44 protein-coding genes and 1 tRNA gene (1 of these 45 cut by a window edge) are annotated in these 57,671 nt (G+C 65.0%); 22 read left to right on the top strand and 23 right to left on the bottom strand.

Translation table 11 applies throughout. The features are described 5' to 3' along the window. The 4 genes from ACFQO4_RS17570 to ACFQO4_RS17555 form a co-directional block, all read left to right on the top strand. Positions 1–64 carry the end of an ABC transporter permease gene (locus ACFQO4_RS17570; protein WP_500262159.1) on the top strand. Its footprint begins 1,022 nt before the window's first position, so the window shows 64 of its 1,086 coding nt (coding positions 1,023–1,086); the start codon falls outside the window, past its left edge; its stop codon occupies positions 62–64. Further along, positions 51–1,187, top strand: coding sequence for an ABC transporter permease (locus ACFQO4_RS17565; RefSeq protein ID WP_500262158.1), 1,137 nt, complete (start codon positions 51–53; stop codon positions 1,185–1,187). Before ACFQO4_RS17570 ends, ACFQO4_RS17565 begins: the two co-directional genes overlap by 14 nt. Positions 1,188–1,267: 80 nt before the next feature. Then, positions 1,268–1,540 carry a hypothetical protein gene (locus ACFQO4_RS17560; RefSeq protein ID WP_500262157.1) on the top strand — a complete coding sequence of 91 codons (273 nt, stop codon included), beginning with the start codon at positions 1,268–1,270 and terminating at the stop codon, positions 1,538–1,540. 264 nt (positions 1,541–1,804) lie between these two features. Next, positions 1,805–3,628, top strand: coding sequence for an ABC transporter substrate-binding protein (locus tag ACFQO4_RS17555; RefSeq protein ID WP_500262156.1), 1,824 nt, complete (start codon positions 1,805–1,807; stop codon positions 3,626–3,628). Between the two features lie 286 nt (positions 3,629–3,914). On the opposite strand, the gene ACFQO4_RS17550 is transcribed toward ACFQO4_RS17555, so the two are convergent. After that, entirely contained in the window at positions 3,915–5,567 is a 1,653-nt protein-coding gene (locus ACFQO4_RS17550) for a glycoside hydrolase family 3 protein (protein WP_500262155.1), read from the bottom strand. 278 nt (positions 5,568–5,845) lie between these two features. On the opposite strand from ACFQO4_RS17550, the gene ACFQO4_RS17545 reads away from it, so the two are divergent. The 3 genes from ACFQO4_RS17545 (at position 5,846) to ACFQO4_RS17535 (ending at position 7,301) form a co-directional block, all read left to right on the top strand. Beyond that, positions 5,846–6,046, top strand: coding sequence for a Gfo/Idh/MocA family oxidoreductase (locus tag ACFQO4_RS17545; protein WP_500262154.1), 201 nt, complete (start codon positions 5,846–5,848; stop codon positions 6,044–6,046). Between the two features lie 21 nt (positions 6,047–6,067). Then, positions 6,068–6,343, top strand: coding sequence for a hypothetical protein (locus ACFQO4_RS17540; RefSeq protein WP_500262153.1), 276 nt, complete (start codon positions 6,068–6,070; stop codon positions 6,341–6,343). A gap of 94 nt (positions 6,344–6,437) precedes the next feature. Next, the gene (locus ACFQO4_RS17535) at positions 6,438–7,301 is read left to right on the top strand and encodes an SDR family NAD(P)-dependent oxidoreductase (RefSeq protein ID WP_500262152.1); all 864 of its coding nucleotides are present in this window, start codon (positions 6,438–6,440) and stop codon (positions 7,299–7,301) included. A gap of 75 nt (positions 7,302–7,376) precedes the next feature. On the opposite strand, the gene ACFQO4_RS17530 is transcribed toward ACFQO4_RS17535, so the two are convergent. Next, the gene (locus ACFQO4_RS17530; protein WP_500262151.1) at positions 7,377–8,552 is read right to left on the bottom strand and encodes a GNAT family N-acetyltransferase; all 1,176 of its coding nucleotides are present in this window, start codon (positions 8,550–8,552) and stop codon (positions 7,377–7,379) included. A gap of 57 nt (positions 8,553–8,609) precedes the next feature. After that, positions 8,610–9,536, bottom strand: a complete 927-nt coding sequence (locus tag ACFQO4_RS17525; protein ID WP_500262150.1) for a sugar phosphate isomerase/epimerase family protein — start codon at positions 9,534–9,536, stop codon at positions 8,610–8,612. Between the two features lie 188 nt (positions 9,537–9,724). Here ACFQO4_RS17525 and ACFQO4_RS17520 point away from each other — a divergent pair, with 188 nt between their 5' ends. Then, positions 9,725–11,464 carry a family 20 glycosylhydrolase gene (locus ACFQO4_RS17520; RefSeq protein ID WP_500262149.1) on the top strand — a complete coding sequence of 580 codons (1,740 nt, stop codon included), beginning with the start codon at positions 9,725–9,727 and terminating at the stop codon, positions 11,462–11,464. Positions 11,465–11,638: 174 nt separating this feature from the next. Here the strand turns inward: ACFQO4_RS17520 and ACFQO4_RS17515 are convergent, their stop codons facing one another. Beyond that, positions 11,639–12,865 (bottom strand): DegT/DnrJ/EryC1/StrS family aminotransferase, encoded by a 1,227-nt coding sequence (locus tag ACFQO4_RS17515; RefSeq protein WP_500262148.1) that lies wholly within the window; start codon positions 12,863–12,865, stop codon positions 11,639–11,641. A 130-nt stretch (positions 12,866–12,995) separates the two neighbouring features. Here ACFQO4_RS17515 and ACFQO4_RS17510 point away from each other — a divergent pair, with 130 nt between their 5' ends. Beyond that, positions 12,996–14,159 (top strand): hypothetical protein, encoded by a 1,164-nt coding sequence (locus ACFQO4_RS17510; RefSeq protein ID WP_500262147.1) that lies wholly within the window; start codon positions 12,996–12,998, stop codon positions 14,157–14,159. A 105-nt stretch (positions 14,160–14,264) separates the two neighbouring features. Continuing rightward, positions 14,265–15,086 (top strand): PIG-L deacetylase family protein, encoded by an 822-nt coding sequence (locus ACFQO4_RS17505; RefSeq protein WP_500262146.1) that lies wholly within the window; start codon positions 14,265–14,267, stop codon positions 15,084–15,086. 123 nt (positions 15,087–15,209) lie between these two features. Here the strand turns inward: ACFQO4_RS17505 and ACFQO4_RS17500 are convergent, their stop codons facing one another. From ACFQO4_RS17500 to ACFQO4_RS17485, 4 genes are all read right to left on the bottom strand, one after another. Continuing rightward, complete coding sequence (locus ACFQO4_RS17500; RefSeq protein ID WP_500262145.1) at positions 15,210–16,697, bottom strand: sulfatase family protein; 1,488 nt, start codon at positions 16,695–16,697, stop codon at positions 15,210–15,212. A gap of 86 nt (positions 16,698–16,783) precedes the next feature. Next, entirely contained in the window at positions 16,784–18,010 is a 1,227-nt protein-coding gene (locus ACFQO4_RS17495; RefSeq protein WP_500262144.1) for an aminotransferase class V-fold PLP-dependent enzyme, read from the bottom strand. Beyond that, positions 18,007–18,741 carry a fumarylacetoacetate hydrolase family protein gene (locus ACFQO4_RS17490; RefSeq protein ID WP_500262143.1) on the bottom strand — a complete coding sequence of 245 codons (735 nt, stop codon included), beginning with the start codon at positions 18,739–18,741 and terminating at the stop codon, positions 18,007–18,009. Before ACFQO4_RS17490 ends, ACFQO4_RS17495 begins: the two co-directional genes overlap by 4 nt. A 112-nt stretch (positions 18,742–18,853) precedes the next feature. Then, a complete protein-coding gene (locus tag ACFQO4_RS17485) occupies positions 18,854–20,452 on the bottom strand; it encodes an N-acyl-D-amino-acid deacylase family protein (protein WP_500262142.1) in 1,599 nt (532 codons plus the stop codon). A 200-nt stretch (positions 20,453–20,652) separates the two neighbouring features. Between ACFQO4_RS17485 and ACFQO4_RS17480 the strand changes: the two genes are divergently transcribed. Then, the gene (locus ACFQO4_RS17480) at positions 20,653–24,438 is read left to right on the top strand and encodes a carbohydrate-binding protein (RefSeq protein ID WP_500262141.1); all 3,786 of its coding nucleotides are present in this window, start codon (positions 20,653–20,655) and stop codon (positions 24,436–24,438) included. A gap of 278 nt (positions 24,439–24,716) precedes the next feature. On the opposite strand, the gene ACFQO4_RS17475 is transcribed toward ACFQO4_RS17480, so the two are convergent. From ACFQO4_RS17475 to ACFQO4_RS17455, 5 genes are all read right to left on the bottom strand, one after another. Next, on the bottom strand, positions 24,717–25,424 hold the full coding sequence (locus ACFQO4_RS17475) for a type 1 glutamine amidotransferase (RefSeq protein WP_500262140.1): 708 nt from the start codon (positions 25,422–25,424) through the stop codon (positions 24,717–24,719). 39 nt (positions 25,425–25,463) lie between these two features. Continuing rightward, the gene (locus ACFQO4_RS17470) at positions 25,464–26,243 is read right to left on the bottom strand and encodes a sugar phosphate isomerase/epimerase family protein (protein ID WP_500262139.1); all 780 of its coding nucleotides are present in this window, start codon (positions 26,241–26,243) and stop codon (positions 25,464–25,466) included. Beyond that, positions 26,240–27,208, bottom strand: a complete 969-nt coding sequence (locus tag ACFQO4_RS17465; protein ID WP_500262138.1) for an aldo/keto reductase — start codon at positions 27,206–27,208, stop codon at positions 26,240–26,242. The genes ACFQO4_RS17470 and ACFQO4_RS17465 overlap by 4 nt, the downstream gene beginning before the upstream one ends. A 162-nt stretch (positions 27,209–27,370) precedes the next feature. After that, positions 27,371–28,417 carry a Gfo/Idh/MocA family protein gene (locus ACFQO4_RS17460; protein WP_500262137.1) on the bottom strand — a complete coding sequence of 349 codons (1,047 nt, stop codon included), beginning with the start codon at positions 28,415–28,417 and terminating at the stop codon, positions 27,371–27,373. Positions 28,418–28,478: 61 nt separating this feature from the next. After that, positions 28,479–29,558, bottom strand: a complete 1,080-nt coding sequence (locus ACFQO4_RS17455) for a Gfo/Idh/MocA family protein (protein WP_500262136.1) — start codon at positions 29,556–29,558, stop codon at positions 28,479–28,481. Between the two features lie 963 nt (positions 29,559–30,521). Here ACFQO4_RS17455 and ACFQO4_RS17450 point away from each other — a divergent pair. The 5 genes from ACFQO4_RS17450 to ACFQO4_RS17430 all read left to right on the top strand — a co-directional run bounded on the left by ACFQO4_RS17450 (position 30,522) and on the right by ACFQO4_RS17430 (position 37,293). Further along, positions 30,522–31,307: a glutamine amidotransferase gene (locus tag ACFQO4_RS17450; RefSeq protein ID WP_500262135.1), complete on the top strand. Its 786-nt coding sequence runs from the start codon at positions 30,522–30,524 to the stop codon at positions 31,305–31,307. A 107-nt stretch (positions 31,308–31,414) separates the two neighbouring features. Beyond that, a complete protein-coding gene (locus ACFQO4_RS17445; RefSeq protein ID WP_500262134.1) occupies positions 31,415–31,774 on the top strand; it encodes a hypothetical protein in 360 nt (119 codons plus the stop codon). 172 nt (positions 31,775–31,946) lie between these two features. Continuing rightward, positions 31,947–33,305 (top strand): neutral/alkaline non-lysosomal ceramidase N-terminal domain-containing protein, encoded by a 1,359-nt coding sequence (locus ACFQO4_RS17440; protein WP_500262133.1) that lies wholly within the window; start codon positions 31,947–31,949, stop codon positions 33,303–33,305. Between the two features lie 90 nt (positions 33,306–33,395). Further along, complete coding sequence (locus tag ACFQO4_RS17435) at positions 33,396–35,816, top strand: alpha/beta hydrolase (protein WP_500262132.1); 2,421 nt, start codon at positions 33,396–33,398, stop codon at positions 35,814–35,816. 127 nt (positions 35,817–35,943) lie between these two features. Next, entirely contained in the window at positions 35,944–37,293 is a 1,350-nt protein-coding gene (locus ACFQO4_RS17430) for a CapA family protein (RefSeq protein ID WP_500262131.1), read from the top strand. 843 nt (positions 37,294–38,136) lie between these two features. On the opposite strand, the gene ACFQO4_RS17425 is transcribed toward ACFQO4_RS17430, so the two are convergent. Then, positions 38,137–43,284, bottom strand: a complete 5,148-nt coding sequence (locus tag ACFQO4_RS17425) for a S8 family serine peptidase (RefSeq protein WP_500262130.1) — start codon at positions 43,282–43,284, stop codon at positions 38,137–38,139. A 234-nt stretch (positions 43,285–43,518) separates the two neighbouring features. Here ACFQO4_RS17425 and ACFQO4_RS17420 point away from each other — a divergent pair, with 234 nt between their 5' ends. Then, positions 43,519–44,106 carry an AsnC family transcriptional regulator gene (locus ACFQO4_RS17420; protein WP_500262129.1) on the top strand — a complete coding sequence of 196 codons (588 nt, stop codon included), beginning with the start codon at positions 43,519–43,521 and terminating at the stop codon, positions 44,104–44,106. A gap of 110 nt (positions 44,107–44,216) precedes the next feature. On the opposite strand, the gene ACFQO4_RS17415 is transcribed toward ACFQO4_RS17420, so the two are convergent. Both ACFQO4_RS17415 and ACFQO4_RS17410 read right to left on the bottom strand, forming a co-directional pair. Beyond that, positions 44,217–44,299 (bottom strand) — tRNA-Leu (locus ACFQO4_RS17415). A gap of 48 nt (positions 44,300–44,347) precedes the next feature. Beyond that, a complete protein-coding gene (locus ACFQO4_RS17410) occupies positions 44,348–45,319 on the bottom strand; it encodes a TIGR03885 family FMN-dependent LLM class oxidoreductase (RefSeq protein ID WP_500262128.1) in 972 nt (323 codons plus the stop codon). Between the two features lie 219 nt (positions 45,320–45,538). Between ACFQO4_RS17410 and ACFQO4_RS17405 the strand changes: the two genes are divergently transcribed. Then, positions 45,539–47,485, top strand: coding sequence for a glycoside hydrolase family 15 protein (locus ACFQO4_RS17405; RefSeq protein ID WP_500262127.1), 1,947 nt, complete (start codon positions 45,539–45,541; stop codon positions 47,483–47,485). 121 nt (positions 47,486–47,606) lie between these two features. Here ACFQO4_RS17405 and ACFQO4_RS17400 read toward each other — a convergent pair whose 3' ends face one another. After that, a complete protein-coding gene (locus tag ACFQO4_RS17400; protein WP_500262126.1) occupies positions 47,607–47,909 on the bottom strand; it encodes a hypothetical protein in 303 nt (100 codons plus the stop codon). 119 nt (positions 47,910–48,028) lie between these two features. Between ACFQO4_RS17400 and ACFQO4_RS17395 the strand changes: the two genes are divergently transcribed. Together ACFQO4_RS17395 and ACFQO4_RS17390 are read left to right on the top strand one after the other, a co-directional pair. After that, positions 48,029–48,517 carry a DUF309 domain-containing protein gene (locus tag ACFQO4_RS17395; RefSeq protein WP_500262125.1) on the top strand — a complete coding sequence of 163 codons (489 nt, stop codon included), beginning with the start codon at positions 48,029–48,031 and terminating at the stop codon, positions 48,515–48,517. A gap of 173 nt (positions 48,518–48,690) precedes the next feature. Beyond that, complete coding sequence (locus tag ACFQO4_RS17390; protein WP_500262124.1) at positions 48,691–49,761, top strand: polyprenyl synthetase family protein; 1,071 nt, start codon at positions 48,691–48,693, stop codon at positions 49,759–49,761. Positions 49,762–49,792: 31 nt separating this feature from the next. On the opposite strand, the gene ACFQO4_RS17385 is transcribed toward ACFQO4_RS17390, so the two are convergent. From ACFQO4_RS17385 to ACFQO4_RS17370, 4 genes are all read right to left on the bottom strand, one after another. After that, positions 49,793–50,731 carry an NAD-dependent epimerase/dehydratase family protein gene (locus tag ACFQO4_RS17385; protein ID WP_500262123.1) on the bottom strand — a complete coding sequence of 313 codons (939 nt, stop codon included), beginning with the start codon at positions 50,729–50,731 and terminating at the stop codon, positions 49,793–49,795. A 200-nt stretch (positions 50,732–50,931) separates the two neighbouring features. Beyond that, entirely contained in the window at positions 50,932–52,029 is a 1,098-nt protein-coding gene (locus tag ACFQO4_RS17380) for a glycosyltransferase (protein ID WP_500262122.1), read from the bottom strand. Next, a complete protein-coding gene (locus tag ACFQO4_RS17375) occupies positions 52,030–53,019 on the bottom strand; it encodes a glycosyltransferase family 4 protein (protein WP_500262121.1) in 990 nt (329 codons plus the stop codon). 73 nt (positions 53,020–53,092) lie between these two features. Continuing rightward, positions 53,093–53,950: a hypothetical protein gene (locus ACFQO4_RS17370; RefSeq protein ID WP_500262120.1), complete on the bottom strand. Its 858-nt coding sequence runs from the start codon at positions 53,948–53,950 to the stop codon at positions 53,093–53,095. A gap of 130 nt (positions 53,951–54,080) precedes the next feature. On the opposite strand from ACFQO4_RS17370, the gene ACFQO4_RS17365 reads away from it, so the two are divergent. Continuing rightward, positions 54,081–55,100, top strand: a complete 1,020-nt coding sequence (locus tag ACFQO4_RS17365) for a lysylphosphatidylglycerol synthase transmembrane domain-containing protein (protein ID WP_500262119.1) — start codon at positions 54,081–54,083, stop codon at positions 55,098–55,100. 90 nt (positions 55,101–55,190) lie between these two features. Here ACFQO4_RS17365 and ACFQO4_RS17360 read toward each other — a convergent pair whose 3' ends face one another. After that, positions 55,191–56,051, bottom strand: a complete 861-nt coding sequence (locus tag ACFQO4_RS17360; RefSeq protein ID WP_500262118.1) for a phosphatase PAP2 family protein — start codon at positions 56,049–56,051, stop codon at positions 55,191–55,193. 228 nt (positions 56,052–56,279) lie between these two features. Here ACFQO4_RS17360 and ACFQO4_RS17355 point away from each other — a divergent pair, with 228 nt between their 5' ends. Beyond that, positions 56,280–56,948, top strand: coding sequence for an O-methyltransferase (locus ACFQO4_RS17355; RefSeq protein ID WP_500262117.1), 669 nt, complete (start codon positions 56,280–56,282; stop codon positions 56,946–56,948). 240 nt (positions 56,949–57,188) lie between these two features. Here the strand turns inward: ACFQO4_RS17355 and ACFQO4_RS17350 are convergent, their stop codons facing one another. Continuing rightward, positions 57,189–57,638, bottom strand: a complete 450-nt coding sequence (locus ACFQO4_RS17350) for a hypothetical protein (RefSeq protein ID WP_500262116.1) — start codon at positions 57,636–57,638, stop codon at positions 57,189–57,191. Positions 57,639–57,671 lie beyond the last annotated feature (33 nt).

Below are 57,671 nucleotides of genomic sequence, written 5' to 3'. Positions count from 1 at the left end.
GGAGTTCACGTACGGAATCGTCGATCCACGAGCGGGTTCAGGTGATCAGAGTGAAGCATACTGACGAAACGAAAACGGAAACGGAAACGGACGGCGGCGCACAGCTTAGCGACGACCAGTTGTTCGGCCAACTTGCCGAAGCCGATAGGGTACAACTCTCGCGGAGAGAACGGTTCGGATTGCTCCTCGACGCGTACGTGCTCACGCCCGGCCGCGTCGCCTGGAGCGACTGGCGGACTCGGATCGGCATCCTCGTCATCTCGCTGTTCTTGCTCACCGGGGTCGTGGCGAAGGTCTCGACCTCGAACTGGTGGCTCCTGGAACACGTGACGATCGTCAAGTCTCCCGCGACTAACCAGGCGCCGACGAATCACCAGCCGTTCGACGGCGGATTCGCCGCGATCACGGAAGAAGGCGGATGGATGGATACGACCGCGTCGTTCCCGTGGGTCGAGTTCAACGCACCGCTGGGGTCGAGCAACTACGGCGAGCCGATCGGCCGACAGCTAATCCACTCGACACCCGACATGGTGGAGATGGTTATCGCCGGCGCGGTCGTTTCCGTCGGTCTCGCGATCCTGATCGGCATCACGGCCGGCTACAAGGGCGGCAAGGTCGACTCCGTGTTGATGTCGATCACCGACATCGTGATGACCATGCCCGGCATCCCGCTGGTCATCGTCATCGCGGCGATCTATCCGCCCCGCCAGGCCTGGCTCGTGGGCGTCATCCTCGCCATCGACGCCTGGCCGGGACTCGCTCGAGCGCTCCGCTCACAGGTGCTGACGCTCCGGGAGGAGTCTTACGTGGAGGCGTCCCGGACGATGGGAATCCCGTCGACGACGATCCTGAGCCGGGACATCACACCGCAGTTGATGCCGTACATCCTCATCAACGCTGCGCAAGCGGGCCGTAGCGTCATCTTCGAGTCCGTCGCGCTGTACTTCCTCGGCGTGTTGCCGTTCACGACGGCGAACTGGGGGATCATGATGGACACGGCCTACAGTGAGGGGTTCGCCCTGGTCAACATGGCGAACTTCTACCAGATATTCTGGCCGATGATGGCGGTCGTCATCGTCTCGTTCGGGTTGATCCTCTTCTCCCAGGGGATGGACCGCGTGTTCAATCCCCGGATCAGGGCGCGTCACTCGAAGAAAGTCGGCGGCGGCGAGGATCACGAGCACTGACCACGGATTCGATTCGAACCCGTGTCATTGGACGCCGAGACAAGATTTATATCGGCCTGTTGTGAAACCCCTGGTACGAAATGGCTACCCAAACGACGACGGATTCGACTCCAACGACCGAGCACCTCTATCAGGTTCTCAAGACCCTCCGAGGATCGCTCTTGCTGTCCACCATCGTGATAGGCGTCATCCTGTTTCTCATCGCGGTGTTCTTCGAAGTCGTCAACCAGAGCTACCTGATGCTGACCGCGCACGACGGCGTTTTTGCGGCGATGTTTGGCGTCTTCGGTCTTTCAGCGATCGTCGCCGGGAGTTTCTTTTATCTCGCGCTCAAGACCGTGCAGCGACGGTAAGTCTGTCTCCTCTCCGAAGCGATTCTCTCGACAGTCCGATCGGTTCACCAGGACGAATTGGCCGGCTCCCCTGGTGTTATTCGTCACCCGACTTCGCTCGACCGATTGAAACACGTGAACGACCCGTTGTCCCAAGAGAGAAATGAAAGAATTATTATGGAAATATATTTAGGCTACTGCTTGTAACGTAGTCATCGTATGCCGCAAGGTAACAAAGATAAGACTATCTCTTCCGCGAAAGAGTACCTCACTCGGCGGAAGATGATGGCAGCAACATCAGCAATGGTCACCGGTGGCGTTGCTGGTTGTTTCAGCACCGAAGACGATGGTAACGGCAATGGTGGAAACGGTGGGAACGGTGGGAACGGTGGGAACGGCGGTGATTCGACCACGATCACGACGTTCATGCAGTCGATCCCGACCGAGATGAACTGGAACACGTGGGCTCCGAGCTACCCGTGGACGCCCTCGTGGCTGCTCCTCGAGCCGGTTCAGCGATGGTTTGCCGACGGTTCGATGACCCACGACCTCATAGAGGACTGGGACTACGACCCCGACACCCAGGAACTGACCGTCCACCACAACGAGGAGTTCTCCTGGTGGAACGGCGACGTGGTCAACGCCGCCGACAAGTACTGGTACGGCGAGGTCGCTCGCCTGCTCAGCCCAGATTCGAGCAATTACGCGGCCCTCCACCTCGAGAACAACGGTGGGACGATCATCCGCGAGTACAAAGAGCCACAGAACCCCGAACTGGTCGGGAACTCCCTCGGTGGCTACCTCGGCGAGATGATGCGAGGGCACCGTGACAAGTACAAACCGTGGGCCGAGGAGCTCCAGGACGCCACGACCGACGACGAACGCCTCGAGATCGAGGAGCGGTTGGGCGAGGAGATGCCGATCGACATGGACACCTTCATCGACGAAGGTCTCGGCCTCGGCGCATTCCAGGCCGTCGACTACGACGAGCAGGGCATCTACTGCGAACTGTTCGAAGATCACCCGTACGCTGACCAGATCGAGATCGACAAACTCGACTACGTGCTCGCTTCCGGCGACGCCATCGCCCAGCAGATGGTCGGCGGCGACCTCGACTTCGGATTCGCCCAGCTCTCGAACTGGCTCGGCGACCAGGAAGTGGAGCACCTGGAAACGATCGGGTCGTTCGAGAGTACGTTCATGCGGAAACTCGAGTTCATGATGGACGGACAAGGTTCCAAACACATTCGTCAACTCGAGTTCCGCCGAGCCATCGCACACCTTCTCAGCATCGAGAACGTCTCCGAGAACTTCGCGCCGCCGAACTCGGTCCGGACGGCGCAGACGGGACTTCCAGAGGCGGTCACCGAGCAGTGGATGGGCAGCTACGTTGACGACTTCATCGAGTACCCCGTGGGCGCGGACGAGGAAGGCGCAGCGGAACTCCTCAACTCGATCGGGTACGAGCAGGACGGCGACAGCTGGGTCGACGACGACGGCGAGTCCATCTCGCTCGAGATGGTCGTCCCCGACTGGGCCTCGAACCCTGCCCGAACGGCAGCGGACAAGCTTTCGAACTTCGGGTTCGAGACGGATCTGCAAGTTCTCGAGGGTGCAGCGTACAACGACAGCACCGAGGACCACGTCGAGTTCGACCTCTCGATGGGCAACCACGGCTCCCTGATCGCTCACCCGTACGCGTACTTCCGACCGACCCACGCTGCCGGCAACGACCTTGGCGACGAGGCACTCATCGAGGATGCGCTGGCGAACGGCGAAGAGCGCTCGCCGTACAACGGCAAGGAACTCATCGTCGAGATTCCGGAAGAAGTCGGTCAGGAAGATCTCTCGGGATCGACCCAGGAGGTCAACCTGTACGAACTCTTCCAGGAGTGGATGACGGCGGAGTCCGAAGAACGGAGCAAGGAGATCGCCGAGACGTTCACCTGGTTCTGGAACTTCTACCTCCCCGGAATCGACCTGTTCCAGCCGATGTCCGGCTCCTGGGGCAACGTCGAAAAATGGGAGTTCGCGACCGACAACAGCGACTGGGAGGCCTACCGTGGCTCGTTCCACGCGGCCATGCGCGGACACATCTCCCCGAAGTAACCGAAGAAACGACCGGACGAGCGATTCCCTTTCATCTTTTCGACACGGATCGATGCAGACGGGACTGCACGGTCCATCTGCAACACTGCCACACTCGAGTTGTCTTCGAGTTTTGCCGAAGTCGAGGCGCGATTACTGTTCTGGAATTGTCCGTCTCGAGTACGATAGCCAAAGTCCGGACGATAGCCAAAGACGTGCTCGAGAAGCGAACCGAAGGCTCACACGGCAGTTCGGGTGTTTGGGTGACGAAAAACCGTATCCAACCGAAACGACTACCAGACGACCCTCACTCTACCGGGAGCGACTCGAGCACGTCGGGGTCCCGGGCGAGCACGTCGGCGAGTGCCGCCCCAGCCGAGTCCGGCAGCGGCGAGGGCAGACCGAGACGGTCCTGGGCGTAGGTCGCGACGTAGGCCACACCCTCTGGCAGGTCACGGTACTCGTTCGGGAGGCCGAGAGAGACGACGACTACCGGAACCGCCGTCGAGAGTTCCTCGACGATCCGTCGCTGGCCCGCCGGAAACGCCTCGCGGGCGTAGGTCGTGACGACGGCGACGTCGACGCTGTCGGCGACCGACCGGAGCGTCTCGAGGGATCGGTCCGTCGACTCCGGCTCCATCGTCGGCTTCGGATCGTCGAGCGTGCGAACGTCGCCGGGGGCGAGCGAGCAGGAGAGAACGTCCCCGAAGGCGGCGTCGAGGTGTGGTTCGAGATCCTGAACGCCCCTAATCCCGGTGAGGAGGACGGACGAATCCGCAGAAAGTGGGAGGACGTCGCCGTTGCCCAGAACGGAGAACGATCGCTCGTAGGCCTCGCGAGCGATCGATTCGTGCTCGGCGCTCGCCATCGACTCGATAGCCTCGAGCGGATCGACGTACCGACGCTCACCGACGTCGTAGCGATCTTTCAGCGCCAGGATGCGTTCGACGGACTCGTCGATGCGAGATTCGGAGAGGCGACCAGACTCGACCGCTTCCAGGATCGCATCTCGCGTCTCCAGGAGGTCATCGGCGGGGACGAATCCGGTGAGGACGAGGTCGGCGCCGGCCTCGATGGCCCGTACGGCGGCCTCACCGACGGGGTAGTTGTCGGCGATGGCGTCCATCATCATCGCGTCGGTGACGACGACGCCGTCGAAGCCGAGGTCGTCCCGGAGGAGGTCAGTGAGGATCGCCGGAGAGAGCGTCGCGGGAAGGTCCGGATCGAGACACTCGACGACAATGTGGGAGGTCATGATGCAGTCGACGCCCTCCTCGATCATCGTCTCGAACGGCGGCAGGTGGACCCGCTCGAGGGTTTCTCGGTCGTAAGTGACGTGCGGTAACTCCATGTGGGAGTCGAGTTCGGTGTCACCGTGGCCCGGAAAGTGTTTTGCGACGGCGATCTGGTCTTCCGCGTGGATTCCCTCGAGCGTGGCCGTCGCATACGTGGCGACCGTCTCAGGCGTGGTGCCGGGAGAGCGAACGCCGATGACGGGATTGTCGGGGTTGGTGTTGACGTCGACGACTGGCTGGTGGTTCATGGTGAGTCCCATCCCCAGCATGTCCTGTGCGATCGCCGACGAGACGTCCCTCACGAGGTCGAGGTCGCCGGCGGCCGTCCGTCCCATGAGCGCCGGGTACGCGCGAGTCTCGTGTCTGACGATGTCGACGGTCCCGTACTCGCAGTCTGCGGATATCAACAGTGGTACTCCGGGGTCCACGTCGGCGGCCCACTCCTGTAACTGATTCGTGTACTGGGCCATGAAGTGGGGCGTCACCCGGTGGTTTCCGTAGATCCGCAGTGCCCCCGGTCGGACGGCCTCGAGGATCGTCTTCATCTCCTCGGTGGGCCACCCGGTGTCGGTCTCGAAGTTCCCGAGTCCGATTCCCGCGTGGATCAACTGTCCGACCTTCGCTTCCAGAGATAGCTCTTCGACGGTCGTCGGTGAGTCGGCCATACGCCTTCTCTCGAGCGATAGCTCAAAGGTCTTTCTGGAGCGGGCATCCGTGCCGCGCGGTGAGTCGACGGTCGAGACGCCACTCGAGCGCTCGAATCGTAATCGAGCCACAGTCACCCCAATCTACTTCCTGCCACTCCAGCAACCGTCTCTAACATGAGCCAGTACGAGGTCGCGTATATCGGAACAGGACTGGAACCGGATAACCCAGTGTGGGGAGAGAGCGCAGCGATGGCCTATCGTCACGCCCGCGGCTACGACGAACATCCCCTGACTGCGTGTCCGTTGCGTGTACGGATATCGTCGAGGAGAACGCCCGTGCGTTCGCCGATCGAAACGGAATCGACGACGCGAACGTGTTCACGGACCACGAACGAATGCTCGAGGTGCTAAATCCGGATGTCGTCAGCGTCTGTACGCCAGTCCCAACGCACGCGGACATCGTCGTTGACTGCGCAGAAGTCACCGAAACGCTGTAGGCAATACACTGCGAGAAGCCGATGGCCGCCACGCCGGGCGACAGCCGCCGAATGAAGACAGTTTGCGAGGAAAACAGCGTACAGTTGCCGTTCAATCACCAGCGACGAGTCGCGACGCCGAGTCAGCGCGTTGCCGATATCGTCGAAACGGGACGAATCGGCGGCCCGTCTCGAGTCGAACTCACGACGAAAAACGTCTTCGACTCCGGAACGCACCTGATCGATCTCTGCAACCTCGTTCTCGGCGATCCCGCCGTCGAGTGGGTGCTCGGACAGATCGACTACCGGACGACCTAACGCCGCGGCCAGTCGATCGAGACGACGAGTGATCCAGGCGCGTGCTGGCGAGACCCAATCGGTTAAGACGATAGCATCGCATACCTCGAATACGATGTCGGGACTACTCGCAGACGAGACGGTGATCGTCACCGGCGGAACCCGCGGAATCGGACGGGCCATCGTCGACCGCTTCGCGGCTGAAGGCGCGAACCTGGTCGTCTCCTCGCGCAACGAAGACGACGTGACGACCGTCGCGGAGGAACTTCGCACGGAGTACGGCGTCGACGCCATCGGCGTCCCCTGTGACGTCACGAACGCCGACGAGATCGAGGTGCTGGTCGACGCGACCCTCGAGCGATTCGGCGGGATCGACGTCCTCGTCAGCAACGCCGGCGGTTCGATTAACGACGACAACCTCCATCGGATCGACGAGGAAGCCTGGGACCGCACCGTCGAACTCAACCTGAAGTCGCTCTTTCTGACCTCTCGAGAGGTGCTCCCCCCGATGGTCGAGAACGGCGGCGGGTCGATCGTCCACATGTCCTCGGTCAACGGCCTCGACGGGATCGGGCAGATCGCCTACTCCTCCGCCCGGAGCGGCGTCCTCGGTCTCTCGCGACTCATCGCGACGCAGTACGGTCGTCACGGTATCCGGTCGAACGTCGTCTGCCCGGGGACCATCGAAACCGACAGACGGAGCGGCCAGATGGAAGAGACCGGCGAGAGCCGCGCGTCAGACGAACACGACGGCGAGTGGACCCAGCGCGACCAGTGGATCGACCAGTATCCCGCCGGCCGATTCGGCCGACCGGAGGAGGTCGCCGACGCGACCCTCTTTCTCGCCTCGGACATGTCTTCGTTCGTCAATGGCACGCACCTCGTCGTCGACGGCGGACTCACCGCCGGGCTGGACTGGAGCTTCCAGCAGCAAATCTTCGGGAGCGAGGAAACGCCGACGCGACCGAGCAAGCGATAAGCTCGACTCGAGACATTCCTTACGCCGAAAACGGAGTCCGAAGTGGAACCCGTGTCGAGATGGAGAGTGGGACCGTCAGACGTGCTCGGATGCCCACACGAAGAATCTGAGCGGCAGGGCCGTCTCGAGCAGCGGATCGCCCGCCCGAAGGTGGGCACATCGGTCGTGCATGCCGAACAGGAGCGAGGACATCGTCGTTCGCTCGCACTCGACGTCCGGTTCCTCACGCCCGGACTCAACCGACACCCCGTCGGGACCGTAGCCGATCCGAACCGACTGCTCGCCCGCGATGGCGAGTTCGACGCTTTCCTCGTCGGATCGCCCGCTCTCGAGCCACCGTCGTTCGAATTGCCCCTCGAACGCCTCGAGCACGGCCTGCAGGTCGTTGATGCGGAACTTCCGGTGCGGGCGCGCCGTCCAGAATCGGCTGTGACGAGAGACGACCGACTCGAGCGGGTGCCACGGCGGGACGCGCGCCGTCAGTTCGTTCAGGTCGAGCAGTGCCAGGACGTGGCCGAGTAGTGTCTCGAGGCCGCGTTTGGAGCCGCCGAACTCCTCGATCGTACGGCTGCGACTCGTTCGAGTGAGGCTTAGGTACGCCGGGCCGTTTGTATTATCGTTGCCACCAGCTCCGATGCCGTTTCCGCCGTAGACGAACGTTTCCAGGTCGCGCTGCCCGAGGACAGTTCGAGTCCCGTCCAGGTCGCGGACCACGCGATACGGTTCGGCCTCGTGGATCTCGTGGAGCGTCTCGAGGTGGGTGTCGGCGTCGTAGCCGACGACAGCATCCGAGGTGGTCGCGTCGCCGTCGAACGATCGCTCGGTGAGCTTGTACTGGCACTCGGTGCCGACATTCTCGTAGCCGAAGTGGGCGTAGCGCTGGCGGTTGCCGCTCAGATCGGAGAGGGGAACGTTCTCGTTGACCATCCGATCGAACCAGAACTCGAGCAACTCGCTCATGTAACCGTTGCCGCGGTACCGTCTGTCGGTGGCGACGCCGCCGATGCCCCAGCACTCGACCGTCTTGCCGTCGACACCGGTCGAGAGGGTCTGTGGGACGGCACCGATGTGACTCACGATGCGGTCGTCCTCGACGATGATCGCGTGGTGGTCGACGTGTTCCGGGTCGTACGCGAACGGGAGGCTGGCCTGCATCCCGCCGCGCTCGTAGGCGAAATAGCGATCGAGCAGGCCCATCATCTCCGAGAACTCCTCCGGGGTCGCGAGTCGTGGCCCGTTGGCGTCGGTCATTGGGACCACCGCGTTGCTGGTCGGTCGGTTTCGGTACGAGCGTCGGTCGTGGAGTTGTCAGTTAACATGGTCGATGAGCGACGTGAGTCGTTCGAATTCGTGCGTTGCAATCGCAACGTCGTCGCCGGGTTCGTCCTGTGGAACGCTACACTCCGCGGTGACGAACCCATCGTATTCGGCCGCCGCCAGCGCCTCGAACAGAGGCGCGTGATCGACCTCGCCTTCGCCGAGTCGGCGAGGTCGATACGTCCGCAGGCCGTCGGCGGTCTCGAGGCGGAACGCGCCGGGGGCGTCCCCGTCCCCGTCCTCGTCCTCGTCCTCGTCCTCGTTCTCGTTCCCATTGGTGTCCCCGTCGGCGATGAGTTGCTCGTCCTTGATGTGGACGTGGCGCAGGTCGTCGCCCAGTCGGTCGACGGAGTCGGCATCGTACGCCTCACCGACGAGGAACATGTTTCCGGCGTCGTGGATGACGCCCACGTTGTCCCGGTCGATGGCCGACAGCAGTTGCTCCGTACCCGAGACCGTTTCAGAGAGCCAGCGGGCGTGGATTTCGATCAAGAGGGCGACGTCGTACGTCGCGGCCCGATCAGCGGCCCGCTGGTACCACGTCGCGGCCGTCTCGACGTCCTCGTCGGTCGCCTTCCACGGGGCCGGCCCGCCGGGATTGTGCCGGACGAAGTCGCACTCGAGCAGCGTCGCGAACTCGAGGAATCGCTCGAGTTCCTCGAGCTGAGCCTCACACTCGGATCGGGACTTGCCGACGTACGCACCCGTGTAGGTCGCGAGACACGGGACGTCGAGGTCGTGATCGTCGAGACGTTCCCGGAGGGCAGCAACCTCGTCGGTCGTCCGGTCGACGTCGAGGTGGGGGCCCCGGCACATCGGTTCGAACCCGTCGTAGCCGATTTCGGCCGTCAGATCGACGGCCTTCTCGAGGCTCCGGTCGCGCAGAACCTTGCTGAACAGGGCTGATTGGATCGCCATCTGGTGTAGGGTATTCTCGAGCAATTATAAATACTGGCACGGTATGGGTTCGTCACCGGCGCCACCAAGAAAGCGAAGCGACGGGGCTCGAGCGATCGCGTACCGGCCATCGTGTTTAGCCGAGCGATTGCGCGGCGATCAGCGGTACAAACGATTAAGGCCCTCGCCTCCATCGGAGCCGATACCACATGACAGCGACCGAGCTACGCGTCGTTCCTCGACCGCGTCGCGTCGAGGCGACGAGCGGAACCGTCCGATTCGAGCCGCCGTTTGCGCTCGCCACGGGGACGGACGTCCCCCCAGCCGTCGTTTCCCTGTTCGAAACGCTCCTCGAGCGGGAGACGAACGCCCCGGTACGGCGAGGCACTGACGACGCGGACGTCGAACTGCGACTCGAGGACGCGCCTGCCGACGCGTTCGACGACCCGGAGGGGTACGTCCTCGAAGCGGACGCCGACGCAGAGAGGGTAACGATTCGAGCCGCGACCGCCGACGGCCTCCGACACGGCTGCCAGACGTTCGTGACCGGAATTTCACGAGTCGGTGAGGGCGACGGACACGAGCAGTGGACCCTGCCCGCCTGCGAAATCCACGACTGGCCGGAGTCGTCCTGGCGTGAGTTCATGCTCGACCCGGCCCGCGGCTTTCTCCCGGTCGAGCAGGTGAAACGACGGATCGACCAGGCCGCCCGGGCGAAGTACAATCGACTCCACCTCCACCTGCTCGACGACGAGGGGTACGCCCTCGAATCCGCGGCCTACCCCAGACTGAACCAGGACGCGGACGGCACGCCCCGTCCCGCGTACTCGCCGGAGGACGTCGACGAACTCGTCACCTACGCGGGCGACCGCGGGATCGACGTCGTTCCCGAGATCGACGTTCCGGCTCACGCCAGTCACCTCCTCGAGCGGTACCCCGAACTCCGGTGTACCGTCGAAGACGGCGAGCCCGCCGACCGGACGATCTGTATCGGCTCCGAAGAGACCGTCGAGTTCGTCGAGACGCTGCTCGAGGAGGTGATCGAGCAGTTCCCCTTCGAGTACGTCCACGTCGGCGGCGACGAGTGGGAGATGCAGGGATACTCCTGGGACGAGTGCGTCGACTGCCAGGCGAAGATGGCCGCGGACGGTTCCGAGACGGCCACCGAGCACTTCTATGCGTTCGTTCGCCACCTCCACGACTTCCTCGCCGGCCACGACCGCCGGACGATCGTCTGGAACGACCAGATCGACATCTCGGAATCGCCCGATCTCCCCCGAGACCTGCTGATCCACTTCTGGCGCGTCGCGGCGCCCGACCGGGGTCCAGTCGAGGGGTGCAGCCTGAAGCGATTCCTTGAGGAGGGGTTCGACGTGATCAACTCCTACGTCCACGCGGCCTACGTCCGTGGCTGGATCACGGAGGACTACATGCTCGGGTGGGCGCCCACGCGTCGGCCGACGGTGCCGGACGAACGTGCGTCGCAGGTTCGTGGCGGGGGACTGCTCGCGTGGGAACCGTCCGACGAGACGGAGCGGGCGTACTTCGAACGGGCACTCCCGTCGGCGATACCGATCTTCGCGGATCGACTCTGGAACTCGACGACCGTCGAGGACCGAGATGCGTACTCGCGATCGGTGACCCGGCACGCACTCGGCCCGTTCGTTCCGGAGGGGTTCGATGTGTACCGCGAACTGGGTGGACTAATTCTGCCGACGTGGTGGAAGCGCCCGTCCGGAACGCTGCTCGCGCACGTGAACCGTTCGCTCAGCGATCGACCGCCCGCCCAAGCCGAGGCGGACTACCGATCGGCGATCGAGACGCTCTCGAGGCTGCGCGAGAACGATCGGACGATCTACCCCGAGACCGCGTCGGCGTACGAATCGTCACTCGAGTGGCTGGTCGAGGTCGCCGAGCGAGATGGTCGGGGCGTTCTCGACCGGCCCTGACTTTCTCGAACGGATTACAACCCCTACCGACCGGGAGCTAACGTCCGTCCTCCTAGCGGCGAACTCCACGAACCAGAGCGACGATTCGGGCGTGATGATAGCGGTTACGACGCCGGCACGCCACCCGTTGCCGTCCGCTCGAGCACCGATGGATCGTCGTCGCTGTCGACCACTTTACCGCTCACGGAGTTCGTCGGCGTGGTCTTTCACCTTTCGGATCGCAGCGGGAATCGTTCGAATGCCCTCCTCCTCGGCGAGCAACACCGGGTGGCTGTAGGCGACGTTCTCCCTGCACAGTCGCTCCGCACCGGGAAGGTGCAGGTTCCAGTAGTCCGGGACGTCCGTTCCGGGTGGGAGAAGCCGCCGAACCTGATCGCGGAAGAACGCCGGCTGCTTGTAGATCGGTACTTCGTAGCCGTCGTAGACCGGCACGCCCTCGGCGCGCACGGCCTCGATGAATCGGTCGCGGCTGAGCCCACCGAACGCCTCGGCGTCGTAGCGAACGTTCTCGAGACAGTAGCCGCGAGCGGTGATGCGATCGTCTCGCGGTTTGGTGTGTATCCCGTCGATCTCTTCGAGTTCGGCGAGGAGGAGTCTCTCGTTCGCCTCGCGGCGTTCGTTCTCCTCGGGCAGTTTCTCGAGCTGGCCGATCGCGACGGCGGCCTGGAACGCGGACATCCGGGAGTTCGAGGCGAGTTTGTAGTGACGATATCCCGTCTCACCTTGCGAACGGCCGATGTTCTGCATGACTCGGGCTCGTTCCGCGAGCACGTCGTTATCGGTGACGACGATGCCGCCTTCGCCGCTGGGAAGTGACTTCGTTTCCTGAAACGAGAACGTCCCGAACTCCCCGAAGGTGCCGACCTTCTGGCCGCGCCACTCCGATCCCTGCGCGTGGGCCGCGTCCTCGATCAGGAAGAGGTCGTGTTCCTCGACGATCGGCAGCAGTTCGTCCATGTCCATCGGATACCCCGCGAAGTGGACGCCGATGATCCCGACCGTGTCGTCGGTGATCTGCTCGCGTACCGAATCGGGGTCGATATTGAACGTCTCCGGGTCGGTATCGGCGAATCGCGGAATCGCCCCCACGGCGGGAACGACGCTCGCACTCGCGATAAAGGAGTAGGAGGGGACGATCACCTCGTCGCCGGGCTCGACGCCGACGGCTCGGAGCGCCAGTTCGATCGCGACGGTCCCGTTACTGACGGCGATCGCGTGTTCGGCGTCGTGGTACGCGGCAAATTCGTCCTCGAGACGTTCGATCCACGGTCCGCGACACCAGTTGCCGCTCTCGAACGCCTCGAGGAGATACGCTCGAGACGTATCCGTCGGCTGTGGCCACTCCGGAATCGAGAGTGCTTCGGCTGCTTTCGCTCCGCCGTCGATGGCAAGGTCGCTCATAGTTATCCCTCTCATTTCTGTGTCGGCATAAAGATACCGCGACCCCGTACGACCCTGGGGTCCGAGGGTCTCCGTCTCATCGACGGCCGGGGCGACTACCTTTATGCCGGCCCCCTTCGACTATCCCGACATGCCAGCTCTGTGGACCTATCCCTGGACGCTCGAGCGCGAGGGACTCGAGGCGGCCTGTGAACGCCTGGCCGACCACGGTATCGAGGCGATGAACGTCGCCAGCCACTACCACTCCGTTCGGTCGATGCAGCCCCGTTTTCCCGACGACCTGTTTCGCGCCTACGGCGGCGGCTGTTACTTCGAGCCTGGTGAACGGTTCGACGACCTGCCAATCGAACCGTCGGTCAACCGCGTCGGCTCGTGGGACGATCCGCTCGCGGAAGTCGCCGACGGCGCACACGATCACGGGATGGCCGTCAACGCGTGGACGGTCTGTCTCCACAACACGCGACTGGGATCGACGAACCCGGACTACCGGTTCGAGAGCGCGTTCGGCGACGCTCACGACCACTCGCTGTGCCCGTCTCACCCCGCGGTACAGGACTACTTCGCGGCGGTTGTCGAGTCGATCCGCGACCGTGGCGTCGACGAGGTCCAGCTCGAGTCGATCGGCTTCCCGAGCGCGTTTCACGACCACGGATCGCAGTACGGCCACGACAAACGCCAGACGGTGACGAGCGGCGCCGAATCGGTACTCCTCTCGCAGTGTTTCTGCGACGGCTGTCGGTCAGCCGCCGCGTCGCACCGGGTCGACCTCGAGCGAGCACGAGAGCGCGTCCAGGAGCTCATTCGCCCCTCGCTCGCCGATCCAAACGCCTCGTTGCCGCCGATCGACGACCTTCGCGAGCGGGAACCACTCGTGGACGACCTACTCGAGTTCCGCGCGACTGTAATCGAAGCATTGATCGAGCGACTCGCCACGGCGTCCGGATCGACGCCGCTCAACTACTACGCGATGGAGGCCTACGGTCAGGCGCCAGCGGCGCTCCCCGCGGCGGGCGTCGACCTGGAGCTCCTCGAGTCCCACATCGACCGGGTGACGGCGCTGTGTTACGTCGCCGAGGCCGAGACGGCTCGCGAGCGAATCGCGGCGCTCGAGCGCGTCGTGGACTGCCCGATCGACGCCGGCATCACGCTCTCTCCGGCCGTCGTCGACGGGTCCGATCAGGTGGCCGCCCTCGTGGAGGGAATCCGGTCGGTGACCGACGGCCGGCTTTCGATCTACCACCACTCCTTGCTGACGGAGACGCACCTCGAGTGGATCGGCGACGCGCTCGCGTAGCGGGACTTGTTCGTCGTCCAGGATCGCGACCGCTCTCGGCTCCAACCACGACCTCCCCCTCGAGCGACCGCAACGTTTTCGTCATCCACCGGTCGTACTGTAGCCATGTCCAGACGACTGCTGGTGATCGGCGCCCACCCCGACGACCCCGACATTCGCGCCGGCGGGCTGGCGTGTTCGTGGACGGACGCCGGACACGACGTCCGGTTCGTCTCGATGACTGACGGCCGCGGCGGCCACCACGAACAGAGCGGAGCCGAACTCGTCGAGCGCCGTCGGCAAGAGGCTGCAGCGGCCGCCGACACCATCGGTATCGAGTATCGCGTCCTCGAGAATCCGGACGGCCGGCTCGAGCCGACCCTCGAGAACCGCGAGACGGTCATCGAGCTGATCCGCGAGTACGACCCCGACCTCGTGTTGACCCACCGGACGAACGACTATCACCCGGATCACCGGTACACCTCGCAACTGGTTCGAGACGCGGCGTACATGGTCACCGTCCCGAACGTCTGTCCGGAGACGCCGGCGCTCGAGGACAACCCCGTGTTCGCGTACCTGCTCGACACGTTCGAGCGGCCGTACCCGTTCACGCCGGACGTCATCGTGCCGATCGATCCCGAACACGTCGAGTGCAAGTACGACGCACTCGACTGCCACGAGTCCCAGATGTACGAGTGGTTGCCGTACAACAAAGGCGAACTCGAGGCCGTTCCCGACGACCCCGACGATCGCCGCGAGTGGCTCGAGACGGATCCGATCCCGGGACTCGCGGAGATGCGCGCGACGGCCGATCGGTTCCGCGACGACCTGATCGAACAGCACGGACCCGAACGCGGCCGGCAGGTTGAGTACGCCGAGGCGTTCGAGGTGTCCGAGTATGGCGGCGACCTCACGTCGGCTCTCGCATCGGACCTCGTGTCTCCCTGATTCGGGTGCCGCGAGAGGCTCGAGTTACGTCTCGACGCTCGAGTGCCGTCTCATCTGAAATTCACACTGGCTGAAAAGCAGCCGAGAGCCACTGGAAGCGATCCCTAATACGCCTGTGAACGGTCAGCCGTGACGCTCGAGCAGCGCCGTCGCGTGCTCGCTTCGGCCTGTCCGTCGAAGGTGCTCGGCGTAGTCCTCGAGCGCGCCCCAGGTGTAGTACGGCCCCTTGCCGCGGAGGACCTGCCACAGTGGATCGGTGACGGCGTTTTCGGCGCCGGGGTTGCCGCCCCGCTCGCCGCGAGCGGCCTCGAGCAGGCGGTCGTCGACCCACTGCTGGAGCATGCTCAGCCCATCGCGGACGACGTCGGGGTGCTCGTCGGCGAGGTTCGTCGTCTCGTGCGGGTCGTGGGCCAGGTCGAACAGCATGAGGTCCTCGAGGTCGCTCTTGAACGCGTCGTGGTAGGTCTTGACCAGCAGCCAGTCGTCCCAGCGAACGGCCCGCTGGCAGGTCCAGGTGCCCTGGCTGAGCACGAGGCGCTCGCGACCGCTTCCGTCGTCCATTTCGTCACCGGTGACCGATTCGGCGAACGACCGCCCGTCCCAGCCGTCGGGGACGTCCCCGCCGACGAGGTCGACGAGCGTCGGCGGAAAATCGAGCTGGTACCGAAACGCGTTGTCGACGCCCGGTTCGATCCCAGGGCCGCGAACGATCAGCGGGACGTTGCACGTCTTCTCGTCGGCCGTCTGGTGGTCGCCGTAGACGTTGAGTTCCCCCAGGTTCTCGCCGTGGTCGGCGCTCACGACGACGAGCGTCTCCTCGAAGACACCGGCCTCGCGCAGGAGATCGAACAGCTTCCCGACGTGGTTGTCCATGTAGTGGACGCCCACATCGTAGCCGTCGACCATGGTCTCGAAGTCTTCGCGCGAGGCGACGTCGGGGGGCATCCTGGGCGCGTCTCGCTTGTCGCCCCAGCTACACAGGTCCTGTGCGCTCTGGGCGCCGGTCCCCTGGTAGTGTCGCTCGATCACGTCCTCGGTCGGCCAGTCCGGAGCGGGTTCGTCCGCGAACGGGTGGCCGTACTCGAGCGGCGTCGTGTACTCGGTGTGGGGGTCCCAGAAGTTGACGTGGAGGTACCAGTCGTCCTCGGCAGCGTGCTCGGCGAGCCAGTCGCGGGCGTAGGGGTAGACCTCGTCGGCCCGCTCCGACCCGTTGCCGCCGGTGTCGTAGAGTTCGTCGAACCCCTCGACGACCTGCCAGGCGTCGTGACGGGCGGGAAACGGGCTGATCATCGCCGTGTCCAGCCCCTGTTCGCCGAGAATCGAGGCGAGCGTTCTGAAGCGTCGCGGGTAGCGTTCGCCGCGCGCGGGACCGTGCCGGCGCGGGTCGGCGTTCTGCCCGCCGTGATTGATCACGCCGGTGTGGATGCCAAATCGGCCGGTGTAGAACGCCGTTCTCGAGGGGAGACACGGCGCGTCGGACGCGTAGACGTTCGTGAACCGGCGCCCGTCCGCGGCGATCTCGTCGATGTTCGGTGACGTCTCTCGGTGGTAGCCGTAACACCCGAGGTGGTCGGGTCGCAGCGAATCGACGTCGACGTACAGTATCCGCATAGAGTGAGATTCTCGCCCAAGAGAATAGGTGTTTGGTCTGTTGCCGGCTCGACGTCGTCGTCCATCGGTGACGTCTCAAGGCGGCCCTACTCGGCCCCGGAACCGACGTGAGCAGCAATCCGCTCGACGACGTACTCGGCCTGGTCATCTGGGAGACACCGCGGGTTGATCGTGAACTGGGACTGGTGGACGTCGTCGGCGCCGACGAATATTCGTGGGTTCTCCGCCCGAAGCCCCCCGACCAGTGACACGGTGTCGACCGGCGACCGCTCCTCGTCCACGGTCACGACGACGCTCGTGACCGCGTCGGTCTTCCCGGCGTTGGCGAGGTCGGCGTCGAGACAGTCGATTCCCTCGAGTTGGCCGGCGATTCGCTCGGCGCGGTCGTGCCACTCCTCGAGTACCGCCTGGTCGTCCTGCTCGATGAACGCGTCGAGCGCGGCGATCAGTCCGGCCAGTTCCTCCTTGCCGACCTTCATCGATCGGCCGATTCCCTGCCGAGGGACGCCGGGGAGGTCGTCGACGTCGACGAGGCTCTCGGGCGGGTCGTACACGGGTTCTGAGGCGTGCATGTCGAGGTGCTGGCGGGCAACCGATTTGATCAGGTCCTCGCGTCCGGCGAGGATGCCCGACGACTGCGGCCCGCGGATCGCCTTCCCGCCGCTGAAGGCGACGAGGTCGGCACCCTGCTCGACGAATTTCGAGAGGTTCTCGGTCGGCGGCAACTCGGCCGCCGCGTCGACGATGACCGGGACGTCGTGGTCGTGGGCGATCTCGACGACCGTATCGAGCGGCGGTCGCGTGTAGGGTTTCTCCATGTAGGCCACCGCGACGGTCTCGTCGGTGATCGCCGCCTCGATCTCCCACGGCTCGGTGTTCTCGGACCCGGTCCCGAGGGTGTAGTCGTTCGCCCCGACGTCGACGATCTCGGCGCCGGCGACGCGTAGGGCGTGATCGTAGCCGTTTCGGTGGGTTCGAGGCATCACGATCTCGCTCGCCACGTCCTCGGTTTCGGGCAACTGCGCCATGACCTCGAGGTCGTCACCGGCGATGCACGCGGCCGCCGCCAGCGTGAGCGCGGAACTCGCGCCGTTGGTGACGTAGCCGGCGTCGGCCCCGGTCGCCTCGGCGATGCGCTCGGAGGCCGCTGCCTGCAGGTCCGAGAGGCGGACGAACGCCTCCGCCGCGCGATTCATGGCCTCGAGGGATTCCTCCCGGATGAGCGTGCCGCCGATCCGCGTCTTGGTGCCGGTCGCGTTGACGACCGGCGGGACGCCGAGGTCGTCGTAGATCGTGTCCCCCTCGAGCGTCATCGGGCGATCACCCGGTTCTCGAGGACGCCGACGCCTTCGAACTCGACCTCGACGACGTCGCCCTCGCTTAGCTCGTCCGGCCCGAAGGGCGTCCCGGTCGCGATGACGTCGCCCGGCTCGAGGGTGATGAGTTCCGAGACGTCCGAGACTAATTCCGGCACCGTGAAGATCAGGTGTTCGCGGGTGCTCTCCTGTTTCGTCTCGCCGTTCAGGCGCAACTCGAGGGTGGCATCGTCGGGCACTTCGTCCGGTGTGGCCACCACGGGCCCCATCGGGAGCGAGGCGTCGAAGGCCTTCCCGCGCACCCAGTTGCGCTCCTCGGCCTGGTCGTCCCGGTTCGAGATGTCGTTGAGGCAGGTGAAGCCCTCGACGACGTCCATCGCGTCGTCGACCGAGACGTCGCGACACTGCTCGGCGATGACGACGCCGAACTCGGCCTCGAACTCGACGCTCTCGCGCCCGGGTGGCAGTTCGATGGCATCGCCGTGGGCGACGACGCAGTTGGGCGTCTTCAGGAAGAGTTCCGGACGCTCCGGTCGGTCGTCGAAGCCCGACTCCCGGCGGTGGTCCATGTAGCCGCCGGCCTGGCAGATAATCTTCGTCGGTTCCGACGGTGGGAGGACGTCCACCTCGTCGGGATCGTACGTCTTGCCGTCGGCGACGATGCCGTCGTCAGTCCACTCACCGCGTCGTGCGTAGCCAGTCTGGTCGCTGAATCGTACCGTTCGCATTGTCACTCGAGCATTCCCGCGAGACACCAACGTTCTTTCGATCCCGCCAGTAATCGACCGGTCGAGTGGAGTCGGAATCGTCCCGAGCGGGGTCGGATCGCTCGAGCGGTCGTCAGGCCCGAATTGCGCCGCCAGGCCGAGCGCCGGTGTCCTCGCTGTCGCGAACGATCGGCGTCCCGTCGACCACGACGTGCTCGATCCCGAGCGGGTACTGCTCCGGATCGTCGAACGTCGCGCGGTCGTCGACCACCGCCGGATCGAAGACGACCAGATCCGCGTCGAGGCCCGGACGAAGCACGCCCTTCGAATCGAGTCCCATCGCTCGAGCGGGGAGCGACGTCATCGACCGGACGGCCTCCTCGAGCGACAGGAGGTTCTCCTGGCGGACGTACTTCGCCAGGATGCGAGGGAACGAGCCGTAGACGCGGGGGTGGGGACGGGCCCCGAACAGGCCGTCGGTGCCGACCATGACGCGCTCGCTCTGCATGATCGTCCGGACGTCCTCTTCGATCAACCCGTGGGCGATCATCGACGCCTCGAAGTCCTCCGCGAGCAGAACGTCACAGAGGACGTCAATCGGTGTGCTGTCGCGTTCGGTCGCGATGGATGCGATGTCTCGGCCGCTCGCGTCGCCGAACGCCTCGGAGGTGAGATTCGTCACCTCGATGCGGTCCCAGCCGGTCTTGCCGCCGACGTTCTCCCAGCCGTCGATTCGCCACTCCTCGATGTCTCGACGAATCTCCTCGCGCTGGTCGGAATCTGTGAGCGTCTCGCGAAGGGCGTCGGCGTCGCCCGACTGGACCCACGGCGGCAACAGCGACGTCAGCATGCTACTGCCCGCGGTGTAGGGGTACTGGTCTGCGGTGACGTCCACGCCGCGCTCGCGGGCGATCTCGACCTGTGCGAGCAGGCGGTCGGCCTTCCCCTGCTGTTCGCTGCCGGTGACTTTGAAGTGCGAAACCTGGAGCGGAATGTCGTGCTCGGCGCCGATGTCGACGAACTCGTCGAGCGCCTCCCAGATCCAGCGACCCTCGCTACGGATGTGGGCGACGAACGGCCGCCCGTAGGGAGCGAGTTCGGCCGCGAGTCGGGACACTTCCTCGGTCTCCGAGTACACCTGCGGCGTGTAGACGAGCCCCGTCGAGAAGCCGATCGCCCCGTCCTCGAGCCCCTCGCGGACGAGCGCTGCCATCTCTTCGAGTTCGTCGTCGGTCGGCTGGACATCGTCCATGCCGAGCACGTCGTAGCGGGCGGTGCCGTGGCCGACCAGCGTCGCGATGTTCGGCGCGATGTTCGCGTCGTCGACCGCGTCGAGGTACTCGCCGAGGGAGTTCCACGTCCACTCGCGCTCGAGTCGCCCCGCGAGGCCGCTGAGGTACTCCTGCCACGGGCCGATGCCCTCCTCGCGGTAGAGCGGGGCCATCGAGAACCCGTCCTGGCCGAGGATTTCGGTGGTGATCCCCTGCCGGGTCTTCGGCGCGAGTGAGGGGTCAGCGAACAGCTCGAGGTCGGAGTGGGAGTGGGCGTCGATGAAGCCCGGGGAAACGACGCTCCCGTCGGCGTCGATCCGCGTGTCGGCGTCGAGGCCGGGGTCGGGAGCCGTTACGATTCGATCGATGCGACCGTCGACGACGCCGACCGCGCCACGAAACCAGGGCGCACCCGTACCGTCGACGATCCGTGCGTTCTCGACGAGTAAATCGAGGCTCATGCGCACCCAATTCGCGGCCTGCGTCCTAAATCCACCGCTCGTGGACGGCAACTGCCCCGCTGACTAGCCGTTGGACGCGCATCCTCGTTCCGTCTCGAGCCACCTGTTCTCGCTCCGAAGAGACCTATCGTTTCGTGTTATTGTGAAAATGTATCTCAACCACGAAAATCTATATATCCTACGAGTTAGAGTGTTATTTGATGTCACAGCGCAAGCAACGTGAGCGTGAGCGTGAGGAGCACCCTTCCGAAACGGGTGACGACCACCAGTGGGAAATCGATCAGCTGGGCGCGGTTCGGAACCCCCCGACGAATCCGAATCTCTCGCGACGATCGGTACTGGCGGCAACCAGCGCCGGGTTGCTCGCCGGATTGGTCCCGACGGGCACCGCCACCGTGGCCGCAGACGACGACCGCTATCACCGCAAAACGCGACCGACGATGTGGACCGAGACGATGCGCGCGAACGCCCGACGGAACATCGAGCGCTACGACTGGGCCGCGGGTCAGCGCGACAACGCCGTCGAGTCGGCCGATAGCTACCTCGAGAAGTACGGCCCCGACCTCGACAGCCTGTGGAGCCTCGTTACGTCCCAGCAGGTTCCCCGTGGTGGTGGATTGTCGAACGAACGCCTCGTCCTGGGCGGCGATAGCGACCCCGGCACCGACCGCCTGTGGAAGATAGAGACGAACGTCGACGACCCCCACGGTGATGGAAAGCTGACGGTACCGACGAACGACTTCGGCGCCTACCGCGAGAGCGGCCTCGACGACCGGGGAATGTTCGACCCCGACCTCGCTGACGACTCGCTGCTGGTCAACGAGGAACACCCCGAGATGGGCGACGGCTGGGGCGTCGACGACGGCTGGGGCTGGGTCGACGAGAACGACGACCTCGGGATGGGCGAGGGCAACCGATGGAACTTCGTCGCCTATTACAACCACTGGTTCGTCTGGCGCCCCGGCGGAGTTCGTCGGATTCTCGACGCGCTGGTCGACGCTTACCTGCTCACCGAGGAATCGGAGTATGCGGTCGCCGGACTGGTACTCATGGATCGCATCGCGGACGTCTACCCCGAGATGACGATCGCGGACTACCAGCAGAACGCCCACGGCTTCTGGAACAGCCACGGCGGCCGCCAGACCGGTCGCATCATCGGGTCACACTGGGAGGGCAACCTCGCCCGGCGGCTGCTGGTCGCCTACGACGCGTTCTTCCCCGCGCTCGACGATCCTACCGTCGCGGACGACGTCGTGAGCTTCCTCGACGGAAAGACCGACGAATACCCCGGACTGGCCGCCAAGGATTCGGTTGCACGTATTCGAGAGAACATCGAGGAGAACTACATCAAAGAGATCTTCCCGGCCGCGAAAGCCTCCCAGATCGCCCCGGGGCGGGGTCAGTTATCGGCACTCGCGATTTCGGCCCGGGTGCTCGACGACACGCGTGAGAACGGCTACACGCGGGAGGCCATCGAGTGGATCTTCCAGCCCGGCAACGAGTACTTCGACGGTGATGTCTGGAACGAGGAACCCGAGAACTGGTACACGACGGGTGGAAACGTGCTCGCCCCGATCGTCGACCAGTGCGACCGCGATGGGTACTGGCACGAGGGCTCCCTCGGCTACAACCGGATCCGGATGTCCTCTATCCTGCAGGTCGCCCAGAACCTGCAAGGCTACGACGGGTTCGACGGCGCCGATCTCTACCAGCATCCGAAGTTCCAGAGCGCACTCAAGATCAACTCGGATCTCCTCCTTCTGGACGAGTTCTCGCCCGCGCTCGGGGACACCCACCACCCGGCGGGCAACGAGATGAGCCAGAGTGGCATTTCGGACGGCTACGAGGTGACGGGCGACTCCCGATTCGCCAAGCTGTGGCACTACTCGAACGGCTACTCCACGGCCGGAATCAGGGGCTCGATCTACGACGCCGAACCCGACGGACTCGCCGAGGAGATCCAGTCGATCGTCGACGCCGAGGGACCCCTCGACCTGCCGAGTCAGAACCTCGCCGGCTTCGGTTTCGCCGCGCTCCGGGACGGCGAGAACTACACGACCGAATCCTTCGGCGAGACCTACGACACGTCCGACCTGTTCGCCGAGGCCTCCGCGCCGATCAACGACAGCTTCGACGAGGCGATCCAGTTCGAAGCCAGCCAGGCGGGCGAGTGGTGGACGTTCGAGTTCGACGTCGCAGACGCCGACGAGTACGAACTCGAGCTCGAGACGCTGTTCGTCAGCACCTACGGCATCTACGACCTGTCCGTCAACGGCGAGTACGTCGACACCATCGACTTCATGGCCGATGGCAGCGGTCGAGACACCATCTCGTACCTGCTCGAGTTGCCCGCGGGAACCAACACGATGCGCTTCGAGTGCGTCGGCAACAACGACGACTCCGGGGGCTACAAGATGGCGCTGTACTACCTGACGTTGCTCGACGAAGAAGCCCGCGAACGTCGGGACGCGGCCGAACTGGGGAACGCGAAGCGCGCGTTCTGGATGTACTACGGCCGCAACGGAATCGGCGGTGGTGGAACCCCCCACGCCCACCGCGACACGCTACAGATCGGCGTCGCGGCCCACCAGATGGAACTCTCGCGAGACCTCGGCTATCCGGAGGCTACTGGCACCTATCCGCCTCGGCAGTTCTTCACGGACAACACGATCAGCCACAACACGGTCGTGGTCAACGAGCGCGGCCAGGATCACCACTGGGTCGGCACGCCTCGACACTTCGAGGGTGACGACGAGCGGGTGAACCTGATCGACGTCGAGGCACCCCACGTCTACGAGGAAGCCGACGAGTACCGGCGAACGACCGCGTCGATCACCGTTGACGAAGAACACTCCTACGCCGTGGACTTCTTCCGCGTCGCTGGCGGCGACGACCACCGCTACAGCTTCCACACGACGAAAGCCGACCTCGCCACCGAAGGCCTCGATCTCGAGGCCCAGGACGGCGGAACGCTTGCCGGCGAGAACGTTCCGTACGCAGATTCGTCGTACAACAGTCCGCGGTCGCCGGACTCGCGGGGCTCCGGGCTCAACTACTTCGACCAGGTCGAGCGTGACGACGACCCCGCAGACCGAGTCGTCCTCGACTGGGACGTCGAGGATCACTTCAATCTGCGTGACGACGACGCTGACGGCGTTCACCTGCGACTCACGTCGTTCGGCGACTTCGACGACGTCGAACTGGCCAACGGGTATCCACCGAACAGCTCCGGCGGCGCCGCGCCAGAGTCCAGTCTCAGGTACGCCTTCCTCAACCGGCGCGGATCGGACCTCCAGACGACGTACACCTCCGTGATCGAACACTACGACGGCGACCGGGTCGTCGAGTCGATCGAGGAAGTTCCGGTCTCGGGCGGGCCGGGCCACGCCGTCAGAGTCGAGCTGACGAACGGGCGCACCGACTACGTCGTCTGTTCGTTCGAGAAGACCGACACGCTGACCGTCGACGACACGTTCGAGTTCAAGGGCTTCTTCGGCCTCTACTCGGTCGAAGACGGCGAGCCCGAGTACGCCTACGTCCAGGACGGAACGCACCTCGAGCCCCTCGACGAATCACCGCTCATCCAGGAAGCCGAGGGGTTCGTCCGAGGCACCGTCGAGGACTTCACCCGGGAGATGAGTCTCGAGAACGAGCTCACGATCCGAATTGTCGCCGATACGGGCCTCCTCGATCGCCACACCGGGTTCGTCTACGTCGACAACGACCAGCGCGACCCCTGGCGGGGCGAACCCGATCCAGAGAACCCGATCCTTGGTCGCGATCAGCGTGGCCGAGGGAACGGTTCCTACCCGATTGAGGCCCTGGAGGACGGGCGCGGAAACCTGATGACGGTCGACGTCGGCGAGAAGACCTTCACCCGTGATTTCGTCGATCCAGACCAGCTCGAGGACGGCGGGTACAACTACATTATCGAGGAAGGCGACGACGTTCGGATTCCGCTGACGTCGGTGTGGTCGCGGGAGTAGGCGGTCGCGGTTCCCGTTTTTCTGTCCACGCGTTCACGGTCTCGGTTTTCTCTTCTCACGTTCGTAGTCCCGATTTTCTTCCCTCGCGTTCGTGATCCCGCCCTTCGTCGAGCGCCTCCCGACCCCCAGTCAGCGCACCTGACTCGCACGTCGTCGCGTGTTCCGACGAGCGAGCGAGTGAGGTTCGGTCGAAACATTACGGCGCTCGAGCGGTGTTCGGGTGGAACGGCGGAGTACTCGAGCGGTTAGGTTGAACCAGTAGAGTACTCGAAAAACGATCAGGCTCGCGATTCGTTCGTCGGCCGCTCGGCCGACAGCGCCTCGACGTACTCGAGGAAGTTGTCGAACAGCACTTTGGCGTCGGCCGCCGTGACGACGTTCTCTTCGGTAATTCCGTCGAGGACCGCGGCGATTCGTTCCTCGGGCAGGTCCTTCTCGCGAGTAATCCGTTCGGCGGTCGCGCGGTCGTACTCGGGGTGGAACTGGACGCCGAAGATGTGGCCGGCGCGGAAGCCGTGTATCGAGTAGTCGTTCTCGGCCGTGAGTTCGGCTCCAGGCGGGAGTTTCGTCACCTCGTCGGAGTGGGTGGTGAACGCCAGGAACCGGTCGGGGAGACTCGACAGCAACTGCGAGTCGCCGACGCGTTCGATCTCCCGGTAGCCGATCTCGTACTCGCCCATCGGTTCGACTCGGCCGCCGAGGACGTGTGCGAGCAACTGGTGGCCGAAACAGACGCCGAGCACGGGAAGGTCGCGATCGATCGCCTCGTCCACCCACTCGAGCAGTGGCGGAATCCACGGTTCGTCGCCGTAGACCGACGCGCCAGACCCGCTGACGACCACGGCATCGTAGTCGTAGGTCTCGGGGAGGTCGCCTTCGTCCACCGCGAACGAGTGGACCTCGGCTCGTACGTCTCGATCGAAGTTCCGCGCCGTCGCCTCGTCGTTGTACGAGGCGTTCAACAGCGCTACTCGGAGTGCGTACATATTTGTTGACCGGTACGAAACACTGGAGGGTGAAATACGTTACCGTCCCGTCGAGACGATGGATCGGACGGTCTCAAGGTCGGCCTCGATCGCCTCCCGGTAGGAACGGTCGTCGGTCACGAACTCCACGTTCGCGAATCCGGCGAACCCGCCCTCGAGGAACGGCTCGAGGATCGCCTCGAGGTCGTAGTACGCCTCCGCGAGCGTGGCGCGAGCGCGTTCGGTTCGCTCACGCGTCGTCTGGAGGTGGAGCTGATTCGAGAGCGGCGCGAGTTCCCGGGCCTCGCGCTCGAGTTCGGGTGCTGGAATCGAAAAGCCCGGCTGGTAGTTCAGGCGACAGCGCTCGTCGTCGATCGCCTCGATCAGCCGTCTGGCTCCTTCGCGGGTGTGCGTGACCGTGTTGTTGTGCTTCTCGACGGTGATCTCGACGTCGTAGTCGGCGGCGCGCTCGGTCAGTCGCTCGAGGTCGGCGACGACCCGATCCCAGTGGTCCTCGTCGTGATCGCCGTACTCCTGGCTGCCGGCCCAGACCCGGATAATGTCCGTGTCGAGGCGGTCGGTCACCGCGAGTTCGTGCTCGAGGTCGTCGGCGAAGTCGTCGCTGCCACAGCGCAGGTACGAGCCGTACGAGGCGATCTCGAGGCCGCGAGCGCTCGCCGCCTCGTCGATCCGCTCGCAGGTCGCCTCGGAGCCGTCGCCGACGTGATCGCGGCCCCAGATTTCGACGCCGTCGTAACCGGCGTCGCTGGCCAGCTCGAGTACCTCCTCGAGGGGGCGCTCTTTGGCAGAGATCGTACACAGGCCGACGCGAATCGTCATTGCGCTCCCTCCGCGTCGGCGTAGGCGTCCGTGATCCGCTTCAGCTGGTCGTCGGTCACCGACAGATCAACCGCCCCCGCGTTCTCCTCGAGCTGGTCGACCGTCCGGGCGCCGACGATGGGAACGCAGGTGAATCGGTCACGATCCATACACCACCGGAGGGCGACCTGCGCGGGAGTCGCCCCGGTCTCGGTCGCGACCGACCGGACGGCCTCGAGGACGCGCCACTGCCGCTCGTCGAACCGGTCGTCCCACCCGTCCAGGTCGCCCCGCGATCCGGTGGGCACCTTGCCGTCGCGGTCGTACTTCCCCGTGAGGAAGCCACCCTCGAGTGGCGAGTACGGACAGACCGCCAGGCCCTGGTCGGCACAGACGTCGAGGTAGTCGGCGACCTCGTCCCGGTAAGCGGCGTTGAATCGCGGTTGAGTAATCTCGAATCGCTCGAGATCCTCGCGATCACTTTCCCACAGTGCCTTCGTCAGTTTCCAGGCCGCGCCCGCGGATGCTCCGAGGTAGCGAACGGTGCCCTCCCGGACGAGGTCGTCGAGAGTTCGCAGCGTCTCTCGGAGGGGCGTCCCGTCGTCGAAGCGGTGGATGTAGTAGACGTCGAGGTAGTCCGTGTCGAGTCGTTCGAGCGTGTTCTGGATCTCCGAGCGGATCGACTTCCGCGAGAGGCTCGTCTCGGGCACGCCGTGCGTTCGCCACCAGACTTTGCTCGCGATCACGAAGTCCTCCCGATCGTGGTCGGCGAGCCACTCGCCGATCCAGCGTTCGCTCCGCCCGCCGCCGTAGCTGTTGGCCGTGTCGACGAAGTTGATCCCCTGCTCCCAGGCTGCGTCCAGCAGGTCGTGTGCGGTCTCGCGATCCGTCTCGAGCCTTCCGTTCGACTCCTTACCGAACCGCCAGGTGCCGAGACACAGCGGCGACACCGTCAGTCCGGTCGAGCCCAGTCGTCGGTACTCCATGTGTGGGTACTGTGACCCCGCCACCAAAGAGATAGGGGGAGCGGCAGGGTACGCAGTCGGTCGCCGCTCGAGGGGCGTCATTCGCCCTCGTATGCCATCGCTCGTTCGGCTCGTCGCTCGGCTCGCTCATACGGATACTCCCGCACTCGCGTACTCACCCGCTCACTCGTCCGGCGGCAACTCCCCCGACTCGATGAGCGCAGCCAGCGGATTGTCCTCGATTTCCAGCGGGAGACTGACGCGACCCCGTTTACGCGCCGACTCCCAGATACCGAAGACGATCTCCGTCGACCCGAGCGCTCGTCGGCCGCTGATGATCGGCTCCTCGCCGGTCTCGAGGGCTTCGAGGAGCGTCACGATGGCCGCGTCCTGGGCGGGGTCGCCGCCGACTTCGACGGTCCGCCACTCGCCGTCTGTTCGGATGCGATACTCGTCGCCGAGTTGGAACTCGATCTCGCCGTCGGTCCCAATGAAGCGATTGGTGTGGGGACCGACGGCCTCGGCACCCGCACCCGTCGAGCAGAGTGCGTGAACGCCGGATTCGTACGCCCACATGCCGAGTCCCTGGCGTTCGGACGGCATGTTCGTGTACCAGACGTACTCGTCCGGGTAGTCGATCTGCCCGAGCACCCACGCCACCGGTTCGTCACCGAGGACGTAGTTCGCGAGGTCGACGTGGTGGAGCCCCGTCTGGAGCAAGTCCTGGCGACCGATCTCGACGCGCTCGAGGTCGCCGATCGCCCCGTCCTCGATGACTCGCTTAATCTCGCCAGCGGCGTCGCTGCACCGGTTCTGGAGGTTGATCGTCAACTGGACGTCAGCGTCTTCACAGACCTCGACGAGACGCCGACTCTCACCGACCGTCTCGGCCATCGGCTTCTCGCAGTGGACTGCCTGCACCGACTCGTGATGGGCACACGTTTCGACCAGCTCCCCGTGCGTCGACGGCGGGGTGCAGATACTGACGACGTCGGGGGCCGCCCCGTCGAGCATCGCCTGGACGTCCGTGAAGACCTGGTCGTCGTCGAGACCGAACTCGTCCCCGAAGGCGGCTGCGTGATCGGCCACGATGTCCGCGCAGGCGGTCACCCGACAGCCGTCTGCCCGTCGAAAACTCCGCGCGTGACGGTGACCCATGGAGTAGCCGTCGTGATCCGAGTCCTCGGGATGTGGCCCGGTTCCGACGATTCCAACCGTGTAGTCGCTCATGGTGTAACGGATCGTAGTTCCGGCGACCGTCCTATAAGCGTGGCGGTGGCCTCGAGGGCGGCTACGTCGCGGAAGCGTCGGTATCGACGGCGACCCACTCGCCGCTTTCTGCGGACTCGTAGGCGGCGTCGAGAATGCGAAGGACCGAGGCGGCGTCCTGGAGCGTAACCGGCGGGTCGCGCTCTCCGTCGCAGGCCTCGAAAAACGCCTCGACGAAGTCCATGCCCCACGACCCGCCGTAGCCCGGCGCCGGATCGTACTCGTGGGTGATCGTCCGGTGAGGTGTACACGCCCACTCGCCGCTCGCGTCGTCGAGTTCGAGCGTCGTCTCGCCGTCGAACCCGAACTCTCGTCCCATCGGGTCCCAGCTTCCTCGTCCGTCGCTTCCGTACAGGTCTAATCTGGTGTCGTAGACGCCCTCGCCGAGGTGGTAGCCGCAGTGAAGCGTGCCGATCGCCCCGCCGGCTGTCTCGAGCTGGAGCGTCGCGACGTCCTCGACAGCGACTCCCTCGGTACCCGACGCCGTGTTCGCGTTGACGCGTACGATCGGTTCCTCGAGGAGGTAGTCGATCAGCTGGAGCCAGTGGATGCCGAGCCACTGGAGGATGCCACCGCGACTCGCGTCCTCGTCGAAGATGAAGTGGTCGGTGTCCCGGAACGACAACTGGGAGGCGACGTAGCGCGCCTCGAACGCGCGGACGTCGCCGAAGAAGCCATCCTCGACCAGCCGACGGAGGTCTCGAGCGATCGGGTGAGATTGCCACGGATACGACACGCAGATGGTTTCGTCGGCGCTCCCGGCCCGTTCGAGTACGGGCTCGAGGTCGGCCACCTGGCGGGCCGCCGGCTTCTCCGTGTAGACGTCGACCCCGTCGTCGAGCGCCCGTTCGATGGCGTCGGGCGTATCGCGATTCGGAAGCGTGAGGAAGACCGCGTCGACCGACTCGGCCGCCAGCAGGGCCTCGAGGGAGTCGTAGACCGGGACGTCGCCGAGGGAGTCGACGGTGGACGGATCGAAAGCCGGATTCGGTTCGCACGCACACGTCACGGTCGCCTTCGCCTGAAGCGCGTCGAGGGTCTGCAGGTAGGGCTCGGCATGGTGGTGGTTGAGGCCGACGTAGCCGATGGCTCGCTCCGTCATTTCGTTACCTCCAGGCCGTCGCCAGTTCGTTCGGCCGTGCGAGCGTCGCGGTGACGGTTATCGTTCCTGTTGCACTGAATTGTTCGCCACTGGTAGCGGGCGACAGTTGTCGGCACCGCTGTCTGCCTGCCGACGGTGTTCGATTCGCACGGTTCGTGTCGGGTTCGGGGACCAGGAGGGATCACGTCAGGCTCACCTGCGGGAGATCCGATTCGCGTAGCTGCATCGTTACTAACGGTTCATGGTGGCAAGTTGTAATGTACGTTGCGGTGAGAGACGTGGCACTCTCGACACACGGGTGGTTTCGAGGTCCCAAAATCGAACACTCGTTCACCACAAGTGGTGGACGGAGTCGACCCCACTGGCACTGTCCTCGAGCGACCGTAGTCGAAAACGCCGTCACGACCGAATAGCGAACGTGAAAAAAGCCGGATGCCGTTCACCACACATAAACAGCTGTTTACGCTCGAGAACGAACGTCACTACCGCCTTCTTAGGCCTATTATACCGAGAACGACTGTCACAGGGAAACAAAACGTGACTCTCGTACGCTTGTAACAGTTTGTGACCAAATCTCACCCTATTGTTTTGCTATTCAAAACAAGGAGCCGGACAATCTTCGAAAGTACCATCCCGATACGGTACACGTCTGCCAGGAACGTCAACTTCGCCTACTCGTTGGTGAACCCGATTCGACCGTCGTCATTGCCTGATCGGCGCAGTCTCCGTCGATGGGGAACTCGAGGTCAATTCGAGCCTCCTCGAGCCGTTTCAGGTGCCCACGACGTGGGATCGGTCGTTCGTGGACGTGCTGTCCCAGGTGCCCATCAGATTGTCGTGGACCCGGCCAGGGGCGTAGTATTCGGCCGTCGCCCCGGGCAGGGACGAAAGTGGGGTGTTCGGCGCTCGAAAACGACTCGATGAGGGCCAACGTCGATTCCTGGCGACTGACGTCAGCGCAAGGTGAACAACGACCGGTGGCTTGATACCCGGACGCTCCCTCGTGTCGAGCGACTCATGACGAACGTACTCCTCGCCGGTGAGTCCTGGCAGCTGCTCACCTTCGAGATCAAGGGACAGGACGTCCTCACCGGGGCGTCCTACGACGAAGCGCCGGATCACCTCGTCGCAGCCCTCGAGGTCGCGGGCGCGTCGGTGACTTACCAGCCCTGTCACGTCGCAACCCGCGAGTTCCCTCGCACGCGAGCCGAACTCGAGGCGTACGACCTCGTAATCCTGAGCGACATCGGCGCGGACACCCTCCAGCTTACGCCGCAGGTCCGACGGGGCGAAGCCGACGTCGACCGCTGTGAACTCATGGCGTCGTACGTCGAAGACGGCGGCGCACTGGGGATGATCGGCGGCTACATGAGTTTCGCGGGCGTCAACGGCCAGGCGCGGTACAATCGCACCGCGCTCGCCGACGTCCTGCCGGTCTCGATCGGTCCCGGCGACGACCGGGTGGAGGCGCCGGCCGGCGTTCGGCCGACGAACGAAGGGGTTCCAGGAGCGGACCTCGACGACGAGTGGCCGGCCGTCCTCGGCTACAACCGGGTCGTCGCCGACGCCGACGCAGATGTCTGGGCGACGGTCGGCGACGATCCCCTGGTTGCCGTCGGCTCGTACGGAGACGGACGGACGTTCGCGTTCACTACCGACTGTGCGCCCCACTGGGCGCCGCCGGCGTTCCTCGAGTGGGACGGCCTTCCCACCCTCTGGGAAGCACTGCTCGGGTACGTCACCGGCTGACCAGGACGTCGGGAGACCGTTCGTCCGATCCAGAGATCCAGAAGAAGATCGGTCACACGACCTGGCGACCCAAACGTACTTTTGCGTGACCCACGCTACGCCAACGTATGAAACGCTACGAAACGCGCGTCGAGGGCGGAACGGTCTACCTCGAGACCGACGAGGGGGACCTCGAGATCGGTGACCTCGATACCATCGTGGACGTGATCGGCAACGAGACGTACACGATCACCTACGACGAGAAGCAACGAACCCAGGCGTGGCTCGAGACCGACGAAGAGGGGAGGGTGACCTTCGACGTCCGTGAGACCATCGTCGACCTGGACCATCGGCGAGAGTTCGTCGAAAAGATGCGGGCGATCGATCGCTCCGAGGAGACGTACGGACTGCCGGAGCGGGCCGTCGAATTTGCCGAGGAGATCGTGTCGATCTTCGAGCAGCAGGGTGCCTCCACGCAGTCGGAGTAACAGTTGCTCGAGTCTGGCCGCCTGAACTGACCGCTCACTAACGGTCCAGGACTGGTTCTCGAGTGCTCCGAACGCTTCGGGTGCTTCGAGTGCTCCGAGCACCTCCAGCGCTTCGAGCACGAAACGCCGCCACACCCATATGGGATCGGAACGAACCGAAAACCGATCTTCGATGCCACGGGACGCACGCGATACGTCTTCGAGCCGTTACGGGTGGCAAGCCGGTACCGCCACCCGCGTCATTACGCCCGAGCAACCGATGTGGATGGCGGGCTTCGCAAAGCGCGACGACCCTGCCACGGGCGTCGAACACGACCTCGAGGCGACGGCGCTCGCGCTCGAGGACGAGTCGGGAACGCTCGCGGCCATCGTCTCCGCCGACGTGTTGTTCGTCCCGAGAGTGATCCGGGACGCCGTCACGCAGCGCTGTGAGGCGAAATACAGTATCGATCCCGATTCCATCGTGCTGGCGGCGACGCACACCCACTGCGGACCGGAATTCCGGGATTTCAAGGTGCGAATGTACGCCGACGACGTCGAGCGGTATCGATCGAACGCGGCCGACTATCGCGAACGACTCGAGGACGAACTGGTCGCCGTGATCGGCGAGGCACTCGAGGACCGAGCGCCGGTTCGGCTCAGTCACAGCCACGCCCGGTGTGGGTTCGCGATGAATCGACGACTGCCGGTCGAGGACGGGATCGCCCACGAGCAAAACCCCGACGCGCCGGTCGATCACGAAGTTCCGGTTCTCGTCGTCGAACCCAACGAAGGGATCGATCGGACTGACGGAGCAACGCCCTCGGCCATCGTGTTCGGCTACGCGTGTCACACGACGACCCTCTCGTTCACGAAGTACTGTGGCGACTGGGCCGGGTTCGCCCGCCGATACCTCGAGGAGCGATACCCGGGAGTCACCGCGCTCTGCCTCTTGGGCTGTGCCGGCGACCAGAATCCGTATCCACGCGGTGACGTTGACCTGGCGAAACACCACGGACGCACGATGGCCACAACCGTCCGGGCGGCGATCGAATCCCGAAGACGGCCGATTCGAGGACCGCTCAGGACCGGCTTCGAGGACTGTGAACTCGAATTCGAGGACCCGCCGAGCAGGGACGAACTCGAGGCGATTCGTAAGGGCGACGTGCGACACCTGCGCGTCCGCGCGGAGGCGCTCCTCGACGAACTCGACGAGACCGGCACGATTCGAACGGAACACCCGTATCCGATACAGGCGTTCGGCTTCGGCGACGACCTCACGCTGGTGGCTCTCGGCGGCGAGGTTCTCGTCGAGTACGGGATTCAACTGAAGGATCGCCTCGAGGGACCGGTCTGGGTGGCCGGGTACGCGAACGACGAGTTCACGTACGTGCCGACGGCCAGAGTGAGAGCCGAGGGTGGCTACGAGAGCGAGGGAGCGATCCGCCGGTCGACGTTTTCGGGGCCACTCGACCCGAACACTGAGGAACGGATCCTACAGCACACGCAGGCGCTCGGCGAGCGGGTACGCGGCTCGAGGACAATACAATAGGTTCGATAGATGCAATAGGTGCAATAGATGGAATCGACCCAATGACTTTAGTCTCGAGCCCGACCAGTACCCAGCGACCCCAGACGACCCATGCCCGCAGACACACCCCAGGACGACTACCCGCTACACCCCGAACGAATCCACGGACCGCCGTCGTCGGCCGAGGAGCGCGAACACCGACAGGCGTACCTCGAGGAGCTGCGCCCCCTGCTCGCACCCGAGGCCGACGAGTACGGCTCCGACCCGCGCCTCTCTCACCGGGACGACAGCTGGCTCGCGTGGCAGGAACGAACGGGCGAACTTCCGCCCGACTTCGAGCGGTTGCCGGCGCTTGCCGAGCTTCCCGACCCCCTCGTTCGGTACGGACCCGGAGGGGAACGCCAGGCCGAGGTCACAACCAGCGGGGAGTGGGAACAGCTACGAGAACGATACAGGGAGCAACTCGAGTACTGGCTCTACGGACGGATGCCCCCCGCGCCGGGAAACGTTCGGGCGAGCGAACTTGACACTCGGACCGTGGAGGGAGCGACGATACGCGACGTCCGACTCGAATTCGGTCCGGACCACAACCTGACGCTCGACCTCGAACTCATGGTCCCGGACGGGACGGGGACATTTCCGGTGTTCATGACCCAGTGGAACCACCGCAAGTGGGCACTGCTCGCCCTCCAGCGGGGCTACGCGGCCGTCGTCTACGCGGCGGCCGACGCCCGGGACGACGCGGCGGACTACGGCGAGTGCTATCCCGACTACGACTTCCAGTTGCTCGCCCGGCGAGCGTGGGCCGCCCACCGCGTCGTCGACTACCTCGAGACGGTACCCGAGGTCGACGACGATCGGATCGCGATCACGGGCGCGTCGCGAAACGGCAAGCAGTCGCTGATCGCCGCGGCGTTCGACGAGCGAATCGACGCGGTCGCCCCCTGTAGCGCCGGGAGTGGCGCCGTCGTTCCAGCGCGGTTCGATAGAGACGACTGCTACGCCGGCGACATGTCGGTCCACGCGCGCCTTCGGCGCAGCTGGTTTCACCCGCGCTGGCGCTTCTTCGTGGGCCGGGAGAATCGCCTCCCCGTCGACGCCAACCACCTCGTCTCGCTCGTCGCGCCGCGCGCCTGTCTGCTCCACACGGCGCTGAACGAGCGGACGACGAGCGCGTGGGCCGTCGCGAAGGTGTACCAATCTGCCAACTCAGTCTACGACCTCCTGGACGCCGGCGACCGACTCGCCCTGCAGTATCGCCAGGGTCGTCACGCCAGGGCCACGCGGGACATTCACCAAATCCTGGACTTCTTCGACGACGCGTTCTGGCTCGGCGAGTACGACGACCCGACGCGGCTCTACCACGACTTTTCGTTCGAGGAGTGGTGTCGGACGGCGGCCGATGACGTCGACGTCGACGAATTCCCCAAGCGGGGGCTCGAGGACCCCCTGATAGACGTCGACGGTAACCGAGCCGAGACGGTCGAGGCGTGGGTCGATCGAAAACCCATTCTTCGAGAGCGACTCCGCTGGAGTCTCGGCGAGCGACCGCCGCGCGCGTCGGACCCGCCGACGTCCTCGCTCGAGGAGGCGGGTCGAGGCGGGAAACCGGACTACCTTGCGGACGTCATCGACCGACCCGACCCGCCGGATGGCGTCGAGAAACGGTGGCTGTCACCGTCGCGCACCTACGGCGAACGCGTCGAGGGCGACCTCTACTATCCGCAGTCGACCGATAGCGACCGCCCGGACGAACAGTTGCCCGCGATCGTCTGGCTGCATCCCTACGCCTACAACACCGGGTACGGAGCGGGCGGACGCGGGCAGGTCCCGGTCGAGGGAGCTACCGACCGCGGGTTCGCGCTGTACGCGTACGACCAGCTCGGCTTCGGCACCCGGATCGAGGAGGGCGAGCACTTCTACGAGCGTCACCCGAACTGGTCGAAGATGGGCAAACTGGTCGACGACGCGCTGGCCGCCGTCGAGACGCTCTCGGCGCTCGAGTGCATCGACGACGACCGGATCTTCGTCCTGGGATACTCGCTCGGGGCCACCGTCGGTCTGTACGCGGCAGCCCTCGACGAGCGCATCGCCGGCGTCGCCTCGGTCGGTGGGTTCGCGCCGTTCCGGACGAGCGATTCCGAAGCCGAACGAGCCAATGCGGTGATCGGACGACTGTCCCACATGCACGGGCTGCAACCCCGTCTCGGACTGTTTCGGGACGACCCCGAGCGCGTCCCGTTCGACTTCCACGAGGTGCTCGGACTGATCGCACCCCGACCGACGCTCGAGGTGGCCCCGTCGCTCGACTGGACCCATCCACAAGCGGACGTCCTTCGGTGCGTCTCCGAAGCCCGGTCCGTCTACGACCTCTACGGGGTGCCCGAGGCACTCGAGGTCCGCGCTCCGGACGACCTGTTGAGCTTCGATTACCACGAAGCCCGTCTCGGCAGCGGGACCGGGGAGTCGTCCGAGGCGTTCTCCACGGACCGACGGGACGCCGTCTTCGACTGGATCGCCGACCAGGCCTGAACTTCCCGCGCTCGAGCAAAGGTATATGGTCGAGCCGAAAAAACCGGTGGGCCGATGGACGTCCGATCGCTCGAGAGCCGGTTCCGAATCGATCCCGAAACCGCTGGCCAGGGAAGCGAGGAAACCGATGAGTGACGAAGGCTCGAGTGGCACGAGTAGCGACTGCTCGAAGGACTCGAGTGCCGAAGACTCGACCGTCGTGAGCGACGACCTCGCCACGGTAGTCGACCTCGGAACGGGTCGCGACCGACGCGGCGGTGACCGCTGGTCGATGGTCGTCGCCGGCGACTGCGCGCTCAGCCGTGCCGACAGGCCGACCGCCGATCGAACGGTGTCGTCGCCCCTTCGGGAACGGATCGGCGCGGCCGACGTCTCGATCCTCAACGTCGAAGCTCCCATCGTCTCAGATGAGGCGACGCAGATCGACAAGAGCGGGCCGTGCGTCGAGAACCCGGACGGGACGGCCGAGACAGTGGCGGACGTCGGTTTCGACGTCTGCACGCTCGCGAACAATCACGTCCGCGACTACGGACCCGAGGGCGTCGTGACGACGCTCGAGGCACTTCACGACGCCGGCCTCGCGACCGTGGGCGTTGGCTCGACGCCCGATGAAGCGTACGAGCCGCTCGCAGTCGGGCCCGACGCGTCGGTCGCGATCGTCAACGTCTGTGAACAGGAGTTCAACCTCGTCGACGAGCGGGGCCACGGAGCGGCGTGGTTCTCCGATCGTCGCGCTCGAGAGGCCATCCGTGCGGCCGATCGCGAGTACGACAGCGTGATCGTCGTCGCCCACAGCGGCGTGGAGTACGTCCCGTTCCCGGCTCCCCAGCTACAGGGACTCCTGCGGGAGTTCGTCGACATCGGGGCCGATCTCGTCGTCGGCCACCACCCGCACGTCCCCCAGGGCTGGGAACGGTACGGCGACGGGGCGATCTTCTACAGCCTCGGTAACTTCCTGTTCGACAGCATGGCCGACGAGGAGAACACCTCCTGGGGGCTCGTCCTGGAGGTCGAATTCGACGGGTCGACGCCGGTCGCCGTCGAACTCGTGCCGACCGAGACCGTCGACGGGGTCGTCCACCCGCTCGGGCTAACTCGGGATCGCGAGGACTACCTGTCGTACCTCAACCGTCTCGCCGAGATCACCACCGACGTGGCGACGCTCGAAGCCTACTGGCAAGAAATCGCCGTTCAGGTATTCTACGAACGGTACTCCAACTGGCTCCACACCGGCGTCGGGGCGAACCTCTCGCGTGCGCGTTCGGCGCCGAACGACCCGCGACTGCAGCGATCGATCTGGGATCCCGAAAGCCGACGGGCGGAACTCTTCGTCCTGTTGAACGTCATCCGGGCGGAGTCCCACCGCTGGCTCACAACCACGGCGCTCGAGGTGCTCTCCGGCGAAGGGATCGACAGGCGGACCCCGGAGATCCGCGACGAAGCACAGCAGTTGCTGGCTCGAACCGCCCGCGAGTGAGGTCGCTCGACCGTCGGACGATATGGGGCGATGCTGGCGGCCATAGTCGAATGAGAGAGAGAGGTCTTTAATGTCAAATAGACCTCATAGATTGTACGATGATAGTTCGATTCGAATCCGGCACAGTAGGAACATCCCGAGGACACCACTCCGACCGGCGTTCGGACGATAAAACCCTCGCTGACGCACTCCCATTGATCCTGTTACGGTTCGAATACTGGATGCGGCGAACGGGATACGATGTGTCGGGTCGTCGTGGACCATTCGCCCAGATCTACCGTCAGAATCCGTTCACGGACGGTTCAGACAATCGTCGTATTCCTCGGATTATCCTGTCCGGCTGGAGCGAATCAGCGACACGCCGCTCGTCGATAACGTTCCCTCTGTCCAGTTGACGTCTCGCTGTCTCGAGTCTCGAGTCAGATGAGAATTCTTATATCAATATTTGGAGTGATAGATGAAAGTCATAGAATACAAATACTTCTCCCGTAATCAGTTCTCGAAGAGCGACGGACCCACCACGCCGATAGCAGAAACACGTTAGCGTACGAACTGGATTCGTCGTCCTAGAGGGAATGCATCGTTCGAGTAGGTTACCGAAAGAACGTCGTCAATTGGCTCGAACGGATCTGGCCAGATATCGAGCGAGCAGACGCGTTTCCGCGCGAACGTGGGGTGAACGCGCTCCAATGCACAGGGAGCAACAAAACCGCGCCGTCGTCGGGACCGACGAGCGACTCGGTGTCGGCACCAACGGAGGCTACCGTGGACTGCGGTTCGACTGAGGTCACCGCGGTGATTCGTTCGATTGGAGTCACCGCAGTGACCCGGTTAATCGGGTCCTCAGTCGTCGGTGGCGACCGACCGTCGCATCCCCGAGAGCGTCGAACCCCCGCGTTTCTCCGCGTGTGACTCTACGGTTCGATCGGGGTCCGTTTCGTCACCCTCCTCGTCGTGGAACTCGGCCTGGATCAGCGTCTGGACGGCCCGCTCGGCCGCGAGATCCGTCGCTTCCGCCACGAGGTCGGCGTGCGCCGACGGGGCCTCGGCGGCCGTCGCCTCCGCCGTCGTCGAGAACTCCTCGAGTACGTCGTCCAGGTCGGCGTCCAAGTCGACAGTCGCGAGCCGTTCCGTGACGAAGGCGGCTACCCGCTCGACGGTAGTCTCCTCGTCACCGGGGGCCTCGAGGACGCTCTCGAGCGTCCGATCCATCCCACCGGCATCAGTCGAGGGGCCGGGATCCGCGTGAATCTGCGGGTCGAGACCGAGCCCTTCGTAGAGTTCCGTCATCGTCGGGTCGTACGCCGTGATCCCGGCGTCCAGCCAGTGATCGTCCGTCGCCTCGACCAGGTAGCCGGTGAAGGCTGTCTTCTGGCCGTCACCGATCTGCCCGCCGGGTGCGTGCAGCGAGTCGTCGATCGAGTCGACGACGTCCATCTCAAAGACGTCTCCCTCGTCGCCATACGTCGGCGCAGCGACGAAATTCCAGCCCTCCTGGAGGCGGGTTTTCTCGACGTTGGAATCGCGGTGGCCCGGCGGCGTCCCGTCAGGTCCGACCGGCGGGTCGTCCGCTCGCTGGAAGTGGACCTCGGCGCGCACGCCTTCCTCCGGCGTAACCCTGAACGCGTAGAGCGTATCGGCGTACTGCAGGCTCCCGTCGCCAGTGATGGACTTCCAGTTGCCGGCGTCGTGGTTCCACATCTCGATCTCGCCGGCGAACTCGCCGTACCCGTCGACACCGAGCACGTCGTAGATCGTCTGATCGGTCGGGCCCGGGAAGCCGATGGCGTACGACCCGCCAGGATCGAGGTACAGGTCTGTCGCGATTTCCGTCGGTTCGAGTGCGTCGACGGCGAGGGCTCCTGCATCCACGGCACCCGACTCGAGGTCTGCTGGCGGCACGGTCAGGTAGGGATCGTACGCGACGTCGCCATCTACGAGCGTGTCGCCGAAACTTCGGTCACCGAGATAGTTCTCGCGACAGTCGAACGGACCCTCGGGCGCGTTCCACCCGTCGCCGGGCTCACCGCGGAACGGCAGGTCGGTGGCAGAGAGGTCGTTGTACCGCGCCAGAACCGCGTCGGCGTCGAGGCCGAAGTAGCCGGGTCCGAGGTCGAGACCGGTCGCGGCCTCGACGTCGTTGAACGCGAACAGGGCCGTGTCGCCGAACTGCCGGAAGCCGATTTCAGCGTTTTCGATGGCGTTCCGTTCGACGGTGACCGCTGGTGGGTCGATACCGAATCCGTACTCCGCGACGCGAATCCCCGTGTGGGAGTCGACGACGTGATTGTCCTCGACCACGACGTCGACGCCGTCGACGTAGATGCCGTTGTTCCGGTCGTCCGAGTAGGGTTCCTCGTCGGGGCCGACGATCGTGTTGTTCGCGATGCGGCAGTCATCGCCGCCGTCGAAGGGGCCGAAGAGCGCCACGCTTGCCCGATCGCCGTCCTCGTGCTCGAGGTGACAGTCGGTGACGGTGACACGGGTCGCGCCGTTGACGATCACGCCGCCCTGGAACGAGTAGTCGGGGCTGTCGGTCACGGTGACGTTCCGGATCGTTGCGCCGTCGACGGTGCCGAAGAACCCGGAGTCGGTGCCGACGCCGACAACCGTCCCGAACGCGGTGACGTCCTCGACGAGTGCGTCGGTCGTCTCGCGGAGCTGGACGCCGAACGTCCCGGCCGCGGTCACGTTCCTGATGGTCACATTGCTGGTGCCATCACCGGCAAGCACGCCGGTTCCGATGGCGTTCTTCGAATCGACCTCGCCGTCGATTACGTTCGCCTCTACGTTCTCGAGGGTGACGTCGTCGGCGCCGATGTGGATAATCCGCGGTCCTGGCAGGTCACGTTCGTGGACGATCGAGGGGGTCGCACCGTCGACCCCACGGATCGTGATCCCGGGCGTACCGACGTACAGGCCGGTCTGGAAGCCGCGGTCCGGCGCGTCGACCTCGTAGACGCCGTCGGCGAGTTCGACGGTGTCGCCCTCGCGCACGAAGTCCACCGCCGCCTGCAGGTCGTCGACCTGGTCCGGGACGCGCAGCGGCGACTCGTAGACGGTCGTCGGCCGGAACGTCGCCGCCGTCTCGACTTCCTGATCCCGGTCGCCGAGCGTGACGAACCGGGTGCTGATCGCGAACTCGCCGATCCGTTGGGACGTGTCGACCGTTATCTCGAGCGTCCCGTCGTAGGCGTCATACTCGAGCGTGTCGTTGAAGGCGACGCTCTCTCCATCGATTGAAAGCGAGAGATCGCTCTCGTCGAGGAACTGCAGTCCGGTGACGCCAATTTCCAGTTCCTCGAGATCCTCGACAGCGACCTCGAGGGTAACCGACTCGCCGGGAGCCACCCGTTCGGCCGGCGCGGTGACGACGTCGATCGGCGGCGTCGTGGCGGCGTGAGCAACGAGATTGCCCAGGAGCGATTGTCCAGCGTCGGTGACGGCGTCTCGGTCGACGAACGTCCCGAGGCCGAGCGACGACGCGTGGACGACTCGAGAGAGGTCGTCGATCGCGAGGCCGTCACCCGTCTCCGTGGACGCGACGGCGGTCGAGGCTACCGTCGAGCCAGCGACGCCGCCGCTGTACCCCTCGAAGTAGCTGTGGAAGCCGCTGTAGTACACGCCGATACCGACCGAGACGGGGTCGGGTTCGGTGATGGTCAGGCGCTCGCCGTCGGCGGCGATTCCCTCGAACACGGGGTGCGCTTCCGAAAGTTCGTACTCGATCGGATACGCGATCGGATACGGCACCTGGGCGGCGACCTCGCTCGTCTCGCGCGGGTCGCCGGTCGCATCGGACACCTGTGAGACGGCGTCGCTCGCCTCGCCGAACTGGTCGAGGTACACCGCACCGATTTCGGGCGCCGAGGCCATATCGACGAAGTCGGCGACGAGGTCAGCGTCGTCGCCCAGATTCTGCACGACGTAGCCTTCGTGTTCGTGACTCTCGGCGGCGTCGAGGGCTTCCGCGGGCTCGAGCCGGTCGAACCGGTATCGCGGGTGCATCGCCTCGGCGAGGATCGCTTCGAGGTCGGCCGCGTAGCCGCTCCCGGCATCGACGATGCCGATCGGAACCGGCTCGTCGTAGACGAACGTCGGCCCCGTCGAGACGGTAACGGAGTCGCCGAGCCCTGAGAAGGTGTGCTCGAGTTTGAGGTTGCCGACGCCGTCGGATTCGGTCTCGACGGTGATCGTGATCTCGTCCGAGCGGGCGGATTCGAAGTCGACGCGTTCGCCGAACGCAGCCTGCTCGCCGTCGACCTCGAGCCAGGCCTCGCCGACGTAGTCTCCGACCTGCTCGACGGCGACCGACTCGACGTGGGCGACGTTCGCCGTCAGGTCGAACGACTCGCCGGCCTCGAGGCCCTCGGGCTGGCCGTCGACGACGGCGATTGCGAGGCTGTCGCCGAGCGTGAAGTCGACCGACTGGAAGCCGTCGTCGACCTCGACGGTGACGGTGTCGGCGGTGTAGCCGAACGCGTCGGCGGTCAGTTCGTACGTGCCGGGGATCGCCCGGACCTGGAACTCGCCGTCGGCGTTCGTCTCGACCGGGAACCCGTCGAGCGTGACGGTCGCTTCGTCGATGGGGGCACCGTCGGAATCGGTGACGGTCCCGGTGACGCCGCTGTCGGCTGCGACGCGACCGACGGCGGCGAACGCGTCGACGATCCCGCGCCCATACCGAATGTCGGGGTCGTCCGACTCGCCCTCGGGTTTCCAGGCAGTGGCGGCGAGGGCGCGTTTCACCCGTTCCGGCGTGGCTTCATCGAGAGCCGCCGACCTGATGAGGCCGACGACGCCCGCGACGTGGGGCGACGCCATCGACGTCCCGGAGATGGCGTGGTACGGCCCGTTCGAGTGGTCGACCGGGAACGCGCTGGTCACGTCCACGCCAGGCGCCGACACGTCCGGAACGACGTAGCTTTCGGGCCAGTCGTCCGGAGCGAGGTGCCCCCAGTCGTCTGCCGTCGAGATCGTTTCGCCGCTCGAGAACTCGGCGATGGCCTCGTCCTCGTTTGAGGCCCCGATGGCGAAGGCGTCGTAGACGTTGGCGGGCGACCCGGACGTTCCGACCCTGCTGTTGCCCGACGAAGAGACGACGACCGTACCAGCCTGGTCTGCGTTCCGGACCGGTTCGATCATCTCGCCCACGTAGCCGTCGATCCCGAGGCTCATGTTGATCGCGTCGGCGTCTTCCTCGACGGCCCACTGCATACCGCCGATGATCTGGGCGAAGGACCCGCCCCCGTCCGGTAGGACGAGTCCGCCGAGCAATGTCGCGTCCGGGGCGACACCGATCGCGGTGCCGGAATCGCCGCCACCTGCGACCGTCCCGCTCACGTGGGTACCGTGATAGTGCGAGTCGTGCGGATCCGAGTCGACCTGCTCGCCGTCGCCGTCGAACTCGGCGAAGTGCTCGGGCTCGAGGTCGATGTCCGGATGCGTCGGATCGACGCCGGTGTCGAGCACCGCGATCCGGGCGCCCTCGCCGCGCGAATCGTACGCGTCCCAGGCCGCGGGCGCGTCGATCTGCTCGAGGCCGTACGTGACGTCGCCCGCCTCCTCACTGGCGGTCCCGACGTCCGGTTCGGGAATTTCGTAGCGGAAGTTGGGGTGGACTTCCGAGACGCCCTCCTGGGCGGTCACCTGTTCGAGGTCGACGACGCCGGTGTCGACCTGGAGGAGGAGCGCGTTCGCGAGCCAGAAGCGGCTTTTCACCGCGAGGCCGTCCGTTTCGTCGACGTACTCGACGATGGGGGCCTGGCTCTGCTCGGCCGTCGCCTTGAGTTCGTCGACGACGGAATCGGATGCGACGAGTGGAACGTCCACGTCCTCGGCGCGGACGACGACTTCAGTCGTCTCGTTGGCACTACCACTCGCCGTCGGGAAGAGTGCGAGTAGACCGGCACCCGCCGTTCCCTGGAGAACCTGCCGGCGCGACACGACGGATGGCGATTCGTCTACTCCTTTGGGGGGACGCTCTGTCATCTGTTATCGACTGGTCTGGGAACCATACGAACCCCGCCTCACCCGAAAATAGTAAAGAGACGTACAGTCGTCATTTTCTGAAAGTCACCAAAAATAATATGTGCATAGATAATGTATTTAGGCAATTATCTCCGGCTACAGACGAGGGGATTCCCGCGTAGGGTCGGACACGTACGGACCCCGAGTATAGCACCCTATCGACGCGCTATTAGGGAACGAATCGCTAGACTGAGTATGCACACGCTCGACGAAACCGACGTGGAGATCCTGTCGCTCCTGGGGGAGAACGCACGCCGCCCGTTCAGCGACATCGCGGAGACCGTTGGACTGTCCGGACCGGCTGTCTCCGACCGCGTCGCCCGCCTCGAGGAGGCCGGCGTCATCAACCGGTTCACGATCGACGTGGACCGGTCGACGATCAGGGGAGGCGTTCCCGTCTTCGTCCAGGTCGACGTTGGGAGCGCGGACGTCGATTCGCTCAGAGAGCGGATCGGCGACGCCGACGCGGTCGAACACCTCTTCGTGACCGCCGAGGGTAACGTCTGGTTTTACGCCCGCGCGGAGGGACGGAACGTCCGTCGCTGGCTCGAGGAGTTGCTCGGAAACGGCGACCTCGAGTATCGCGTCACGCTGATGGACGACGTCGAGTGGCGCCCGTCGCTCGGTGGAACCGCGTTCGCATTGACCTGTGCGGAGTGTGGGAATACCGTCGACAGCGAGGGCGAATCGGCGACGATCGGCGGGGACGCCTACCACTTCTGCTGTTCGTCCTGTCGGGATCGGTTCGAAAACCGGTACGCTCGGCTCGAGGAGGGCGCGTGATTGGACCGGAGTGAACTCGGCTCGAATCGATGGACGTAGCTCCGTGACGACGTAGCCGAAGGATTGTTGCGAGGGAAGATCACTGCCGCAGGACCTTCCGCATCTTACGATGCGAGGGGAGGGAATTGAACCCACGAACTCCTACGAGAGCGGATCTTGAGTCCGCCGCCGTTGGCCGCTTGGCTACCCTCGCACGCGCTAGCGAGTAGGCAGGTGGCCCTTGAATACTCTACGGTTTCGTTCACCCCTCGTCCTCGAGCGCCGGAAGCACGTGCTCCCCGAAGTCCTCGACGAACGCCGTCTGGTTCGTGGTGACATTGTGCAGGTACACCCGGTCGACCTCGAGGTCGAAATCAGCCTCGAGCCACGCGACGTGCTCGTCGAGGTCGGCCGAGACGCGGACGTTCTCCTCGACCTGCTCTCTGTCGACGCCCTCGGCCAGTTCGTCGAAGTCGCCGGGCGTCCGCAGTTGCTGGGTCACCGGCCCCGGAACACAGTTTGTTCGCCACTGGTCGTACGCCCCCTCGAGAGCGGCCTCGTCCGTCTCGTCGTAGGCGAGTTGGACTTTGAGGTAGACGGGTTTGTCCGGCGCTCGCTCTTTGAACGCCCGGACGCGCTCGGCGTCGGCGTCGTGGTCGGGTGTCCCGAGCGTGAGCAGGCCGTCGGTCCACTCGCACTCGGCGAGCCACGCGGCGGTCTCGGGCGAGAGGGCGGCGCCGACGAGCGGCGGCGGCGTCTCGGGACGCGAGTAGAGTTTCGCCGCCTCGACCGTCACCCGGCCCTGGTGGGTCACTTCTTCGCCATTCCAGAGCCGTCGCATTACGTCGGCACACTCCTCGAGGCGGGCGTTGCGCTCGTCCTTGACCGGCCAGTCGACGCCGGTGATACCCTCGTTGAGCAGCTGCCCGCTGCCGACAGTCAGCCAGAAGCGTTCCGGGTGAAGTTCACGGAGGGTGGCCGCCGCCTGGGCGATCACCGCGGGGTGATACCGGTAACCCGGTGCGTTGACCGTCCCGAAGGTCATCGACGTCGCCTGTGCGGCGGCGCCGAGCCAGGACCAGACGTGCCCGGACTCCCCCTGTCGCTCGCTCCAGGGGTGGAAGTGGTCCGAGGCCAGACAGTGTTCGAAGCCGTACTCCTCGGCGCGTTGCACGTACTTGAGCAACTCGCTCGGGGCGAACTGCTCGTGGGAGGCGTGGTAGCCGATCGTCATGTGGATCACTCCGGAGACGGAAACCGTCTCGAGATGAGTGCGGTTTCAACGAGGGTGACCGTATAAGTCGGGGACGCATACGGAAGGCGGTCGAAACCGTTCCCGTGCCGTGCACGGTCGGGCAGACATTTCAGGAGCCACGTTTATCCACGACGTCGTGGAACGGGTCGGGTAGATGCGACGGCTTCGACGAACGACCGGTGCAGGGACCAGATGAACATGGGATATACACCACTCACCGAGTACGGAATCATCGGCAACGACGACCGGATGGCCCTCGTCGATCGATCCGGATCGATCGACTGGTGCTGTTTTCCCCACGCCGCGGGACCGAGCGTGTTCGCCCGCCTGCTCGACGACGAACGCGGCGGTCACTTCGCCGTCAGGCCGACGGACAGCTACGAGGTCCAACAGGCTTACCGCGACCGGACGAACGTCCTCGAGACCACGTTCTCGACGCGCTCGGGGACGCTCGAGGTTACGGACTTCATGCCGGTTTGGGGTAACGACGATCACGAAAACGATGGCGATCAGAAGCACGCCGACCGAGACCAGCGTGCAATCTACCGACGCGTCCGGTGCACGGACGGGACGCTCACCGTCGAACTCGAGTTCGAGCCGCGGTTCGAGTACGGCCAGGCGCCGACGACCGTCTCCCGGACGGAGACCGGCTACGTAGCGACCGGCGACTCGAGTACGAGCCCCGACTGGATCGAGCGCCAGGACGACCTCGTCCTCGAGGTCTGTGGCGAGTTCGAACCGAACGCGCTCGAGGATCGCGTCGTCGGCACGCGATCGCTGGTCGCGGACGACGAGGTCTGGTTCTGTCTCCGGTACGGGATAGGCGAGCGCGACGGCGAAGGGGAAGGAAAAGAGGCACAGAGACAGGAACCAGCGTCGACCGCCTCGTGTCGAAACGCGCTCGAGTCGACCGTCGACTACTGGCAATCCTGGACGGACTCGCTGATCGACGACGCGGCCCCGCTCGTCGACGGTACCCCCTGGGGCGAGTACGTCCTCCGGTCGGGACTGGTGCTCAAACTCCTGATCAACGAGGAGACGGGCGGCATCTACGCCGCGGCGACGACGTCGCTCCCGGAGAAGTACGGCACCGATCGCAACTGGGACTACCGGTACAACTGGATCCGCGACGCGAAGTTCACGGTACAGGCCCTGCACAACCTGGGACGAGACGAGGAGGCCCGCGATTACTTCGAGTGGTTCCGGGACATCGTCACCGAGCCGCCGGGCGAGATGCAACCCGTCTACGGCGTCCACGGCGAGACGGACCTCACCGAGCACGAACTCGAGGAGCTCTCGGGGTATCGCCATTCGACGCCGATTCGAGTCGGGAACGCGGCCGCGACGCAAAACCAGCACGACATCTACGGCGCCATCGTGCAGGCGATTTACGAGACGCTCGTCCGCGACGGCGACCTCGACGAGGACGAGTGGGCAGCGATCGAAGCGCTGGTCGATCACGTGTGCTCCGTCTGGTCGGAGCCCGATCACGGCATCTGGGAGTATCGCGACGAGCAGCGTCACTACGTACACTCGAAGCTCCTCTGCTGGGTCGCCCTCGAGCGGGGGATCACGCTCGCCGAGGACCACGACGTCGAGGCGCCCCTCGAGCGGTGGCGATCGGAGCGCCAGGCAGTCCGCGAGGCGATCCTCGAGCACGGCTACAGCGAGCGCGCGGGGTCGTTCGTCCAGCACTTCGATACGGACACCGCACTCGACGCGTCCTGTCTCCTGATCCCGCTGTACGGGTTCCTCCCGCCGGACGACCCCCGGGTGACGTCGACGCTCGACACCGTCCTGGATGAGCTCGCGACCGACGAGGGGCTGGTCTACCGAACGAAGGGGAGCGAGGCCGTCCCCGACGTCCACGGGACGTTCGTCTTCTGCACCTGCTGGCTCGTCGACGCGCTCGTGCTAGCCGGCCGGGTCGACGCGGCCGAGGACATCTTCCACACCGTGCTCGAGCACGCCTCGCCGCTCGGGTTGCTGTCGGAGCGAATCGAACCCGAGACCGGCGAGCTCCTCGGCAATTTCCCGCAGGCGTTCAGCCACATCGGCCTCGTCAACAGCGCGATCTACCTGGCGAGTGCTCGCGGCGAGGCCGACGAGTTGAACCACGACCCGCGGAGAGACGATCGACGGTGACAGTGACGGCGGTACGTCGCGGGAATCGGCCGGCGGCGACAGCAATGTATCGCCGAACAGAACGATACGTACGGCAGAAGACGAGTGCGGCACCCCGCCTCGTGCGGAACCCGGGAACGACTCAGGACGACGGCGTCTCGAGGAGAATCGGCGTCGCGGGGCGGCGACGTTCGTCGTCCCGTTCGTGGGCGCGCTCAGCCGGTTCGGGTGGGTCGATGTGCGAGACGGCCTCAACGACGAGTTCCGTCTCGCCCCCTCGGGACCCCCCGGAGTCGGGGGACGAAGGACCGTCGGAGGACTCGCCCCGTCCGTCGGATTCGTCCTGGTCGTACCGGGCCCCGCAATTGTGACACACGACCCCGCCGTCGACGTGGGCGAACAGCCGTTCGCCACACGCCACACACCGTTGCGACGGATAGATCATTACTCCCATTCGTCAATCGAATCCTATAAGCGCTCCGGCCAATCTACGACCCCGGGAACGGCTCGGCGGTTCGCGCGGAGGCGCCAAGACGTTTTACCCTGCCCCTCCTCTATCCGCCTGTGGACGAACACACACGAGCCCCCGACGTGGACCCGCCGTCGGAATCGAGCGCGCCGACGGGCTGGCGGCCCGAACTCGAGCGCTGGGAGCACGGAACGCTCCGGCGGGCGACGGTTCACGGCGTCCGACTGTTCAACGCCGGCGACTACCACGCGAGCCACGACTGTTTCGAGGACGAGTGGTACAACTACGGCCGCGGAACGGTCGAGAGCCAGTTCCTCCACGGCATGGTACAGGTCGCCGCCGGTGTCTACAAGCACGTCGACTTCGAGGACGACGACGGGATGCGAAGCCTGTTCGCCACCGCACTCCAGTACCTCCACGGCGTCCCGAACGACTTCTACGGCGTCGACCTGCTCGAGGTCCGGACTACGTTGACGAACGCGCAGAACGACCCGTCGGTCCTCGATGGGTGGAAACTTCCGCTCGATGGTCGGCACCCGGAGGCAACCGAGGCCGACGTCGCCTACGCCGAGGGACTCGAGTAGCGGGGTGCGTCGGCGTCGTCCCGGCGACTGTCGTCGCGCGAGTGCGAGTCGCCGGACTCGTACGAGCGACGGTCATCCCTTCCCACCTCCCCTCCCCCGCGTACACCGCCCGGACGGCGGTCATTTCATCAGAAACTGAAGCTTTTTGTCGCCGCCCGGCGAGCGTGGGACGTATGCGAGAGGCGCTTGCCGAGTGGCGGCCGGTGATAGACGACGCCATCGCCGAGATACTCCCACGGGAGGTCGACGGCGACAACCTCGAGGCGTTCTTCGGTGAGCCGACGTTCGCGTACGATCCGGAGGGGATCCAGCGCGCGCTCGCCGATCCGCTCTGGGATCTCCTCGATCGTGGCGGCAAACGATGGCGAGCCGTCCTGTTTCTGGTGTTCGTCGAGGCGCTCGGCGAGGACCCCGAGGCGTACCTCCCCTACGCCTGCATTCCCGAGATCCTCCACAACGGAACGATCATCGTCGACGACGTCGAGGACGGAGCGTCGATTCGACGCGGCGAACCGGCGCTCCACCACGTCCACGGCGAGGACGTCGCCCTGAACGCCGGCAACGCGATGTACTTTCTCCCGCTGAAGATCCTGACGCACGATCCCGCCAATCTCGGCCCAGAAACGCGGCTTCGAGCCTACGAGATGCTGCTGTACGAACTCAACCGGACCCACCTCGGACAGGGGATGGACATCTGCTGGCACAACGAACGCGGCGTCCGCATCTCGACCGAGCAGTACCTCGAGATGTGCGCCTGCAAGACCGGGTGTCTGAGCCGGATCGTCGCTCGGCTGGCAGCGATCGTCACCGGTCAGTCGACGACCGTCGAGGAAGGGCTGGCCCAGTACGCCGAACTGACGGCCATCGCGTTCCAGATCGGCGACGACATCCTCGACGTCGAGCACTCGCTGGGGCGGGCCGGCGAGTTCGGCAAGGAGTTCGGCAACGACATTCGCGAGGGAAAGAAGACGCTACTGGTGTTACACGCCATCGAAACGGCCGGCGCCGACCGAGCGGGGCGGCTCGAGGAGATCCTCGGAATGGAAGCCAATACCGACGAGGAAATCGCCGAGGCGCTCGCGATCCTGGAGGACGCGGGGAGCATCGAGTACGCCCGCGAGCGAGCGCTCGAGTTCTCGGAACAGGCACGGGTGGCGATCGAGGACCTGCCGGTCGAGCTGGCACCGGGGCCGAAAGAGCAGTTGCTCGAGTTTACCGAATTCGTCGTCGATCGGGACGTCTGAGGGTATTTCGGCGATTTTCCGGAGTTCAGGCCTATCGTTCGTTGCGCTCGTCAGCCTCGAGGTACGGCCGACAGACCCGCTCGACGCCCTCTTCGAAATCGATTTCGGGGTGCCACCCGGTCGCGTCCCTGAACGTCGAACTGTCGGCGCAGGTGTCGTGGACGTAGTTGGTCAGCGGGATGGGTTCGTAGACCGGGTCGACGTCGGTCCCGAGAACGTCGTTGAGCAGGTCGACTACCTCGTTGAACGAGTACGATTCCCCGGTCCCGAGATTGAAGACTCCCTCGAGTCGGTGCTCGGCGGCGAGTTCGAGCCCACGGACGACGTCCTCGACGTGGGTGAAATCCCGGGTCTGGCTGCCGTCGCCCCACAGGACCGGCGGGGTGCCGTCGGCGACCTTCTCGGCGAACTGCGAGACGGTGTTCGCGAACGTCCCTTTGTGGCTCTCCGCTCCGCCGTATCCCTGGTAGACCGAGAAGAATCGCATGCCAGCCAGCGCGAGGTCGTCGTAGAAGTCGTTGTAGTACTCCGCGTAGCGCTCCCTGGCGAGCATCGAGGCGTCGTAGCCGGTCGAGGCGTCGATAGGGACGTTCTCGGGAGTCGGTTCGGTCCGGTCGCCGTAGATCGAGGAGGTCGACGCGTAGACGATCGTTTCACAGCCGTCGGCCATCGCCTGCTCGACGACGTTGACGAACCCCTCGACGTTCACTCGCGTCCCCTCCCGCGGATGGTCCTCGAGCAGTTGCCGACTCGAGAGCGCCGCCAAGTGGAAGACGACATCGACGTCGGTCGGTAGGTCGTCGTCCAGGACGTCCGCCTCGACGTACGTGACCGCGTCCTCGAGGTTGTCGACCGTGCCGAGGAAGCCGTTGTCGAGGGCGACGACATCGTTGTCCGCGGCGAGCGCGTTCGCGAGGTTCGAGCCGATGAACCCCGTGCCGCCGGTGACGAGGACTCGCTTTCCGTCCATAGCAAATCGTTCCGACCTTCGTCATATAGGGGTACTGATTGCTGATTGCCCGGGTCGTCGCGTGCGGACCGCGCACAGACCGTGTCGAACTGTGCTCGGGACGCCGACGGTCGGTCAGCGAGCCGCACTCGGGACGCTGAGGATCGACCGCCGCCGTAACCAACTGAGAGCCCCACGATTAGCCGTCGATCAACGGTCGATCAGTCCTCGTGAGACGGCTGCCACTGCAAATCCTCGAGCGCGGACGCCGCCGGCGTCGTCAGCGGCACGTTGTGGTACAGTTGCTCGAGGTGAACGAGCGTCCGGTCGATGGCGTAGCGCTCGACGGCCGCCCGGGTATCGCGGTCGGTCTCGAGACAGGACTCGATTCCTTCGGCCATCGCTTCGAGGTCACCGAGGGCGAACCGATCGCCGTTCTCGGGCTTGATCGTCTCGTCGAACGGCGGGACGTCGGCGGCCGCGACCGGCGTCCCACAGGCGTTCGCCTCGAGCGTCGACAGGCCCAGCGTGTCGCCCGTCGACGCCGTCACGAAGACGTCGATCGAGGAGTAGAACGTGGGGACGTCCTCGCGCGGCAGGAAGTCCCGCAGGGTGACGTTCTCGGGTGCCTGGGCCTCGAGCGGTTCGCGGTACGGTCCTTCGCCGACGACAACGAACTCGTAGTCGGGCAGTTCGACGGCGGCGCGCAGGATCTCGTCGACGTTCTTCTCCATGCTCAGCCGGCCGCTGTAGCCGACGACGGTCTGGTCCGGATCGGGATACCAGTCTTCATCGGTCGGCTGGAAAAACTCCATGTCGATGCCGACCGGGAGTTCGATGTACTCGACGGCACGGTTGATCCGACTCGTCGAGGCGGTGACGACGTCGAAACTCCCGAGCAGGGCGTTCTCCCAGGGGACGTACAGCTTGCTCAGGCCGCGAGCGATCGTCTTCGACTTCACGCTCTGGTGGAAGTACTCCTCGAGCGGCGTGTGGTGGGTGTAGATCGACGGCACGTCGTGCTTCCGGGCGTAGTAGCGCCCCAGGATGCCCACCGGAGCAGGCCCGTGGCAGTGGACGACGTCGAGATCGGGTAGCTTCGAGGTTCGCTTGAACAGGGGAATCCGATACCCCCGATAGAACGGGTTCGGCAGGGACCGGACCGGAATCTCGTTCTCGTCCGGTTCGTACTCGCCGTCCGGATACACGACGTACACCTCGTGTCCCTTCGCCTCGAGTTCCGCCCGCCAGAGGTCGATCGTGTACGTGACGCCGTCGATCCCGGGGAAGTAGCTATCGGTGAAGAAGCCGATCTTCATTCAGGTCACCTCCGCGTACAGAGTCTCGTAGCGACTGGCGACCGCCGAGAGCGAGAACGCCTCGCTTCGGTTCGCGGCGTTTTCACCCAGCCGCTGACGGACGTCGGGATCGCGAAGCCGTTCGATCGCCGTCTCGAATCCCTCGCCCTCGGTGCCGTTCGTGTCGACTTTCAGGCAGTCCTCGCCGTCCTCGAGCCACGAGAACGTCTCGATGTCGCGGACGACGACGGGCTTGCCGGCCGCCATCGCCTCAAGCAGGGCGATACCCTCGTTCTCCTCGTGGGTCGGGAAGAAGAAGACGTCGCCCGCCGCGAACGCGCCGCGGATGTCTTCGACGTAGCCGGTGAACGTGCAGTTCGACGGGGCCTCGTCGACGAGACGGAGCGTCTCCCGACCCTTCAGCGAGCGATCGACGGGGCCAAACCAGACGAAGTCGACGTCCGGAAGCCGCCGCGCCGTCTCGACGAACGTCTCGAGCCCCTTGCGCTTGATGACGTGACCGACGAGGAAGACGACGGGAGGCTCGAGGTCGTAGCGCTCCCGGTAGGTCTCCTCGAGCGACTCGAATCCCTCGAGTTTCTCGACGTCGACGCCGTTGGAGATGACGGTCGTCGGTACGTCGGCGTACGACTCGATCAGAGCCTGGTTGTACGCCGAGGGGCAGACGAGCGCGTCGGCCAGGCCGTAGGCCCGCTCGAGGTACGGCCGCAGTGGCTTCGCCAGCGCGTTGGTGAACCGGAAGCTGTCGCCGAAGTCTTCGGCGGTGACGTGGGTGTTGGCGACGACCGGAACTCCCCTCGATCGAGCGCGCCGGGCGTACCAGACCGACCGCGGCCCCATGAGGTTGCAGTGAAACACGTCGACGTCGAGTCGGGGCTCGGTCGTGTACGCGACGTCGAGTCGATCCAGCATCTTGCGCTGGTGGGCGACCGACTCCCGGATGCCGCCCGTAACGTGCTCTTCGAACTCGAAGTAGTGGGAAACCTTCACGCGACGTCACCTCTCGTTGCCGACCCGTTTGGTGGCAACTGGTTCGTCCCCGCCGACGGACCGTCCCGTCGACTCACTCGAGGACGAGCCACGGTACCTCCACGAGCGCCGGAATGTGTGTTTCGATGTGATGCTCCCAGACGCCCTCCTCACCGAACGCTTCCCCGTGATCGGCGGTGACGACGACTCGTCCCTCGAGTTCCGGGACGAGGGCCGCGACGGACTCGAGGGCGATTCGCAGGTTCTCCTCGTAGAGGGCCATTGCGGCGTCACGGGTGCCGTTGCGGACGAGGTCCGCCGGGTCGAGTTCGAGCCAGAGGCCCGCTTTCTGGGCGAGTTCGCTCCCCTCGAGTGTCGACTCCACCTTCGGCCTGACCGTCTCGCCGAGGGAGTCGAGGACGCCCCCGTCGTCCTCGTCTTCGTCGGCTTCGTCCTGCCGGCGGATGCCCTTCTGGATCTGTTTGAGTTTCTGCCCCGTGCCGCGGGCGAGGTACGGTGCGTGAGGTTGCATGTAGTGAAGGACCGTCCGATCGGCCGTCTCGGCCAGGTCGCGGTGCTCGGCAAACGACTCCGCCAGGCTGTCGGGCGGGACGGTGCCGAGGTCGTCGTCCCACCCGTGCTTCCAGACGTCGACGACGTCGCTGATGTGGTCGTTCGCCGTCCACTCGTAGTCGCAGCTGGCTCCCCACTTGAGTTCGTTCAGCGGAATCCCGAGGTCGTTGATGAACGGGTTCCCCGAAAAGTACGCGACGTCGTGGTCGCCGGTGAACGTTCGAGACGCCCACTCCGGCGTCGACGATCCCGTACTCCGGCGCTTCTCGAGCGTGCCCTCGAGGTACTCGTCGTACACCTCGCTAAACACGTCGTACCGACACGCGTCCAGGACGAGACAGTAATCCCACTGTGAGTCGAGGAGACGCTGGTCTTTCATCTGTTATGTCCCGTTTGCTATCCAATCGACGTATCTTTACTGGTTCGTTTCCAGGCGGCAAAAAACCGCTACTTGCGCCCTATTCGAGGCGAAGCAGGACGTTCAAGGGCATCGGTCCGTACTCTCAGGTATGGCACCTGGGAGTCGGCGGGCCCTGCTCCTCGGCGCGTTCGGCGCGCTCGCCGTGTTCGTCGTCCTGTTCGTCGTCGTCGGCGCCGAGTACGTGGTCGACGCACTGCTGGCGGCCGACCCGACGTTCGTCGCGGCGACGATCGTCCTCGGGCTGGCCTGGCTCGCGTCCTGGAGCCTCATGCTCCGAACCGTGCTCGAGACCCTCGGCGTCGGTGTCACCGTCGGGAAGGCGTTCTTGGTCTACGCGGGAGCCGTTTTCGCGAACAACGTGACGCCGTTCGGACAGGCCGGCGGGGAACCCTTCTCCGCGCTGCTCATCTCGCGGAGCACGGGTGCGAAGTACGAAACCGGCCTCGCCGGCATCGCCACCGTCGACGTCTCCAACGTCGCTCCATCCGTCCTCCTGGCACTCGTGGGCGTCGGCTACTACGCGACGACCGCCACCGTCGGTGAACGCCTCGAAAACGCACTGACGGGTGCGCTCGTGCTCGTCACCGTTCTCGGACTGGTACTCGCCCTCGGGTGGGCCGTTCGAGAGCGGATCGAGGCCTATGTTCCGGCGACCATCGCGAAGGTAGCCGGTCGATTCGGCGGCGGTCGACTCAATCCAGTCGCGCTCGAGCGCGAGATTGCGGGACGGGTGGCGCACTTCTTCGCAGACCTCCGTCGAGTCGGGACGAGTCGCCGACAGCTCGCGTTCATCGTCGGCCTCTCGCTTCTCGGCTGGCTCTTCCAGGCGGCGGCCCTCCTCGCGGCGTTCGCGGCCGTCGGGTACAGCGTCCACGTCTCGGTCGTTCTCTTCGCGATTCCACTGGCGAACCTGGCCGGCGCCGCGCCGCTCCCGGGTGGACTCGGGGGCATCGAAGCGGCGTTCGTCCTCCTGCTCGTCCCGACGACCGCCGTCCCCCTTCCCGAGATCACCGCAGCCGTCCTCATCTTCCGTGGGGCCGTCTACTGGCTCCCAGTGCTCATCGGCGGGAGCTCGACGGCCGCGATGGGGATCTGGACGGTCGCCTGATCCGTTCGTCGCCAGAGGTCGGGTGTCCAGTCACCCGTTCGACCGTCACCATCGGTCACTGGTAGGAGCCGATACGAGACGCTGATCGCCTCAGTCACCGAGATCGGAGGCGACGCTCTCCTCGCCGTCCTCGAGCGGCGACGGCGCGTCGGATTCGCCCTCGACGGTTTCGACGACGCGCGTCGCCACGACGACGCTCCAGGTGCCGAGCACGAGGCCGGCGACGACGTCCGTGAGCCAGTGGATGCCGAGTACCATCGTCGACAGGGCGACTGCCGCGGCCGTGATCGTGGACACGTACGTCCACAGCGGGTACGTCTTTCGGGTCCGCCAGGCGAACAGCACGACGACGACTGCGAGCGAGGTGTGTAGCGACGGAAAGACGTCGGTGTTGGAGGACACCGCGGCCGTCAACGTCTGTGTCTCCGGGTAGATGTCGTACATCAACCCGGAGACGTGCCGTGGTACTCGATTTCGAGGCCCGTAGGCGATAAAGAGCGTGTACAGGATCGTCCCAACCGCGTAGTTGAGGACGTAGGCGACGAGCAATCCCTTGAGGTGACGACTCGAGGCGTGGACGAAGTACAGCACGAGCGGGACGACGAGCAGGTACGGGAATCCGAACATGTACATCGCCGAGAAGAACCCAATGAGCGGCTCGGGAACCGCTGACTGCAGGTCGGCGACGAACAGTCCCTCGAGTTCGTACAGCGAGTCGGTGATATCCCAGCCGAGTGCACGGGAGATACGGAGACTGAGACCGTTCGTCGCCTGTTTCGCTACGAAAAAGAGCCCCGCCACAGCGAGGTACGGCGCGATGTCGCCGAGTCGTCGATCGAAGTCGGCGACCGCGTGACGGAACTGCTCGATACTCGTACAGAACGCGGTGGTCGTAACGAGTCCGGTGGCGACGATTAGTGCGGTGACGAAGACGATAGTGAGGAGGGCCATTGCGTGTGGTTAGTGTGCGTATCGCTGGATGGATGAGCTGTCAACGGTGGGTATTGAAACGTTTTTGGGAGAACCATGCCGGGTATGGCGATAGAGGTGCCAGTTAATCGTCATGTATTTGGATCCGACGGGATCGTATATGGAAGTATCGAAACCCGGCTCTCTCGGTACGCCGATCGGATACCCGTCTCACCCTGCCTTTTATTCGAGCACGGCGTATCGTCGCCTATGGTCGAGGTACTTGCAGACGAGATCGCCCGGTTCGTCCGGGCGACCGGCCCGAAACCGGACGAGACGCTTGACGAGATGGACGAGTACGCGGCCGCCGAGGGGTTCCCCCACGTCGGTCCCGAAGTCGGCGGCTTTCTCCGCCTGCTCGCTCGCCTCGCCGACGCCGAGCGCATCTTCGAGTTCGGCTCCGGCTACGGCTACTCCGCGTACTGGTTCGCCGAGGCGCTCCCCGACGACGGCGAGATCGTGCTCACCGAAGTGGACGCGGACGAACTCGAGCTGGCGAAGTCTTACCTCGAGCGCGGCGGCTACGACGCCCTCGCCAGCTACGAACTCGGCGACGCGCTCGAGACAGTCGAGGACTACGAGGGGCCGTTCGACGTCGCGCTGATCGACCACCAGAAACACCGCTACGCCGAGGCGTTCGAGGCCATCAAGCCGAAGCTCTCCGTCGGCGGCGTGATCGTCGCGGACAACGCGATGCGAGCGGGGATCATCCAGTTCGAGAAACTCCTCGAGATCGTCGAGGGTGGCGATCCGGACGACGTCAACGAACACACGCGGGGTATTGCGAGGTACCTCGAGACCGTTCGTGCCGATCCGGACTTCGAAACGGTGGTTCTCCCACTGGGGGAGGGAATCGCGGTGAGCTATCGGGTTCGGTAGCCAGGACAGGAGGCGTCGGCGGTGCCTCGCTTTCTAACCCCCGGCTAGGAGCCTGTCACCAGTTAACAGGAAGACGTCGCCAGCCACTCCCGGACAAAATTATATTTTTCGCACCCATTTACTATATTTATTGTAGTTAGGAGAAGGCACCTCATCATGCCGGCGGGTCAGAGAAGGGGCATTGCGGAGCACCTCCAAGCCGTCACTCGAGGTTCCCGAGCGGAGTATGCAAAAAGTGAGCTAGTACTCGTAGTCCTGCTCGACGACGGATTCCTCGGCCGGAATCGCGTCGGTTCCGGCGTTGTACTCCTGGAAGGCGAGGAACGTCGTCGTCGAGGCGGCGCCGACGAGCGTCGCCCAGGTCAGCGCGATGAACCCGGCGACGACACCGCCGGTGGGCGCCGGAAGGGCCGTGCCGGTCGCCTCGAGCCCTGGCAGGTGGAGGCCGGCGACGGCGATGAACGCGATCCAGAGCCCGATCGAGAGGCGTGCAAGCGTAGGCCTGGAGACGCGCCGTGCGTAGCACGCGACGCCGTAGACGCCCACAATGGCGAGGACAGCACCCAGCGTCGTCTCGAGTGTCGTGGGTTCCAGAGAAGCGGTTCCTGCAGTTACCAGTCCCGAGACTCCGAAGGCGCCGAGGGACAGGGCGAGTACGGGTCGAACCGAGTGTGTACGGAGAGCGCTCACGTCGTGCACCGGTCGTTGGTGGGTGCAGAACAC

The organism is Saliphagus sp. GCM10025334, from assembly GCF_042663485.1.
GTDB lineage: Archaea > Halobacteriota > Halobacteria > Halobacteriales > Natrialbaceae > Natronosalvus.
Note: the sequence above shows the minus strand (reverse complement) of the source record. Positions and strands in the feature narration are given on the sequence as shown.

What these genes read in the sequence shown, in the direction of transcription:
- ACFQO4_RS17485 (WP_500262142.1), bottom strand. Translation starts at nt 20,452, where the DNA reads ATGAGCCTCGATTTACTCGTCGAGAACGCACGGATCGTCGACGGTACG.
- ACFQO4_RS17460 (WP_500262137.1), bottom strand. Translation starts at nt 28,417, where the DNA reads ATGAGCGACTACACGGTTGGAATCGTCGGAACCGGGCCACATCCCGAG.
- ACFQO4_RS17540 (WP_500262153.1), top strand. Translation starts at nt 6,068, where the DNA reads ATGGCCGCCACGCCGGGCGACAGCCGCCGAATGAAGACAGTTTGCGAG.
- ACFQO4_RS17365 (WP_500262119.1), top strand. Translation starts at nt 54,081, where the DNA reads ATGGCACCTGGGAGTCGGCGGGCCCTGCTCCTCGGCGCGTTCGGCGCG.
- ACFQO4_RS17465 (WP_500262138.1), bottom strand. Translation starts at nt 27,208, where the DNA reads ATGGAGTACCGACGACTGGGCTCGACCGGACTGACGGTGTCGCCGCTG.
- ACFQO4_RS17440 (WP_500262133.1), top strand. Translation starts at nt 31,947, where the DNA reads ATGCCACGGGACGCACGCGATACGTCTTCGAGCCGTTACGGGTGGCAA.
- ACFQO4_RS17505 (WP_500262146.1), top strand. Translation starts at nt 14,265, where the DNA reads ATGTCCAGACGACTGCTGGTGATCGGCGCCCACCCCGACGACCCCGAC.
- ACFQO4_RS17500 (WP_500262145.1), bottom strand. Translation starts at nt 16,697, where the DNA reads ATGCGGATACTGTACGTCGACGTCGATTCGCTGCGACCCGACCACCTC.
- ACFQO4_RS17400 (WP_500262126.1), bottom strand. Translation starts at nt 47,909, where the DNA reads ATGATCTATCCGTCGCAACGGTGTGTGGCGTGTGGCGAACGGCTGTTC.
- ACFQO4_RS17480 (WP_500262141.1), top strand. Translation starts at nt 20,653, where the DNA reads ATGTCACAGCGCAAGCAACGTGAGCGTGAGCGTGAGGAGCACCCTTCC.
- ACFQO4_RS17525 (WP_500262150.1), bottom strand. Translation starts at nt 9,536, where the DNA reads ATGGCGATCCAATCAGCCCTGTTCAGCAAGGTTCTGCGCGACCGGAGC.
- ACFQO4_RS17475 (WP_500262140.1), bottom strand. Translation starts at nt 25,424, where the DNA reads ATGTACGCACTCCGAGTAGCGCTGTTGAACGCCTCGTACAACGACGAG.
- ACFQO4_RS17430 (WP_500262131.1), top strand. Translation starts at nt 35,944, where the DNA reads ATGAGTGACGAAGGCTCGAGTGGCACGAGTAGCGACTGCTCGAAGGAC.
- ACFQO4_RS17380 (WP_500262122.1), bottom strand. Translation starts at nt 52,029, where the DNA reads ATGAAGATCGGCTTCTTCACCGATAGCTACTTCCCCGGGATCGACGGC.
- ACFQO4_RS17520 (WP_500262149.1), top strand. Translation starts at nt 9,725, where the DNA reads ATGACAGCGACCGAGCTACGCGTCGTTCCTCGACCGCGTCGCGTCGAG.
- ACFQO4_RS17435 (WP_500262132.1), top strand. Translation starts at nt 33,396, where the DNA reads ATGCCCGCAGACACACCCCAGGACGACTACCCGCTACACCCCGAACGA.
- ACFQO4_RS17530 (WP_500262151.1), bottom strand. Translation starts at nt 8,552, where the DNA reads ATGACCGACGCCAACGGGCCACGACTCGCGACCCCGGAGGAGTTCTCG.
- ACFQO4_RS17425 (WP_500262130.1), bottom strand. Translation starts at nt 43,284, where the DNA reads ATGACAGAGCGTCCCCCCAAAGGAGTAGACGAATCGCCATCCGTCGTG.
- ACFQO4_RS17490 (WP_500262143.1), bottom strand. Translation starts at nt 18,741, where the DNA reads ATGCGAACGGTACGATTCAGCGACCAGACTGGCTACGCACGACGCGGT.
- ACFQO4_RS17355 (WP_500262117.1), top strand. Translation starts at nt 56,280, where the DNA reads ATGGTCGAGGTACTTGCAGACGAGATCGCCCGGTTCGTCCGGGCGACC.
- ACFQO4_RS17445 (WP_500262134.1), top strand. Translation starts at nt 31,415, where the DNA reads ATGAAACGCTACGAAACGCGCGTCGAGGGCGGAACGGTCTACCTCGAG.
- ACFQO4_RS17555 (WP_500262156.1), top strand. Translation starts at nt 1,805, where the DNA reads ATGGCAGCAACATCAGCAATGGTCACCGGTGGCGTTGCTGGTTGTTTC.
- ACFQO4_RS17550 (WP_500262155.1), bottom strand. Translation starts at nt 5,567, where the DNA reads ATGGCCGACTCACCGACGACCGTCGAAGAGCTATCTCTGGAAGCGAAG.
- ACFQO4_RS17420 (WP_500262129.1), top strand. Translation starts at nt 43,519, where the DNA reads ATGCACACGCTCGACGAAACCGACGTGGAGATCCTGTCGCTCCTGGGG.
- ACFQO4_RS17535 (WP_500262152.1), top strand. Translation starts at nt 6,438, where the DNA reads ATGTCGGGACTACTCGCAGACGAGACGGTGATCGTCACCGGCGGAACC.
- ACFQO4_RS17515 (WP_500262148.1), bottom strand. Translation starts at nt 12,865, where the DNA reads ATGAGCGACCTTGCCATCGACGGCGGAGCGAAAGCAGCCGAAGCACTC.
- ACFQO4_RS17370 (WP_500262120.1), bottom strand. Translation starts at nt 53,950, where the DNA reads ATGAAAGACCAGCGTCTCCTCGACTCACAGTGGGATTACTGTCTCGTC.
- ACFQO4_RS17470 (WP_500262139.1), bottom strand. Translation starts at nt 26,243, where the DNA reads ATGACGATTCGCGTCGGCCTGTGTACGATCTCTGCCAAAGAGCGCCCC.
- ACFQO4_RS17390 (WP_500262124.1), top strand. Translation starts at nt 48,691, where the DNA reads ATGCGAGAGGCGCTTGCCGAGTGGCGGCCGGTGATAGACGACGCCATC.
- ACFQO4_RS17405 (WP_500262127.1), top strand. Translation starts at nt 45,539, where the DNA reads ATGGGATATACACCACTCACCGAGTACGGAATCATCGGCAACGACGAC.
- ACFQO4_RS17510 (WP_500262147.1), top strand. Translation starts at nt 12,996, where the DNA reads ATGCCAGCTCTGTGGACCTATCCCTGGACGCTCGAGCGCGAGGGACTC.
- ACFQO4_RS17360 (WP_500262118.1), bottom strand. Translation starts at nt 56,051, where the DNA reads ATGGCCCTCCTCACTATCGTCTTCGTCACCGCACTAATCGTCGCCACC.
- ACFQO4_RS17410 (WP_500262128.1), bottom strand. Translation starts at nt 45,319, where the DNA reads ATGACGATCGGCTACCACGCCTCCCACGAGCAGTTCGCCCCGAGCGAG.
- ACFQO4_RS17495 (WP_500262144.1), bottom strand. Translation starts at nt 18,010, where the DNA reads ATGACGCTCGAGGGGGACACGATCTACGACGACCTCGGCGTCCCGCCG.
- ACFQO4_RS17385 (WP_500262123.1), bottom strand. Translation starts at nt 50,731, where the DNA reads ATGGACGGAAAGCGAGTCCTCGTCACCGGCGGCACGGGGTTCATCGGC.
- ACFQO4_RS17455 (WP_500262136.1), bottom strand. Translation starts at nt 29,558, where the DNA reads ATGACGGAGCGAGCCATCGGCTACGTCGGCCTCAACCACCACCATGCC.
- ACFQO4_RS17560 (WP_500262157.1), top strand. Translation starts at nt 1,268, where the DNA reads ATGGCTACCCAAACGACGACGGATTCGACTCCAACGACCGAGCACCTC.